The sequence below is a fragment of the Curtobacterium sp. MCPF17_018 genome (assembly GCF_003234135.1).
GTDB lineage: Bacteria > Actinomycetota > Actinomycetes > Actinomycetales > Microbacteriaceae > Curtobacterium > Curtobacterium flaccumfaciens.
In genome coordinates this window covers 1-56,947 of sequence record NZ_QKSJ01000005.1, presented here as the reverse complement: position 1 = coordinate 56,947, position 56,947 = coordinate 1, and the positions used below count along the sequence as shown (strand labels likewise).

The following is a 56,947-nucleotide window of genomic DNA, read 5'->3' as shown; positions in this document are numbered from 1 at the left end:
GCGATTCCGGCGCGAGCGGCGACGGCAGCGGCGACAGCGACAGCGGTTCCGGTTCCGCTCCCGACAGCGGGTCTGGCTCGGACACGGGTTCCGACTCCGACACGGGCTCCGGCTCGACCGGCTCGACGGGTTCCGGCTCGGCCGACAACGACGCCCTGCAGGAGGCCCTGGCCGACGCCAAGGCAGCCCTGCAGGACCGCCAGGAGGCCTACGCCGACAACGACCTGGTCGCTGCGGCGGAAGCCGACCAGCGCCTCCAGGACGCGATCGAGGCCGCCACGGCAGCCGAGAACGGCAACTGACACACCGTGGCGGGGCACTCGATTTGTGTCCCGCCACGGCCCCGTGTAGGCTTCTAAACGTGCCGCGGGGTGGAGCAGTTCGGTAGCTCGCTGGGCTCATAACCCAGAGGTCGTAGGTTCAAATCCTGCCCCCGCAACCAAGCGTCACATGAAGGCCCCGGTCCATCAGGACCGGGGCCTTCTTCGTGCCCCCGGCCGCAGGACGACCGGTCGCAGGACGTCCGGCCGCAGGACGTCCGGCCGCAGGACGACCGGCCGCAGGACGACCGAACGCAGGCCCGCCCGCCGCGGACCCCCGGGTACGCTCACCGCATGGCCACCCTCACGATCGCGGCGGCGCAGTTCGCCCCCGTGGACGACCCCGTCGCCAACCTCGACACCGTGCGCACCGCCGCCGTCGACGCGGCGGCCCGGGGCGCGGACCTCCTCGTCACGCCGGAGTACACCTCGTACTTCACCGCCGACATCGACGATCGGTTCGTCGCCGCGGCGCAGCCCCTGGACGGTCCGTTCGTCTCGGGCCTCCGCGACGTCGCCCGCGAGTCCGGCATCGCCCTGGTCGTCGGGGTCGCCGAGTCGGCGGACACGCCGGAGCGCTTCCGGAACACCCTGGTCGCGGTGCTCCCGTCGGGCGACGTGGCGGCGACGTACCGGAAGGTCCACCTTTACGACGCCTTCGGCTCGCGGGAGTCGGACCGCATCGAGTCCGGCGACCCGGAGCAGCTGCCGGTCTTCGAGCTCGGCGGAGTCCGCATCGGGCTCGAAACCTGCTACGACCTGCGCTTCCCCGAGGTCACCCGGCGCCTCGCCGCTCCTGAGACCGGCGCGGCCGACGTCGTCGTCCTCCCCGCGGAGTGGGTGCGCGGGCCCGGTAAGGAGCACCACTGGCGCACGCTCCTCACCGCCCGCGCGATCGAGAACACCGTCTGGGTCGTCGGGGTCGGCCAGACGCCGCCCATCGGGATCGGCGGCTCGGTCGTCCTCGACCCGTCCGGCGTCGCGGTCGCCTCGGCGGGTGCCTCGCCGGGCACGCTCACAGCCACGATCGACACCACCGTCACGGACGCCGTCCGTCGGGTGAACCCGTCGTTGTCGTTGCGGCGGTACGACGTCGCACTGCGCACCCCGCCTGGAGGCCCGGGGCAGCGCTGACGCGTCCGTCGCGTCCCCGATGCGGTCGCGTCTCAGGCGCGGGGACGCGCTCCGAGGGTCGCCAGGCGCGCGGCGGCGTCCTCCAGGACACTCCGGCGCTTGCAGAACGCGAAGCGCACCAGGGATCGGTAGCCGGCGACACGGTCCGGTCGGACGAACGCCGAGACGGGCACGCCGGCGACTCCGGCCAACGCCGGGAGTTCGAGGCAGAACGCGCGGGCGTCGTCGTACCCGAGCGGCGCGGCGTCAGCGAGCACGAAGTACCCGCCGTCGGGTCGCATCACGTCGAAGCCCGCTGCCGTCAGGCCGTTCGCGAGCAGCTCGTGCTTCGCGCGCAGGTCGGCGGCGATGCCGGTGAACACCGCGTCGGGCAGGCGGAGTCCCACGGCGACGGCCGGTTGGAAGGGCGCGCCGTTCACGAACGTCAGGTACTGCTTGACCGTCGTGATCGCGTCGACGAGCGCCGGGGGAGCGGTGAGCCAGCCGACCTTCCACCCGGTGGTGTTGAAGGTCTTGCCGGCGCTCGACACCGACACCGTCCGCTCCGCGGCACCCGGCAGGGTCGCGATGGGCGTGTGCGGGACGTCGAACGTCAGGTGCTCGTAGACCTCGTCCGTGATGATCACCGCGTCGCGCTCGGTGGCCAGGTCGACGATCGCCTGCAGGACCTCGGTGGGCAGGACCCGGCCCGTCGGGTTGTGCGGGGTGTTCACGAGCACGGCGCGGGTGCGGTCGGTGAAGGCCGCACGGAGCGTTCGCTCGTCGGGCAGGAAGTCGGGCGCGGTGAGCGGGACCGTGACGTGCACGCCGCCGGCCAGCCGGATGAGCGCCCCGTAGGCGTCGTAGAACGGCTCGAAGGTGATCACCTCGTCGCCGGGTTCGACCAGCGCGAGGATCGTCGCGGCCAACCCCTCGGTGGCGCCGGCGGTGACGAGGACCTCGCGGTCGGGGTCGACGTCGAGCCCGTACCACCGTTGCTGGTGCTCGGCGATCGCCGCCCGCAGGTCGGGGGTGCCGCGGCCCGGCGGGTACTGGTTCACGCCGTCGCGGATCGCCTGGACCGCGGCCTCGAGCACCTCGGCCGGCCCGTCCTCGTCGGGGAACCCCTGCCCCAGGTTGACCGCGCCGGTGCTGGCGGCGAGGGCGCTCATCTCGGCGAACACCGTCGGTGCGGGGACCCCGTCGGCTCCGAGCAGCATCGCTCCGTCGGCGGCTCGCAGCCACGGTCCTGCCTGGCGCATGTGGTTCCCTCCCGTGCGGGCGACGAGGTGTCGCGCTGAACGGACCCCAACCTAGCTGTCCGTCCCGCGGCGGACCGGGTCGCCGTGTACAGCGCACGCATAAGATCGCCAGGGGTGGCTCGCAGCCTCGCCAGAAGGACCGCTCAGGTGCTTGCGACAGACTGCACGAGCTTGAAAGGAGCACGTCCAGCATGACCGACACCACGCCCGACGGGCAGGGCGACGACCGCCGTCCGGACGATGCGGCTCCGCCTGCCGCCAGTGAGGACGCCGCAGCAGCGGCCACGAGAGGGAACACGTCGATGCCGAACGACTCCGACCAGCCGGACGAGACCCCTCGCCCGAACCAGAACGACGAGACGACCCCGGACCACACGGATGTGATCCCGTCGTCTACGGACCACCCGACCGACCGCTACACCGCGCCGTACCCCGCCGTCTCCGCCGAGTCCTCGGGCGTGCAGCAGGGCGGCTACGGCCAGCAGACGTCGCCGTACGGCCAGCAGGCGCCGCAGGCGCAGAACCCGTACGGCCAGCAGTCCCAGCAGAGCCAGAACCCGTACGGCCAGCAGTCGCAGTACGGCCAGCAGTCCCAGCCGAGCCAGAACCCGTACGGCCAGCAGTCGCAGTACGGCCAGCAGGCGCCGCAGGCCCAGAACCCGTACGGCCAGCAGCCCCAGAACCAGTACGGTCAGCAGTCCCAGTACGGCCAGCCGGGCGCCGAACGCCCCCGCTACGGCGAGTACGCCCAGCCGACGTCCTCGTCCGCTCCGAGCTCGTCCTCCGAGTACGCGAACGCATCCGCGCAGGCCCCGCAGTCCGCCACGAGCGCCTTCGGTGACGTCGACGGCGCGAACCAGCGCAACGGGCACTACTTCAGCGACGACGCCTCGGGTGCCACGGCGACCAGGGAGCGCTCGGGTCGCAGCAGACTGCTCCTGCCGATCATCGCGGCCGTCATCGCCGGTGGTCTGGTGGGCGGCGGTGCCGGGTGGGCCGTCTCCTCCGGCAACGACGGTGGCAGCGTGGTGTCCTCCGGTTCGTCGCAGGGCGGCAACCTGACCGTCAACGACTACGACTCCGCCACCGTCGTCACCGCCGTCGCTGCACAGGCGACCCCGTCCGTCGTCACCATCAACGTGTCGGCGAGCAACGAGGCCGGCACCGGTTCCGGTGTCGTGATGAGCAAGGACGGCTACATCGTCACGAACACCCACGTGGTCACGCTGGACGGCGACAGCTCGAACGGCCGGATCACGGTGACGACCTCGAACGGCAAGATCTACGCGGGCAAGCTCATCGGCACCGACCCGACGGTCGACCTCGCGGTCATCAAGATCGATGCGACCGACCTCAAGCCGATGGAGTTCGCGGACTCGTCCAAGCTCAACGTCGGGGACACCGCGGTCGCGATCGGTGCACCCCTGGGCCTGTCGAACACCGTCACCGACGGCATCGTCTCGACCCTGAACCGCAGCATCCAGGTCACCTCGAGCGCCCCCAGCGAGGGTGGTGACTCGAACGAGGGCGGCAACGGCGGCTCGGGTCCCTTCGACTTCTGGGGCAACGGGGACAACGGCAGCAGCTCGTCCGCGAACACCACCGTGTCGCTCCCGGTCATCCAGACCGACGCATCGATCAACCCCGGCAACTCCGGCGGTGCGCTGCTCGACTCCGACGGCAAGCTCATCGGCATCAACGTGGCCATCGCGTCCGCCGGCAGCTCCTCGTCGTCCGAGTCGGCCGCCGGCAGCATCGGCGTCGGCTTCTCGATCCCGTCGAACCTGGTGAAGCGGGTCGCGAACGAGATCAAGGAGAAGGGGTCGGCCACGCACGGGCTGCTCGGCGCGACCGTCGGCGATGCCTCCGAGGACGCCAACGCCACCCAGATGGGCGCGCTCATCAAGTCGGTCTCGTCCGGTGGAGCCGCGGCGAAGGCCGGTCTGCAGAAGGGCGACGTCGTCACGAAGATCGGTTCGGCGACGGTCTCCGACGCCACCGACCTCACCGCGCAGGTGCGCTACTTCGCAGGCGGCGCGTCCACGACGATCAGCTACCTGCGCGACGGCCAGACCCGTCAGGCCGACGTGAAGCTCGGAACGTACGACAGCAAGGGCTGACGCCACCACAGGACGGACAGGAGGCCCGGGGCACGACGTGCGCCGGGCCTCCAGTCCGTCCCGGGGGCGCGTCCCGCGCCGTCGCAGGTGGGCGGTTCGGCCTCTTGATAGGCTCATGGTCGCTCTGCGGGGCGGCACCGCCCCGGTGCGTCCCGTGCCGCCAGCCAGCACCCCGAGGTACGCATGCAGTCAGACGGACAGCCCCTGCCGGGCGTCTCGTACGTGATGCCCGTGCTGAACGAGGTCACCGAGGTCCGGGCCGCCGTCGGCAGTCTGCTCGACCAGGACTACACGGGCCCGTTCGAGGTCATCCTCGCGCTCGGGCCGTCGATCGACGGCACGAACGAACTCGTCGCCGAGATGAGCGCTGCCGACCCCCGGATCCGCGCGATCGACAACCCCGTCGGCTCGACGCCCGCCGGGCTGAACGTCGCGATCCGTGCGTCCGTGCACCCCGTCGTCATCCGCGTCGACGCGCACTCGGTCCTGCCCACCGACTACACGCGCATCGCGGTGCGCACGCTCCTGGAATCCGGAGCGGACAACGTCGGCGGCATCATGCGCGCCGAGGGCCGGACCCCCTTCGAGCGTGCCGTCGCCCTGGCCTACGGCAGCCGTGTCGGCCTCGGCGGCACGCCGCACCACGTGGGCGGCACCGCCGGCCCGGCCGAGACCGCCTACCTCGGCGTGTTCCGACGCGAGCGGCTGTTCGACGTCGGACTCTTCGACGAGGGCATCAAGCGCGGCCAGGACTGGGAACTCAACCGGCGGCTTCGCCAGACCGGTGGGACCGTCTGGTTCACGCCGGAACTCGTCGTCACCTACCGCCCGCGACCGAGCCTGAAGCGCCTGGTGCGGCAGTTCGTCGCCACCGGGCTCTGGCGCGGTGAGCTCGCGCGTCGGTTCCCGGCGAACAACGGCCTGCGCTACTTCGTGCCGCCAGCGATGGTCGCGGCGATGGCGCTGGGCATCGTCGCCGGACTCGTCGGCATCGTCGGCGCCGCGCTCGGCACCCCGCTCGCCTGGGCGCTGCTCGGGTTCGTGGTGCCCGTCGTCTACCTGCTCTTCGTCGTCCTGGGGTCGATCGCGGTGGCGCGCCGCTCCGGGCTGCCGACGCTCCTCTGGCTGCTCGTCGTGCTGCCCTGCATCCACGTGGGCTGGGGGCTCGGGTTCATCATCGGGTTCCTGACCCGCACGTCCGAGCTGACCACCCACACGGGACGGTGACCGAATGACCGACCACCCCACGACCGGCCGCGGATCCGCACGGCCGACCTCGATCGCCGAACTCCGGGCCGTCGCCCAGCCGGACGAGGTCCGTGCGCGCGCCAACGCCGAGCACTGGACGGCCTCGCTGTACCTGCGCGACGTCTCGCCGTACCTGACCTGGGTGCTCCTGAAGACCCGCGTCAGCGCGAACCAGGTCACCGGCCTGATGATCCTGGTCGGCTGGAGCGTCGCCGCCGCCCTGCTCATCCCCGGCATCTGGGGCGCCGCGCTGGCGCTGGTCCTCGGCCAGCTGCAGATGCTCGTCGACTGCTCCGACGGCGAGGTCGCCCGGTGGCGCGGCACCAAGTCGCCCGCCGGGGTGTTCCTGGACAAGGTGGGGCACTACACGACCGAGGGGCTGATCCCGGTCGCGCTCGGCATCCGCGCAGCCACCTGGCCGATCCACGGCGCCGACTGGATGTGGACCACGATCGGGTGCGCGCTCGGCCTGGTCATCGTGCTGAACAAGGCCCTGAACGACATGGTGCACGTGGCCCGCGCGAACGCCGGGCTCGACAAGCTGGTCGACCGGCGGGATGCCTCCACCGCCCCGTCCGGTCGGAAGCTCGCTTCGCTCCGCCGCGTGGCACGGTTCCTGCCGTTCCACCGCCTGTACCACTCGGTCGAGCTGAGCATGCTCGCGTTCGTCTTCGCCCTGCTCGCCCTGGTGATCGGCGACCCGCTCGCCAGCCGGATCCTGGTCGGTGCGCTGTTGCCGCTCGCCGTGCTCGCGACGATCGGGCACTTCCTGGCGATCATCGCCTCGAAGCGAGTCAAGGCGTGACCGACGACACGACCGTGCCCGGAACCCTGCGCCGTCACGCGGTGGTGCACCACGGACGACCACGCGTCGCCGTGGTGAGCCTGTCGCAGGGCACCCGGCCGGACGACCTGCGCCGCGGTCTGGACAGCGTGCTCGCCCAGCAGGACGTCGAGCTCGACGTCGCCTGCGTCGGCAACGGCTGGGAACCCACGGGCCTGCCGGACGGCGTGCGAGCCCTGGCCCTGCCCGAGAACATCGGGATCCCGGCCGGTCGGAACGCCGGGGCCGAGGTCGTCGACGGCGACTACGTGTTCTTCCTCGACGATGATGCGTCGGTGCCGTCGCCGACGTTCCTGCGCGACGCGATCGCGATGTTCGAGCACGATCCGTCACTCGGCCTCGTGCAGCCCCGGGTCATCGACCCCACGGGTGCCGCGAACCCCCGCCGATGGGTGCCGCGGATCCGGAAGGGCGAGCCGGACCACTCGTCGCCGGTCTTCTCGGTCTGGGAAGGCGCCGTCGTGCTGCCGATGGACGTCTACCGGGCCGTCGGCGGCTGGGGGGCCGAGTACTTCTACGCCCACGAGGGCATCGAGCTCGCCTGGCGCGTGTGGGACGCCGGCCGTCGGACCTGGTACGCCGGCGACCTCGTCGCGCACCACCCCGCGATCGACCCGGCGCGGCACACCGAGTACTACCGGTTGAACGCCCGGAACCGGGTGTGGCTGGCTCGGCGCAACCTGCCCCCGGTGCTGCGCCCGGTGTACGTGGGGTCGTGGGCCGCGATCCAGATCGCGCGTTGGTGGCGTCACCCCCGCCGACTGGCCACCTGGTTCGGTGGGATCCGTGAAGGATGGACGACCGACTGCGGTCCGGTCCGCCCGATGGGCTGGCTCACAGTCGCACGGATGACCATCGCAGGGCGGCCGCCGGTCGTCTGACCCGCACGCCTCGTCCCACCAGAGCAGACCCGGAGAAGGACCATGTCGATCATCAGCGACCTGCGAACCGCGCTGCGGCTCGTCGACCGACTCCTGACGTCCCGCCGGAGCCGACGGCAGCTCGCACAGCGACTGCCGTCCGCGCCGAAGCCGCCGCCCGGTTCGGTCGAGATCGCCGTGTACTTCGCCGACGGTCCGGTCAACATGTACCAGGTGCGCCAGTGGTACGCGCCGCTGGCCGAACTCGCGAAGACGCACCCGGTGGCGATCATCTCGCGGAGCCCGGGCACCATGCTGACCCTGCTCGACGAGTCGCCCGTGCCCGCGGTCTACGCCCGGCAGGTGGTCGACCTCGAACACTTCGTCGACACACAGGCGCCGAAGGTGGTGCTGTACGTCAACCAGAACGCCCGCAACTTCCAGATGATGCGGTACGGGCGGATGTGGCACGTCTTCGTCAACCACGGCGAGAGCGACAAGATGTACATGACGACGAACCAGTTCAAGGCGTACGACTACGCCCTGATCGCGGGGGACGCCGCACGTGACCGTCTGGCCGAGGCGCTGTGGGACTACGACCTGGACGTCCGGACCATCGCGATCGGACGCCCGCAGGCCGACCACTTCGCCGGAGCGGCCCCGTACCCCGACGACGACCGGACCGTCGTGCTCTACGCCCCGACGTGGGAGGGCGACCGCGGTGCCGCGGCGTACGGGTCGATCGCGTCGCACGGCACGGTCATCGCCGAGCAGGTGCTCGCATCGCCCCGCCACCGTCTGGTGTACCGCCCTCACCCGCGCAGCGGTGTGCTCGACCCCGCCTACCGCGCGGCGCACGAGCGGATCGTCGCGGCGATCAGCACGGCCAACGCCGCCGACCCGGCCGCGCACCACCTGTACGACGACGGCGGTGACCTCGGCTGGCAGCTGGCGGACGCGGACGTGGCGATCACCGACATCAGCGCGATGATCTACGACCGACTGGCGGTGGGCAAGCCGCTCATCGTCACGCGGCCGGTGTCGCCCGAGGCCGACGTCGACGAGCGGGGCTACCTGAGCGCCGCGAACTGGCTGACCGCCGCCGACGCCCCGTCGGTGCTCGCCCGTGTCGACGCGGCCGCGAGCGACGCCGAGGAGCTCGCGCGCCTGCAGCACTGGGTCGCCCGGTACTTCGGCGACACGACGCCGGGCGCCGCCACGGAGCGGTTCCACGCGGCCGTGGAGTGGCTGCTGGAGCGGTGGCGGACCGTCGCCGCCGAACGCGACGGGCGCTGACGGTCGATCGTCACCCCGGGTGCTCCGTGCCGGAGGCCGGTGCGGCGTCACGGCTGCATCCCCGGCCCGACGAGTGACATCCGCCAGAGGTACTCGGACCGGTCGGGTCGACGCCACCGGACGATGACGACCCCCGTGTCCTCGGGGTCGGCGCCGAAGACCGCCAGGGACAACGATCGACCCGGGTCGAGGCGGCGCACCGCGAGCGGAGGGCAGTAGCCGTTGCCCAGGTGGGTGAGGGAGAGCCCGTCGACCGGCTCGGGGCCGGTGTTGACGAGGTCGTACCGACGCGGTGCGTGCGATCGGTCGACGGCGAACGGGACGGCGTACGCGGTTGGTGGGTGGTGCATGGGGGGAACGCTAGGGGGAGGGTCCGACGGCGGGACCCCGGGGGCGCCCACGAGGGCCGGGGCTGTGGAGGGAGCCAGTGACACCCGTGTTGGTGCAGGGGGAGTACCTCGGCCGGTCAGGAGCCGTAGTCGGCCGCGTACCGGGCCAGCGCGGCCTCGATGGTGCCGTCGAGCTGCAGACGACCCTTGTCGAGGTAGAGCCCCCGGTCGCAGAAGCGGCGGAGGTCCTTGTCGCTGTGGGAGACGAAGAACAGCGTCCGGCCGCCGGCCAGGAGCTGCTCGATCCGCTTGTAGCACTTCTCGCGGAAGGCCTTGTCGCCCACCGCCAGCACCTCGTCGACCAGGATGACCGGCTCGTCGAGCCGCGAGATCACGGCGAACGCGATGCGGACCTTCATGCCGCTCGACAGGTGCTTGTAGGGGGTGTCCACGAAGTCGGCGATCTCGGCGAAGTCGATGATCTCGTCGAAGGCATCGCGGATCTCGGCCCGCGACATGCCGTGCAGGCCCGCCGTCAGGTACACGTTGTCGCGCACGGTGAGGTCACCGACGAAACCACCCGTGATCTCGATGAGCGGGGCGACGCCGGCACCCACGTCGACACGGCCCTCGTCGGGCAGCATGACCTGGGCCACGAGCTTCAGCAGGGACGACTTGCCCTGTCCGTTCCGCCCCACGACGCCGATCGCCTCGCCCGGGCGGACGTCGAACGACACGTTGCGGAGCGCCCAGAACTCATCGGCACGCTTGCGACGCCCGCGTCCGGCGAACAGGTCCTTGAAGTTCCGGCTCGCGCGACGGTTGCGCTTGAAGCAGATGCCGGCGTCGCGCACCGAGATGACCGGGGAGACGGTCTCGGTGCGTCGGGTCTGGTCGGTCGCGGTCATCACAGCTCCTTCAGCACACGGTGCTCGCTGCGGCGGAACACCGCGAAGCCGACCACCAGGACGATGCCGGTCACGACCACCGAGGCGCCGACCTCGAGCCAATCGAGCTGGCCGGGGAAGAACGCCGCACGGTACATGCCGAAGATGCCGGTGAGCGGGTTGATCGCGGCGATGTCCCGCAGGGCGGGCGGCAGCGCGTGCGTGCCGTAGATGATCGGGGACGCGTAGAACAGGAACCGAAGCACGAGCTTGGTGGCGCGCTCGAGGTCACGGAAGAAGACCACGAGCGGGGCGACGATGAGCCCCAGGCCGTAGACCAGCGCGCACTGCAGCACGATCGCCAGCGGGAAGAACACGACCTGCCAGTGCAGGTGCGCACCCGTCGCGATGGCGAAGGCGGCCAGGACCGGCAGGCTCAGCAGGAACTCGATGCCCTTCGACGCGTCGATCCGTGCCACCCAGATCGTGCGGGGGATGGTGGTCGAGCGGATGAGCTTCGATTCCTTGATGAACGCCCGGGTGGAGTCCGAGACGCCACCGGTGAACCACATCCACGGCAGCAGCGCGGACAGCAGGAACACGATGTACGGATCTTCACCGACCGAGCCGCGGTGGAAGACCTGCGTGAAGACGAACCAGTAGATCCCCGACATCACGAGCGGGTCGAGGATCGACCACAGGTAGCCGAGCGCCGACGTCGAGTAGCGGACGCGGAGGTCGCGGACGGTCAGCAGCCAGAGGGCCTGACGATAGCGCCGACCGGCGCTCCGGGCCTTCGCGGGTGCGGGGGCCACGGGCGCGGTCGGCGCACTCGCTGTGGTCACGGTTTCCCTTCGGGCGGAACCGCCGAGGGATCCTGACGGTGGTTCAGGCGAACAGGTTGTTCGCGCGCTCGAGGTCCTCGGCGAAGTCGATCTCGACCGCGTACAGGTCGGAGATGTCGATCGGCGTCCAGCGTAGTCCGTCCTCGGCGATGGCAGCCTCGATGCCGCCCTCGAAGTACTCCTGGTCGTCGACGCGACCGAGCTGCCGGATGAGGGCCTGCTTGTCGGCGGCGGAGACGTAGTTGATCCCGACGGCTTCGCCGAGACCCCCGACGACCTGCTTGGAGAGCTTGTGGATGAAGCCCTCGGCGTCGACGGTGTACTTGACCTCTTCGTCGGAGACCTTGTCGGTGTTGACGCTGACGAAGGAACGGCCCTCGTCGATCATGTCGGCAGCACGGACGAGCGCCATCGGGTCGAAGACCACGTCGCCGTTCATCCAGAGCACACCGCTCTTGCCGGTGGCCTTGAGGGCGCGCAGCAGGCTCTTCGAGGTGTTGGTGGAGTCGTACGACTCGTTGTAGACGAAGTTCGCGTCGGGGAACGCCTCGACGATGTGCTCCGACTTGTAGCCGACGACGATCGTCACACGGGCGCTCGAACCGAACGCGGCGCGGATGTTGTCGAACTGCTGCTGCATGATGGTGCGGCCGTCACTGAGCTCCGTGAGCGGCTTCGGCAGGCTGCGGCCGAGACGGCTGCCCATCCCCGCTGCGAGGATCACGATCTGCGTGGTCATGCTGGTCCCTTCTGGTGTCCGCCCGCGCACCCTGGGGTACGGGCGGGCCTCGTCGAGTCTGCGCTTCCAACGTCCGAGTTGCCCGAGAACCGTTCGTGTCGACGGGGTCGTCGCTGCGAAGAGGCCGCCGGGATCGCCTGCTGGAGCAGGTTTCCAAGTGGTGAACACTCCTTCGTGCCCTGGTGAATGATACGGAAACACCCCCTCGCGGGGTACGGGTCTGCGCGCTTCGTACTCAATTCGTGACCCTGGCCGCGACGGTTCCCGATGGTCGGAGAGCGTTGGTACGGTGGGTCGATGCCAGCGCGAGCAGAGAACGAGGACGTGTACGCCACGGCCGACGCTGCCTGGATGACCGAGGCGGGGGACGCCGACGACGCGGACACCGCCGCGGCTGCTGAGGACGACGCAGCCGACGACGACACGGGGGACACCGATGCGGACGACGCCGCCACTGATGACGCCATGACCGACGCCACGACGGAGACCCGCACGGACGCGACGGACACCCGCACGGACGCGACGACCGATGCCCGCTCCGACGCGACGACGGACGAGCGCACCGACGACGCGACGACGGCCGCAGCGCCGCGCCCCGCGAAGGCGCGCAACGGCAAGGGACGCACCAAGCGCCCGACGAAGGCCGCCCCGCGGACCGGCGCCGAGCCTCCCGTCCCGACCGACGCGGACGACGCGACGGACGACGCCGGCCGGGCGACCGCCGCCGCCCCGCCCGCGACCAAGAAGCGCGCGCCCCGCTCCGCCGCACCGAAGCAGCCGCAGACGCTCCAGCCCGTCGTGCTCGCAGCGAGTGGCCTGGTCAAGCGGTACGGGCAGACCCTGGCCGTCGACGAGGTCGACCTCGAGATCCGGCAGGGCTCGATCTTCGGCGTGGTGGGCCCGAACGGCGCCGGCAAGACGACGACCCTGTCGATGGTCACCGGACTGCTGCGACCCGACGCCGGCTCGGTGACCGTGCTCGACCACGACGTCTGGGCCGACCCGACGGCGGCGAAGCGCAGTCTCGGCGTCCTGCCGGACCGGCTCCGTCTGTTCGACCGGCTGACCGGTACGCAGCTCCTCTACTACTCGGCCACGCTCCGCGGCCTCGACGGTGCCACCGCACGGAAGCGCAGCGCCGACCTCGCCGAGGCCTTCGGGCTGGGCGAGGCGCTCGGCCGCCAGGTCGCCGACTACTCCGTCGGCATGGCGAAGAAGATCGCCCTGGCCGCGACCCTGATCCACTCGCCGCGCGTGCTCGTGCTCGACGAGCCGTTCGAGTCGGTCGACCCGGTGAGCGCGGCGACGATCACGGACATCCTGCGCCGGTACACCCGGGGCGGCGGCACGGTCGTGCTGTCGAGCCACTCGATGGAGCTCGTGCAGCGCACCTGCGACTCGGTCGCCATCATCGTCGGCGGCAGGGTCCTGGCGTCCGGCACGATGGCCCAGGTCCGCGGGCGCAAGAGCCTCGAGGACAAGTTCGTCGAACTCGCCGGCGGTCGTGTCGTCGCGGAGAGCATGGAATGGTTGCACAGCTTCTCCGGCTGAGGGCGGACCTGCTCGCGGGCGAGGTCCGCGGCACCGCCCGCCGGTCCGTCGCCGTCGTGCTCGCCAGCCTCGTCGGACTCCTCGCCGCCGTGTTCGTCGCGTCGCAGACCATCGCCCTCGGTGACGCCGACCCGGACGTCGCACGCGCGGTCATCGTGCCCGTCGGCACCCTGATCACCTTCGGGTTCACGGTCGTGCCGCTCGTCGTCGGCCGGAGCGACCAGCTCGACCCGCGGCGCTTCGCGGTGTTCGGCATCGAGCGCCGTCGCCTGGCGATCGGGCTCGTCGTCGCCGGACTCGTCGGCATCCCGGTGATCGGCGTCGTCATCGTCGCCGTCGGCCAGGTCGTCGCCTGGGCGCGCAATCCCGGTCTCGGCCTGCTCGCCGTGCTCGGCGGGGTGCTCGGCGTCGTGACCTGCGCGCTCCTGATCCGCGTCTGCTGCACCGTCGGCTCCCGGCTGATCGGGCCGGACCGCTCCCGCGACGCCGGGTGGCTGGTGGCCCTCGTCATCATCGCGCTCTCGATCCCGACGGTGGCGCTGCTGCTGCGGGTCGACTGGCTCGACCCGCAGGGCGCCGAGATGCAGCGCGTCGCGGACGTCGCCGGCTGGACCCCGTGGGGTGCCGCGTGGGCCGTGCCCGCCGAGGTCGCGAGCGGCCACGTCGGCACCGGTGTCGTGAAGCTCCTCGTCGCGGTCGCCGTCGTCGCGCTCCTCGCCTGGGCGTGGTGGGCACTCGTCAGCCGTGCGCTCGAGACCGTCGACGACCGCGCCCGCACCCGCCGCTACCAGGGCCTGGGCTGGTTCGACCGGTTCGGTTCGGCCCCGGTGTCGGCCGTCGCCGCCCGGGCACTCACCTACTGGGTCCGCGACCCGCGGTACCGCACGTCGTACCTGATCATCCTGCTCGTGCCGATCGTCGTCATCCCGCTCGGTGTCGCCGGGGTGCCGTGGCAGTGGACCGCCCTCGTGCCGCTGCCGCTGATGGCCCTGATCGCCGGGTTCCTGCCGCACAACGACGTCTCGTACGACAACACCGCCGTGTGGCTGCACGTCGCCTCCGGTGCACCCGGGTGGAGCGACCGGCTCGGTCGGGTCGTGCCCGTGCTGGTCGTGGGGGCGCCCGCGATCGTCGCCGGGGCCGCGCTGTCCGCGTGGCTGTTCGGTGACCGGGCTGCCTTCCCGCTGCTCATCGGCGTCAGTGCGAGTGCGTTGCTGTCCGGGCTCGGGTTGTCGAGCGTCGTGTCCGTGCTCATGCCCTACCCGACGGTGCGCCCGGGCGACCACCCCTTCCAGCAGCCGCAGGCTGCCGGCGTCACCGCCACGGTCTCGCAGGCGACCATGGTGATCGGCATCGTGCTCTGCACGGTCCCCGCTGTCTGCCTCGCGGTGCTCGCCGCCGTGCAGGGACCGGAGCCCTGGTCGGTGCTGACGCTCCTGGTGGGCGTCGGGATCGGTGCCGTCGTGCTCGTCATCGGTGTGTCCGCGGGCGGACGCCTGTTCGACCGCCGTGGCCCCGACCTGCTCGCCGCGGCCCAGCGCAACTAGGGGCGCACCGCACCGCAGCGAGCGGCGAAGCGCAACTGACGGCACAGCGCAACGAACGAGCGGCGCACCCGAGGGCGGACCGTCGTACCCTGGACCCATGAGCATGACGGAACCAGGCGGCGGCCTCGACGTGATGGACCGGGAGCTCGAGAAGCTCCTCGAAGACGAAGCGATCGAACCCGGTGACCACGAGCGGTTCTCGCACTACGTGAAGAAGGACAAGATCCTGCAGTCGGCCCTGTCCGGCAAGCCGGTCAAGGCCCTGTGCGGCAAGAAGTGGATCCCGGGTCGCGACCCTGAGAAGTTCCCGGTCTGCCCGGACTGCAAGGCCATCTACGAGAAGATGAAGGCCGAGTAGACGCGACCAGTAGACGGACAGGAGGCCCGTGGCGACGCCGCCACGGGCCTCCTGTCCGTCGTCTGCGTCAGCTGGCCGGACATCGTGAGCAGAAGAGGTCGGGTCACCCTCGGACACTCGACCATCTCTGCTCACGAAGCGGCGACGCGACGCGACGCACGTGCGCGAGTGCCCTAGACCACCAGGGTGGGGATGGCGGGGTCGCCGCGGCCGATGCGCGACGCGTCGGCTGGCAGCTCCGCTTTCGCGCGCTTGTGGTGCGCGCGTGCGGCCTCGACGCCCTGCGTGCCGAGGAACGCCGGGTCGACCTCGCCGCCGGTGACGACGGGGACCAGCAGCGGCCGCTCGTCCGGGCCGACCTGCGCACCCGTGAGCACGATCTCGGCGGTCGCGACGCCGTTGCGGAGTCGTCGGCCCGCCTCCTTCCGGCCGCCGATCGACGCCTTGTCGGCCGACTTCTTGGCGACGGGGACCCATTCGCCGCCGTCCGCGTCCCGGTGCGCGACGAGCTTGAACACCATGCCGGCGGCGGGGTGCCCCGAGCCGGAGACGACCGAGGTGCCGACGCCGTACGAGTCGACCGGGGCAGCTCGGAGCGCGGCGATCGTGTACTCGTCGAGGTCGTTCGTCACCGTGATCTTCGTGCCCGTCGCGCCGAGGCGGTCGAGCTGGGCGCGCACCGCGGCGACGACGGACGGCAGGTCGCCGCTGTCGATCCGGACGCCGCCGAGCTTGCCGTCGGTGAGCCGGACGGCCGTCTCGACCGCGGCCTCGATGTCGTAGGTGTCGACGAGCAGGGTCGTGCCGCTGCCGAGCGCGTCGAGCTGCGACCGGAACGCCTGCTCCTCGGAGTCGTGCAGCAGCGTGAAGGCGTGCGCGGCGGTGCCCATCGTGGGGATGCCCCAGGTGCGGCCGGCCTCGAGGTTGCTCGTCGCACCGAAGCCGGCGATGTACGCGGCACGGGCAGCGGCGACCGCGTTCCACTCACCGGTGCGGCGGGAGCCCATCTCGGCGAGCGGGCGGCCGTCGGCGGCGGACACCATGCGGGCGGCGGCCGAGGCGATCGCGGAGTCCGCGTTGAAGATGCTCAGGGCGAGGGTCTCGAGCACGACGGCCTCGGCGAAGGTGCCCTCGATCTGCAGGATGGGCGAGTTCGGGAAGTAGACCTCGCCCTCCCGGTAGGCGCGGACGTCGCCGCTGAACCGGTAGTCGGCGAGCCACGAGGCGGTGCCGGCGTCGATGACGCCGCGGTCGCGCAGGAACCCGATCTCCTCGTCGCCGAAGCGGAAGTCGCCGAGGGCGGTGAGGAAGCGTCCGAGTCCGGCCGCGACACCGTAGCGGCGGCCGTCCGGCAGCCGCCGAGCGAACACCTCGAAGACGCATCGGCGGTCGGCGGTGCCGTCCTTCAGGGCGGCGTCCACCATGGTGAGCTCGTACTGGTCGGTGAGGAGCGCGCTGGTCACGTCTCCGACACTAGTGACGTGACCCTCGGGAGGCCCGGATCACCTCGGGCGCCCGGCAAGCGTGGCGCGCGTGGTCGCGTCCGGGCTCGTCGGCGAGCGTCGGTACGCTGGTGCCGTGACGGATGCACCGATCGGAGTCTTCGACAGCGGGGTCGGCGGCCTCACCGTGGCCCGCGCCATCATCGACCAGCTCCCGCGCGAGAGCATCCGGTACGTCGGCGACACCGTGCACTCGCCCTACGGCCCGAAGCCCATCGCCGACGTCCGCCGCTACGCGCTCGAGGTCATGGACGACCTGGTCGAGCAGGGCGTGAAGGCCCTGGTGATCGGGTGCAACACCGCCTCGTCCGCCGTGCTCCGCGACGCCCGCGAACGGTACGAGCAGGCGTACGGCATCCCCGTGGTCGAGGTCATCCAGCCCGCGGCCCGCGCCGCCGTCAAGCAGACCCGCACGGGCCGCATCGGGGTCATCGGCACCGTCGGCACCATCGCGTCGCGCGCCTACGAGGACGCCTTCGCGGTCGCCGCCGACGTCACGCTGACCACCGCCGCGTGCCCCCGGTTCGTCGAGTTCGTCGAGGCGGGGGACACCTCGTCGCCGTCGCTGCGCGAGATCGCGGCCGGGTACCTCGACCCGATCCGTGCCGCCGACGTCGACACCCTCGTGCTCGGCTGCACCCACTACCCGCTCATGTCCGCCGCGATCCAGTTCGTCATGGGTCCGGAGGTCACGCTCGTCTCCAGCGCCGAGGAGACCGCGAACGACGTCTACCGCCGGCTCGTGGAGCACGGGCTCGAGCGCACCGCGACCACCGCCCCGACGTACTCGTTCGAGGCGACGGGCGACGACAAGAACGGCTTCATCCGGCTCGCCCGGCGCTTCCTCGGCCCCGAGGTCTCGAGCGTCGGCCACCTCCAGACGGGGGCCATCACGCTGCCCCGCACCGAAAGGACCCCATGACCGACAACCTCCGCGTCGACGGCCGCACCGCCACCGACCACCGTCCCGTCACCATCGAGCGGGGGTGGAGCACGCAGGCCGAGGGCAGCGCGCTCATCTCCTTCGGCAACACCAAGGTGCTCTGCACCGCGTCGTTCACCAACGGCGTGCCCCGCTGGCTCGCCGGCAAGGGCACCGGGTGGGTCACCGCCGAGTACTCGATGCTGCCGCGGTCGACCAACGAGCGCATGCAGCGCGAGTCCATCAAGGGCAAGGTCGGCGGTCGCACGCACGAGATCTCCCGCCTGATCGGGCGTTCGCTCCGCGCGGTCGTCGACACGAAGGCCCTGGGCGAGAACACCCTCGTCATCGACTGCGACGTGCTGCAGGCCGACGGCGGCACCCGCACGGCGTCGATCACGGGTGCGTACGTGGCGATGGCCGACGCGATCGAGTGGGGCCGCGCCAAGGGCTTCATCGCGAAGAAGGCCACGCCGCTCACCGACAGCGTGCAGGCGATCTCGGTCGGCATCGTCAAGGGGGAGCCGATGCTCGACCTGGCCTACACCGAGGACTCCGCCGCGGACACCGACATGAACATCGTCACGACGGGGTCGGGCAAGTTCATCGAGGTGCAGGGCACCGCCGAGCACGCGCCGTTCGACCGTGACGAGCTGAACGTCCTGCTCGACCTCGGCCTGGCCGGCAACCAGTCGCTCGCAGCGATCCAGCGTTCGGTCCTGGGTCTGGCGTGACGTCCCGCGAGGTGGTGCTGGCCACCCACAACCAGGGCAAGGTCGTCGAACTGCGCGAGATCCTCGGGTCGGCGCTGGGCGAGGGTGTCGAACTCGTCGGGTACGACGGCCCCGAGCCTGTCGAGGACGGCGACAGCTACGCGGCGAACGCCCTGATCAAGGCGCGTGCCGCCGTCGCGCACACGGGGCTGCCGGCGCTCGCCGACGACTCCGGGATCGCGGTCGACGCCCTCGGGGGCGCACCGGGCATCCACTCGGCCCGGTACGCCGGCACCCGCTCGGACGCCGACAACATCGCGCTGCTGCTCACGAACCTGCAGGGTGTCGTCGAGCGGACCGCCGCGTTCGTGTGCGCAGCAGCCTTCGTGACGCCCGACGGTCAGGAGCACGTGGTCGAGGCGGTCTGGAACGGCGAGGTGCTGACCGAGCCCGTCGGCGACGGCGGGCACGGCTACGACCCGGTGTTCCGACCGGACGACGCCGACCGCTCGTCGGCGGAACTCACCCGCGACGAGAAGAACGCCCTGTCGCACCGCAGCAAGGCGTTCCGGGGGATCGCGCCGATAGTTCGGGAGCACTTCGGCGTCTGAGCGCCAGCGCTCTTTCCGTTCCGCACAACCGGAGTCGCCCCGGACCACGTGATCACGTGGTTCGGGGCGACTTCGGTCGTGCGCTGGAGCGCGGGAGCGCCGGTACAGCCGGTGCTGCGGCTAGAGCGTCGGGTCGATCGTCGGGGCCGTGGTGGCCTCGGCCTCGTTCGTGTGCTTCGCCTTGCGGGCGTTGCGCAGGTACGTCAGCGCCATCGGCACGACGGTCACGACGACCGCGGCCAGCAGGATGATGTCGATGTACTCGCGGACGATGTGCGCCACGAAGGGGATGTGGCCGATGAAGTACCCGAGGAACGTCACGCCGACGCCCCAGACCACGGCGCCGATCGCGTTGTAGAGCGAGTACTTCTTGTAGTCCATCCGGCCGACGCCCGCGGCGATCGGGGCGAAGGTGCGGACGACCGGCACGAAGCGCGCCAGGATCACGGCGAGGGGGCCGAAGCGGTGGAAGAACGCGTTGGTGCGCTCGACGTTCGCCTTCGAGAAGAGCCCGCTGTCCTTGCGCTCGAAGATCGGTGGCCCGGCCTTCTTGCCGATGTAGTAGCCGAGCTCACCGCCGAGGAACGCGGCGGCGCCGATCATCAGCGCCGCGACCCACACCGGGATGCCGCCGATCTCGCCGCCGCGGTCGAAAGCGAACAGGCCGGTGATGACCAGCAGGCTGTCGCCCGGGAAGATGAAGCCGATGAGCAGACCGGTCTCGGCGAACACGATCGCGCAGACCACGAGCACGGCGATGGCCCCGAAGTGGTCGAGGATGTACTGCGGATCGAGCCACGGGATCAGGGCGAGTGCGACGGAGTGCATGGTTCTTCCGGTCGTGGAGGCGGGGGTCACGGGGAGGACTCCCGCGGGACGAGGGTACCGCCCGGAAGTGACCGGGCCATCCCTCGCAGGGCTGACCCGCTCGAGGCGTGCGGATGACCGCAACGGTGCGGCAGGAGGGACTCGGTGCGGAAGGAGGGACTCGAACCCTCACGCCTGGGGCACAGGAACCTAAATCCTGCGTGTCTACCGATTCCACCACTCCCGCGAGCAGCGGCAGTCTACCGAGCGCGGGGTACGGGGCGGACGTGCGCCGGGCCTCCAGGCCGTGGTGCGGACCGTGCGCGGTACGCAGGCGCCGCCGTGTGTCAGCGCAGCGGGCGCGGCAGGTACCGGGGGACGTACCGGAGCAGGATGCCCGCGCCGACCAGGCCGAGCACGCCCATCACCCCGCTGGCGACCGCGATGGACGCGACGGCGGTCACGCCGGAGATGAGGAGCGGTGCCGCCGCCGACCCGAAGTCGCCGGTGAACCGCCAGGCTCCCAGGAACGGTGCCGGGGCGTCGCGCGGTGCGAGGTCCGCGCCGAGCGTCATGAGGATGCCGGAACCGACCCCGTTGGCCAGGGACATGCCCATCGCGATCGCGACGAACCAGCCGACCCGGGCGTCCAGGTGGCCGCTCCAGGCGAGCAGGAAGTAGCTGATGCTCAGGCCGAGCATGCAGGGCAGCGCGCTCGCGAGCCGTCCCCACCGGTCCATGATCTGCCCGCTCGTGTAGAAGAGCGCGAAGTCGACGGCTCCGGCGATGCCGATCACGAGCGCCGCGGTCGAGTCGTCGAGGCCGACGCTCACCGCCCAGAGCGGCAGGATCACCTGCCGCCCGGCGCGCATGGCGCCGATCAGGCCTGCTCCGCTGCCGAGCCGCAGCAGGACCGCCCCGTTCGCGCGGATGGTGCGGAAGAGGCCCTGCGCCTCCTGCTGGACGAACTGCGCGCCGGTGTCGGCGGGCGGTTCGGTCGCCTGGTGGCTCGCGTCCGTCGCGTGGTCGGCCGACAGCCGGGAGGCCCGTGGTGGCAACCGCAGGCCGCGTGTGCCCGTCGCCGGGTCGCGCAGCACCAGGAGCACGGTCGCCGCCGCCAGGCAGCAGACGACGTGGATCCAGAAGGCGCTGCTGGTGGTCCCGGTCAGGTGGATGACGCCGGCGGCGATGAACGGTCCGACGAAGTAGCCGAAGCGGAAGACGCCGCCCAGGCTCGACAGCGCCCGTGCCCGGATCCGCAGGGGGATCGCGGTGGTCATGTAGGCGTGCCGGGCGAGTGCGAACACCGCGGTGGAGACGCCGACCAGGAACACCCCGAGCGCCAGGACCCAGGCGTTCGCGGCCGTCGTGGCGACGACGAGCCCGACCACCGAGACGAGCGCGGCGCCGATCATCGCGTTCCGCTCACCGATGCGGGCGACGACGATGCCGGACGGCACGTCGCCGATGAGCTCCCCGACCAGGATGAGCGAGGCGACGAAGCCCGCGAACGCCAGGCTGGCGCCGAGGGAGTCGGCCGCGATCGGGATGATCGGGATGATCGCACCCTCGCCGATCGCGAACAGCGCGGCGGGCAGGAACCCGGACAGCAGGACGGACCGGAAGTCGAATGAGTCGTTCCCCGTCGTGGCCATCGCCCGACCAACGGTACGCCAGCGGTACCGCTTCGTCGGCGGGTTACCCTGGAGGCATGCGTGTTCTTGCGGCGATGAGCGGTGGTGTCGACTCGGCGGTGGCCGCAGCCCGGGCGGTCGACGCCGGCCACGACGTGGTGGGCGTGCACCTGGCCCTGAGCCGGATGCCCGGCACCCTGCGCACCGGCAGCCGCGGGTGCTGCACCATCGAGGACTCGATGGACGCCCAGCGCGCCGCGTCGGCCCTCGGGATCCCCTACTACGTGTGGGACTTCTCGGCCCGGTTCAAGGAGGACGTCGTCGACGACTTCGTGGCCGAGTACCAGGCCGGCCGCACCCCGAACCCCTGCATGCGCTGCAACGAGCGGATCAAGTTCGCGGCGCTGCTCGAGAAGGCGCTCGCCCTGGGGTTCGACGCCGTCGCGACCGGGCACTACGCCTCGATCGTCACCGGTCCCGACGGCTCCCGTGAACTGCACCGGTCGGCCGCGTGGGCGAAGGACCAGTCGTACGTGCTCGGGGTCCTGACCGCCGAGCAGCTGCAGCACGCGATGTTCCCGCTCGGAGCCACCCCGTCGAAGGACGAGGTCCGGGCCGAGGCCGCCGAGCGCGGGCTGACGGTCGCCCAGAAGCCGGACTCGTACGACATCTGCTTCATCCCGGACGGCGACACCCGTGGCTGGCTGGCGGACCGCGTCGGCACCGCCCCCGGGGACGTGGTCGAGCGCGACGGCACGGTCGTCGGTTCGCACGAGGGCGCCACCGGCTACACCGTCGGACAGCGCCGCGGCCTGGCGCTCGGCCGCCCGGCACCCGACGGCAAGCCCCGGTTCGTGCTCGAGATCCGTCCGAAGGACAACACCGTCGTCGTCGGCCCGAAAGAAGCCCTCGCCGTCACCTCGATGTCCGGCTCGCGGTTCACCTGGGCGGGCACGGCCCCCGCCGACCCCGCGACGCCGTTCGCCTGCGACGTGCAGATCCGCGCGCACGCCGACCCGGTGCCCGCGACCGCCCGGGTGCAGGACGACGTGCTCGTGATCGACGTCGACGAGCCGCTGCACGGGGTCGCTCCCGGGCAGACCGCCGTGGTCTACGTCGGCACGCGGGTGCTCGGCCAGTGCACGATCGACACCACGGTCAGCGCCGTCCCCGTCGACGCCTGACCCCGCCGCTCCCGGGGCACAAGCTCGCTGCGCGCGGCGTCGGTGGGGCACGGTAGAACTGATGCCATGAGCGAGACCGACGCGACGTTCGAGACCATCGACCCCGACGGGCTCGACGCCGCCCAGGCCGCGCGCGAGGTCGACCGGTTGCGCGCCCGCGTCAACGAGCTGCGCCACGACTACTACGAGGGCAACGCCTCGCCCCTGTCGGACGCCGACTACGACGCCCTGGTGCACCGCCTCGATGCGATCGAACGGCGGTTCCCGGAGCTCCTGACGCCCGACAGCCCGACGCAGACCGTGGGCGGGCAGGCGCAGACGACGCAGTTCGCGCCGGTCGAGCACGCCGAGCGCATGCTCTCCCTCGACAACGTCTTCAGCCCCGACGAGCTCACCGAGTGGGCACTCAAGGTGCAGCGTGACGCCGGTGCCGAGCGGGTGCGGTTCCTGACCGAGCTGAAGATCGACGGCCTGGCGATCAACCTGCGGTACCAGCACGGTCGGCTCGTCTCGGCCGCCACCCGCGGTGACGGCGTGGTCGGCGAGGACGTCACCGGCAACGTCCGCACGATGGGCACGATCCCGGACCGCCTGTCGGGCACCGGCCACCCGCCCCTGGTCGAGGTCCGGGGCGAGATCTTCTTCCCGGTCGCCGAGTTCGACGAGCTCAACGCGAACCAGCGCGAGGCGGGGGAGCGCGTGTTCGCCAACCCGCGCAACGCCGCCGCCGGGTCCCTCCGCCAGAAGGAAGAGGGCAAGTCCGAGGCGAAGCGTGCCCTGATGGTCGACCGGCTGCGACGTCTGCGGATGCTCGTGCACGGCATCGGCGCGTGGCCCGTGCGTGAGCTCGAGCAGGGCACCGACGTCCGCAGCCAGTCCGAGGTGTACGAGCTGCTGCAGACCTGGGGGCTCCCGACGAGCAGCCACTACCGGGTGTTCGACACCATCGACGAGGTCAACGGCTTCGTGCGGACCACGGGGGAGCGCCGCTCGGCCGTCGAGCACCAGATCGACGGCGTCGTCGTGAAGGTCGACGACCTCGCCCTGCACGAGGAACTCGGGTCGACGTCACGGGCGCCGCGGTGGGCGATCGCCTACAAGTACCCGCCGGAAGAAGTGCACACGACGCTCACCGACATCGTGGTCAGCGTCGGCCGCACCGGCCGTGCCACCCCGTTCGCGGTGATGGCCCCGGCCGAGGTCGCCGGGTCCGTCGTCCGCCAGGCCACGCTGCACAACCAGCAGGTCGTCAAGGCGAAGGGTGTGCTGATCGGCGACACCGTCGTGCTGCGGAAGGCCGGCGACGTCATCCCCGAGGTGCTCGGCCCGGTGGTCGAGCTCCGGGACGGCTCCGAGCGCGAGTTCGTGATGCCGACGAACTGCCCCGAGTGCGGCACCGAGCTCGCCCCCGCGAAGGAAGGCGACATCGACCTGCGCTGCCCGAACGCGAAGAGTTGCCCGGCACAGGTGCGCGGTCGGGTCGAGCACATCGCCTCGCGCGGGTCGCTCGACATCGAGGGGCTCGGCGAGGTCGCGGCCGCAGCGCTCACGCAGCCGCTCCGCCCGGAGACCCCGCCGCTCGTCACCGAGGCCGGACTGTTCGACCTGACCATGCAGGACATCGTCCCGATCGAGGTCATCGTCCGCGACGCCGAGACGGGCATGGAGAAGGTCGACGACGACGGCACCCCGAAGCGCGTCACACCGTTCAGCCGGGCGCGCAAGAAGACCGACCCGCCGTTCGACCCCGAGGCGCGGGGCGCCGACTACACCGGTGAGCCGAGCCGCTACCCGTCGAAGAACGCGTTCGAGATGCTCGCGAACATCGACGCCGCGAAGACGAAGCCCCTGTGGCGGATCCTGGTCGGCTTGAGCATCCGCCACGTCGGACCCGTCGCCGCCCGAGCCCTGGCGAACCACTTCGGCTCCCTCGACGCGATCCGTTCGGCCTCGCGCGAGGACCTCGCGGCCGTCGACGGGGTGGGCGGCATCATCGCCGACGCCCTGCTCGCCTGGTTCGACGTCGACTGGCACCGCGAGATCATCGACCGCTGGACCGCGGCCGGCGTGCAGTTCGCCACCCCGGGCCACCCCGGCCCGGGCAGTGCCGACGTCGAGGGCGGCGTGCTGAGCGGCGTCACCGTCGTCGCGACCGGGTCCCTCGAGGGCTACACGCGAGAAGGTGCACAAGAGGCGATCATCACCGCCGGCGGCAAGGCGGCCTCGAGCGTGAGCAAGAAGACCGACTTCGTGGCCGCCGGTCCGGGGGCTGGTTCGAAGCTCACGAAGGCCGAGCAGCTGGGCGTCCGGATCATCGACGCCGAGCAGTTCCACCTGCTCGTGACCGAGGGGCCGGCGGCGCTCAGCGAACCGGAAGCGCCGACGACCGAGGACTGAGCGGGATGCACAGCACGCCCGGTCGCATCCGCTGAGCGCGGCGCGCCGTCGGACGTGCCCAGTTCGGGGGACAAGTTGCATCGCGCATGGATGATCGACGGACATCTCCATAGACTCGACCGAGCATCACCCGTCGTCTGCAGGGGGACGTCGGGACGGCCTTCCCGGGGGAGACCCGATTGCTGCTCATCGCTGCGGCTCTGCTCACCGCCTCGGTGCACTCGCTCGGAGTGATCGAGGCCCCAGGCATGCCCCCGGCGCACCAGGTCACGGTCTCCAGCACCGCCACGACCCGCATCGTCCCGGCCGCGGACCCCGTCGTCGCCACGCTCTCGGCGCCACCAGCGGCGGCACCGGCGGCACCAGCGGCGGCGTCGGCGTCGACGTCGGGGGTGGGGGTCGACGACCTCGCCGCCGCGCACGGACGAGCCTTCGTCGAGGACCTCGGCGCACTCGGCGCCGCCGACCTGCGAAGCGCAGCCACCGACCGTCGTGTCGTGGCGGCGGTGCAGGACGACCCGCCGCCCGCGCACACCGTCGCGCAGTGGTGGTCGCACCTGCCGGCCGACGAGCAGGACCGGCTCCGGGTGCACGCACCCGCCCTGGTGGGGAACCTCGAGGGCGTGCCGTACGCCGTCCGTGACCAGGCCAACCGCGCGACGCTGACGTCCGGCCTCGCCGACGCCGACCTCGGTGCTGCCCGGGCCGCGATGCTCGGGCAGGTCCGGGACTCCCTGGTGCAGGAGCCGGGCGACCCGCGGCGCTTCCTGGTGGCGCTCGACACCCGGGGTTCCGGGCGTGCGGCGATCAGCATCGGCGACCTCGACACCGCGGCCGACGTCACCGTCGTGGTGCCGGGCATGTTCTTCACGGTCACCGGGCAGATGACCGACTTCACGAACACCGCCAACGACCTGTCCCGCGAGCAGGCCACCCTGGCGCCGCTCGCCGCCACCGGCAACGGGTCGGGTGCCGCCGTCGTCGCGTGGATGGGGTACCGGACGCCGGACCTGTCGAACATCCTGTCGCTCGGGCTCGCACGGACCGGGGCGGAGCGGCTCGAACGGACCGTCGCAGGGCTGCGCGTGATCCGCGCGGGCGACCAACCGCGGGTGAACATCGTCGCGCACTCGTACGGGTCGACCACGGCGATGACGGCCCTGGCGTCGGGGCGGATGACCGCCGACACCCTGACCGTGCTCGGGTCGCCGGGCAGCGACGTCCGGACGGCGGCCGACCTCGCCGTCGCCACCGGGCAGGTCTTCGTCGGCGGTGCGCACAGCGACCCCATCGCGGGCTCCGGGTACTTCGGCACCGACCCGGGTGGGGCGTCGTTCGGGTCGACCGTGCTCGACCTGGCCGGGGGCGCCGACGCGCTGTCGGCCGGTGACGTGTTCCGGCGACCCGTGGGGCACAACGACTACCTCAAGCCGGGCACGGCATCGCTGCACGACGTCGCCCTGATCGGCATCGGGCGCGGCGACCTGGTGCGCGAGCAGGTCCGACGCGGGAAGTCGGGTGGTGACGACATCGTCGGCGCCTCGCCGGACATGTACCTCGTGCGCCCGCAGGACCTGCAGCCCCGTGACTGAGCGGCCCTGACCGACCGGGCGGACCCGCCGGTCGTGGCGACGCGGTGGGCGTGACCCGATCGTGACCGGCGGCCGACGTGCCGGAGCCGTCGCGGGCCTCCCGGCCGGATCGGTACGCCCGTGCGCATCGCGACCCGTCCCCGGAACGGGCTGGGGCAACCTGAACGCGACCGCAGCCTGCACTCGTTCCAGGGCAGAACCAGTACAGCCCTGCTGCCTACGGTGCCGTCATGCGTGTGGTGCGATGGCCTGGTGCTCTCCTGATGTTCGTGGTGATGTCCGTGCTCGCCGGCATGCTCGTCGCCGTCGCGGTGACCCCGGCGGTCGCCGTCGCGGGAGAGGGGACCTCCGGGGCGGTCTCGTTCTTCGAGGACCTGCCGACCTACCTGGACGTGCAGACCCCGCAGCAGGTGTCGTCCGTGTACGCGGAGAAGGGCGGGAAGCAGGTCAAGATCGCCTCGTTCTACGCTGAGAACCGCACGAACGTGACGGCCGACCAGATGGCGGACTCGCTCAAGCAGGCGGCGATCGACACCGAGGACCCGCGCTACCACGACGAGGGCGGCATCGACGTGCTCGGCACGCTCCGCGGTGTCGCCGCGACCGTCGTCGGCGGGGACGTGCAGGGCGGCTCGAGCATCACGCAGCAGTACGTCAAGAACGTCCTGGTGCAGCAGTGCGAGGAGCTCACGGGCACGGACCAGGCCGCCACCGAGAAGAAGGTCGAAGCCTGCTACGAGGACGCGGCCGGCGTCACGCCGCAGCGCAAGCTGCAGGAGATGCGGTACGCCATCGCGGTGAACAAGAAGTACTCGAAGGACGAGATCCTGACCGGGTACCTCAACATCGTCGGGCTCGGCGGGCGGGTCTACGGTGCCGAGGCCGGGGCCGAGCACTACTTCGGCGTGCACGCGAAGGACCTGTCGCTCGTGCAGTCGGCCACGCTCGTCGCGATCCTCAACAACCCGTCGAACCTGCGCATCGACGTGCCGAGCGACAAGGACAACGGCACGGCCAACGGGTACGAGCTGACGAAGGAACGCCGCGACTACGTGCTCCGCCGGATGCAGGCGCACGGCTCGATCACGAAGGCACAGATGACGGAGGCGATCGCGACGCCGGTCACGCCGAAGATCACCGAGACCGCGAACGGGTGCTCGACCGCCGCGACGAACTACGACGCCGGCTACTTCTGCGACTACGTCCGCGACCAGGTGCTGCAGGACCCCGCGTTCGGCAAGACCGCGGCGGCACGCATCGCCACGCTCGACACCAAGGGGCTGCAGATCCACACCTCGCTCGACCTCGACCTGCAGGGCCAGGCACAGTCCGCCCTGTCCACCTACGTGCCGGCCACGATGGCCGGCGTCGACGTCGGCGGCTCGAACGTCACCGTGGAGCCCGGCACCGGCCGGATCATGTCGATGGTCCAGAACACCACGTACACGCAGGGGGACAACGCCGCGGCCGGCGCCACGGCGGTGAACTACAGCGCCGACTCCGGGTACGGCAACTCGGGCGGGTTCCAGACCGGCTCGACCTACAAGGTGTTCACCCTGGCCGAGTGGCTCGCCAGTGGGCACACCCTGTCCGACTCGGTCACCACCTCGGAGCACCAGTTCGAGAACGCCGAGTTCACCAACACCTGCCAGAACGTCGCGGGCGGCACCTGGAACGTCGCCAACGCCGAGAGCGTGCCGTCGTCGATGTCGGTCGAGGCGGCGACGGTCGAGTCGATCAACACCGCGTACGCCCAGATGGGGAAGCAGCTCGACCTGTGCAAGATCGCCCAGCTCGCGCAGTCGATGGGCATCCACCGCGCCGACGGCGGTGACCTGACGCAGACGCCGTCCTCGATCCTCGGCGTGAACGAGCTCTCGCCGATCGACCTGGCCGAGGCCTACGCGGGCTTCGCCGACGGCGGCATCGTGTGCACGCCCACCGCGATCGACTCGGTGACCGATGCGGACGGCACGAAGATCACCCCGACGCCGTCGTCCTGCACGCAGGGTGTCTCGGCGGACGTCGCGGGCACGGTCGACTACGCGCTGCAGGGTGTCCTGTCCGGGTCGGGGACGGCCGCGAGCGCGAACCCCGGGGACAGCGTGGCGAAGTTCGCGAAGACCGGCACCACCGACGGTGACGTGCAGAACTGGCTCGTCGCGTCGTCGACGAAGTACACGAACGCCACCTGGGTCGGCAACGTGCAGGGGAGCGTGAGCCTGGCGAACTGGCCGTTCCTGCAGGGCACCACCGGGTACAGCGCGAAGTTCGGGGTCGGGAAGTCGATGATGGCGTACCTGGACCAGACCGTCGGCGGGGGAGCGCTGCCCGCGCCGAGCCAGGCGATGATCGGGCAGGCGAGCAAGTCGTCTTCGTCCTCGTCGTCTTCTTCGTCGTCGAGCTCCTCGTCCGGGCAGCGGACCGCGCAGGACGACCAGACGACGCCGGCGGCTGCGCCTGCCGCTCCAGGTGCGCAGGCTGCGCCCCCTGCTCCGGCGGTGCCGGCTGCGGGAGACCAGAACCGGAAGTGACCCTCTGGAGGCCCGGTGTCGGTCCGGCGGACCGGCACCGGGCCTCCGGGCCGTTGTCCACAGCCGCGCCTGCGCGCCCGACGCAGCCAATAGACTGTGGGGCATTCCACGAACCGATCGACGGAGCACCATGCCTGACATCACGAGCGAGCAGGTCGCGCACCTGGCGAACCTCGCACGTATCGCACTCACGCCCGACGAGATCGAGAAGCTGACCGGGGAGCTGTCGCACATCGTCGAGAGCGTCGCCAAGGTCGCCGAGGTCGCGACCGACGACGTCCCGGCGACGAGCCACCCCGTGCCGCTCGGCAACGTCACCCGACCCGACGTGGTCGGCACGACGCTGACGCAGGAGCAGGCGCTCTCCGGGGCGCCCGACTCCGACGGCGAACGGTTCCGCGTGACCGCCATCCTCGGCGAAGAACAGTAGGGCGAAGAACAGTGACTGACGACATCACGAAGCTGAGCGCCGCGGCGCTCGCCGACGCCCTCGTGGCGCGCGACGTCTCGAGCGTCGAGGCCACCCAGGCCCACCTCGACCGGATCGCCGCCGTCGACGGCGACGTGCACGCGTTCCTGCACGTCAACGAGAACGCCCTGGCCGTGGCGAAGTCGATCGACTCCCGCCGTGCCGCCGGCGACGACCTCGGGCCCCTCGCCGGTGTGCCGATCGCCGTCAAGGACGTCCTGTGCACGCAGGACATGCCCACGACCGCCGGGTCCAAGATCCTCGAGGGCTGGGTGCCGCCGTACGACGCCACCCCCGTCGCGAAGCTCCGCGCCGCCGGCCTCGTGCCGCTCGGCAAGACCAACATGGACGAGTTCGCGATGGGCTCGACCACCGAGTTCTCGGCCTACGGTCCGACCCGCAACCCGTGGGACCTCGACCGGATCCCCGGCGGGTCCGGCGGTGGCTCGGCCGCTGCGGTCGCCGCGCACGAAGCACCCTTCGCCCTCGGTTCGGACACGGGTGGCTCCATCCGCCAGCCCGGTGCCGTGACGGGCACGGTCGGCGTGAAGCCGACCTACGGCGGGGTGAGCCGCTACGGCGCCATCGCCCTGGCGTCCAGCCTCGACCAGATCGGTCCGGTGTCCCGCACCGTCCTCGACGCCGCGCTCCTGCACGACGTCATCGGCGGGCACGACCCGAAGGACTCCACGTCCATCCCGGACGCCTGGCCCTCGATGGCCGCCGCCGCACGCGAAGGGCTGCAGGCGGACACGCTCCGCGGCCTGCGCGTCGGCGTGGTGAAGGAGCTCGCCGGGGGCGACGGGTTCCAGGCCGGTGTCACCCAGCGCTTCCAGGAGACGGTCGCGCTGCTCGAGTCGGCCGGTGCGGTCGTCGTCGAGATCGACGCCCCGTCGTTCGCGTACGCGATCAGCGCGTACTACCTCATCCTCCCGGCCGAGGCGTCGTCGAACCTCGCCAAGTTCGACTCGGTGCGCTTCGGCCTCCGGGTCACGCCCGAGAACGGTGCCACCGTCGAGGACGTCATGGCAGCCACGCGCGAAGCCGGCTTCGGGCCCGAGGTCAAGCGGCGCATCATCCTCGGCACCTACGCCCTGAGCGCCGGCTACTACGACGCGTACTACGGCTCGGCGCAGAAGGTCCGCACGCTCGTGCAGCGGGACTTCCAGGCCGCCTTCGAGCAGGTCGACCTGCTCGTCAGCCCGTCGGCGCCGACGACCGCGTTCCCGATCGGTGAGCGCATCGACGACCCCCTGGCGATGTACCTCAACGACCTCACCACGATCCCGGCGAACCTCGCCGGTGTCCCCGGGATGAGCATCCCGAACGGCCTCGCGCCCGAGGACGGCCTGCCCGTCGGCGTGCAGCTGATGGCGCCCCAGCGTGAGGACGCCCGGCTGTACCGCTACGGTGCCGCCCTCGAGCGTCTGCTCGAACAGCAGTGGGGCGCGCCGCTCATCGCGTCCGTCCCGGACCTCGACCAGAGTCAGCAGTCCGCTGCGCAGGAAGGTGTGATCTGATGGCGCAGAAGGACGCGCTGATGGACTTCGACGAGGCGCTCGAGCGCTACGAGCCGGTGCTCGGCTTCGAGGTCCACGTCGAACTCGCGACGAAGACCAAGATGTTCTCGGACGCCCCGAACTTCTTCGGCGGCGAGCCCAACACGAACGTCACCCCGGTCGACCTCGGGCTGCCCGGGTCGCTGCCGGTCGTGAACGCACAGGCCGTGCGGTACTCGATCCAGCTCGGGCTCGCGCTCGGCTGCTCGATCGCCGAGTCCTCGCGGTTCGCCCGGAAGAACTACTTCTACCCGGACAACCCGAAGAACTACCAGGTCTCGCAGTACGACGAGCCCATCGCCTACGAGGGCGAGGTCGAGGTCGAGCTCGCCGACGGCACGATCTACAACATCCCGATCGAGCGCGCCCACATGGAAGAGGACGCCGGCAAGCTGACGCACGTCGGTGGTGCCACCGGCCGCATCCAGGGCGCCGAGTACTCGCTCGTCGACTACAACCGTGCCGGTGTGCCCCTGGTCGAGATCGTCACGAAGCCGATCTTCGGCGCCGAGCACCGTGCCCCCGAGCTCGGTGCCGCCTACGTGCAGGTCATCCGCGACCTCGTCCGGGCGCTCGGTGTCTCCGAGGCCCGCATGGAGCGCGGCAACCTGCGGTGCGACGCGAACATCTCGCTGCGCCCCCGCGGGCAGGAGAAGCTCGGCACCCGCACCGAGACCAAGAACGTCAACTCGTTCCGCGCCGTCGAGCGTGCGATCCGCTACGAGATCCAGCGCCAGGCCGCGATCCTCGCCGCCGGTGGCACGATCACGCAGGAGACCCGCCACTGGCACGAGGACACCGGCCGCACCTCGGCCGGTCGTCCGAAGTCGGACGCCGACGACTACCGGTACTTCCCGGAACCCGACCTGCTGCCCGTCGTGCCGGACCCGGCCGTCGTCGCGGAGCTCCGTGCTTCGCTGCCCGAGGCCCCGGTCGCACGTCGCCGTCGCCTGAAGGGTGACTGGGGCTTCGCCGACCTGGAGTTCCAGGACGTCGTCAACGGCGGTCTCCTCGACGAGGTCGAGGGCACCGTCGCCGCCGGCGCCGCACCACAGGCCGCCCGCAAGTGGTGGACCGGTGAGATCAGCCGCGTCGCCAACGCGCAGGACGCCGCTCCCGGTGACCTGGTGTCGCCGAAGCACGTCGCCGAGGTCATCGCGCTCGTCGAGTCCGGTGACCTGACCGACCGCCTGGCACGCCAGGTGCTCGAGGGCGTCATCGCGGGCGAGGGTTCGCCTGCCCAGGTCGTCGAGGCCCGCGGGCTCAAGGTCGTCTCGGACGACTCCGCCCTGACGGCTGCGGTCGACGAAGCACTCGCGGCGCAGCCCGACGTGCTGGCGAAGATCCAGGACGGCAAGGTCCAGGCGGCCGGCGCGATCATCGGTGCGGTCATGAAGGCCATGAAGGGCCAGGCCGACGCCGCCCGCGTGCGGGAACTCGTGCTGGAGCGCGCGCAGCAGTCGTAGGCAGTCCCACCACGGAGGGCACGTCACCGGTCGGTGCCGTGCCCTCCGTGCGTCCCGGTCGCCGTGTGCATCCTGGGGACGCGTCAGCGATCGGGTGACAGGATGAGTCGTGTCCGCAACGATCCGCGCCATCGGAACCGCCGTCCCCGAGACGACCCTCGACCAGCCCCGGGTGCGTGACCTCTTCTCCGCCCAACCCGACCTCGGGCGGCTCGGCAAACGGCTCGTCCCCGCCGCGTTCGACGGGTCGGCGGTCGACCAGCGGCACACCGTCCTGGAGGAACTCGACTCCGCACGTGCCGGTGGTGCCTTCCGTGACGACGACGGCACCCTGCGCTCGCCGTCCACCGGCTCCCGTAACGACCGCTACCGCGAACTCGCCCCGCCGCTGTTCGTCGCCGCCGCCCGCGACGCCGTTGAGCGCGCCGGCATCGCACCGGAGTCCGTCACGCACCTGGTCACCGTGTCGTGCACCGGGTTCACGCAGCCCGGGCCCGACATCGACGTCGTCGAGCAGCTCGGGCTCCCCGGTGGCGTCTTCCGGCACCACATCGGCTTCATGGGGTGCTGCGCCGCATTCCCCGCGCTCCGGATCGCCGCGGCGTTCGTCGACCAGGACCCGGACGCTGTCGTGCTCGTGGTCTGCGGGGAACTCTGCACCCTGCACGTCCGCGCCTCGAACGACCCCGACCAGATCGTCGCGAACAGCGTCTTCGGCGACGGTGCGGCCGCCGCGGTGGTCGCCCGCGACGGAGCCGGTCTGCGCTTCGACGACTTCACCACGGCCGTGGTGCCCGAGGGAGCGTCCGAAATGGCGTGGAACATCGGGGACGAGGGCTTCGAGATGGTCCTGTCCACCGCCGTGCCGAAGCTCGTCGGCCTGCACGTCCCGAGCGCCGTGCAACCGCTGCTCGACGGCGGGCCCGCCTCGGACGTGCCGGTGTGGGCGGTCCACCCGGGCGGCCGGGCCATCCTCGACCGCACCCAGGAGTCGCTCGGCCTGCCGGACACTGCGATGGAGTCGAGCCGGCGGGTGCTGCGCGAACACGGCAACATGTCGAGCGCCACCGTGCTCTTCGTGCTGCGCGACGCCGTCGACGCCGGTCTCGAGGACGGCAGCCCGGTCGTCGCGCTGGCCTTCGGCCCCGGCCTCACGGTGGAGAGCGCCCGGCTCACCGCCGTCCGGACCGAGGCGTCGCCGGCCGTCGAACCCGCGCGCGTGCCGGCCGTCGAGCCCGCGCGTGTGCCGGTCGCGACCACGGGCGTGGCGTGAGCCGTCGCACCGGAGACGGCCCGGGCCTCCCGTCCGTCGACCTGCGCACCCGCGCGCTCGACCTGACCGAACTGATGGACGACCCGGACTGCGACCCGCGCGCGCTCGCCCGCACGTTCCGGCGTTTCGCCGTCGTGAACGCGCTCGTGAGCGGCTGGCGTGCAGCCTGGCGCTCGCACGTCGTGCCCGCGTTGCCGGCGAACGGCCGGGGGCGGGTGCTCGACCTGGGGTGCGGCGGCGGCGACCTGGCCCGCTCGCTGGTGCGGTGGGCGGCGAGCGACGGCTTCGACCTCGAGGTCGTCGGGGTCGACCCGGACGAACGCGCCATCGCCGCGGCACGACGGTCGTCCCCGACCGGTGTGACGTTCCGGCAGCAGTCGAGCGGTGACCTGGTCGCGGCGGGTGAGCGGTTCGACGTCGTCGTATCGAACCACGTGCTGCACCACCTGGGCGACGAGGAGCGGCGGGGGTTCCTGGCCGACTCGGAGCAGCTCGCGAGCGGACGCAGCCTGCACTCGGACATCCGGCGGTCGACGGCGGCCTACCGGGCGTACGCGCTCGCGTCGCCGCTCGTGGCGGCGGGGACGTTCATCCGCGTCGACGGCCTGCGGTCGATCCGCCGGAGCTTCACCGTGCCGGAACTCCGCGACGTGCTGCCCGGCGGGTGGCGGGCCGAGGCGGCCGCACCGCACCGGGTGCTCGCGATCCGCGACGCGTGAGCGGGCGGGCCGACCGGACCTTTCGTGCTCAGCGACAGATCACGGGCGTGCGGAGGCGTGAACTGTCGCTGAGCGCGAACGGCCAGCCGGTGGCGACGCGCGCCGCTACGGCCGCAGCAGCACCTTGATGGCCCGGCGCTCGTCCATCGCGCGGTAGGCCTCGGCGGCCTGGTCGAGCGGCAGCTCCAGGTCGAAGACGCGACCGGGGTCGATCGCGCCGGACAGCACGTCGGGCAGCAGCTCGGGGATGTACTTCCGGGCCGGGGCCATGCCGCCCGCGATGGCGATGTTCGTGTCGAACAGGTAGCGCGTGCCGATCGTCGGCACCCCGTGCGGGACCCCGACGAAGCCGACGTTGCCACCGGGGCGCACCGAGTGCAGCGCCTGGTCCATGCTCTCCTCGGTGCCGACGGCCTCGACGGCGCAGTCGGCCAGATCGCCACCCAGCAGCTCCCGGACGGCGTCGACGCCCTCGGCACCACGGGCGGCCACGATGTCGGTCGCTCCGAACTCGCGGGCGAGCGCCTGGCGGTCGGCGTGCCGGCTCATCGCGATGATGCGGTCCGCGCCGAGCCGCTTCGAGGCGAGCACGGCGGACAGGCCGACCGCGCCGTCGCCGACCACGACGACGGTCTTGCCGGGGCCGACCGCTGCGGACACGGCGGCGTGGTGCCCCGTCGAGAAGACGTCGGACAGGGTGAGCAGCGACGGCACCAGGGCCGGGTCGACCGGGCCGGGGACGACGACGAGCGTGGCGTCCGCGTCCGGGATCCGCACGTACTCGGCCTGTGCGCCACCGACGGGGTCACCGTAGGCGTCCGTGCCGCCGAAGCCGGACAGGTGCTCGCAGCCGGTGGTCATGCCGTGGCGGCAGGCCTGGCAGGTGCCGTCGTTCATGGTGAAGGGGGAGATGACGAAGTCGCCCTCGTGCAGGCCGGTGACGTCGTCACCGACGGCGACGACCTCGCCGACGAGCTCGTGGCCGATCGGCCGCGGCCGCTTCGTCTCGGTGACGCCGCGGTACGGCCAGAGGTCCGATCCGCAGACGCAGGCCGCGAGGACCTTGACGACGACGTCCTTGCCGGACAGGAGCCCGGGTCGGTCGCGCTCCTCGACGCGGATGTCGTTCGGGGCGTGGATGATCGCTGCGCGCACGGGCGGGCCTTCCGTCGAGATGATGGGGAACCGGCGCGGTCGACGTCGTCCGGGCCGTCGTCGACAGTACCCTCGTGCGGGTGGACGACGACCGGTACGGCGGCGATGTGCTCTCGGGGGACTGGCGCTCGCGCGGGGTGAAGAAGGTGCGGCAGGTGCCGCTCGAACGGGACATGGTGCTCGAGGACCCGGACTCCGGGTGGGCCGGTGCCGTGGTGGGGCTCGAGGCGGGCAACATCGCGCTCGAGGACTGGAAGGGCCGCACGCGCTCCTTCCCCTTCACCGGGCAGTTCCTGCTCGAGGGTGAGCTGGTGACGCTGGGGCGGCCGTCGGCGCCGGTCGGGCGGTCGGCTGCGGGTGCTGCTGGGGCTGGCGCTGCTGGTTCCGCTGGCCGTGCTGGCGCTGCTCGTTCCGTCGGTGCCGTGCATGCGGACTGGAGGCCCGGGGGCGCGCCCGCCGTGCGGCAGGCGTCCGACGGCGGTCGCCTCCGCACCGCGTCCGGATCGTTCGCCGTGGAGTCGCAGCGTGCTCGGGTGGCGCTCCCCAGCCGCATCATGGTCGAGGGCAAGCACGACGCGGAACTCGTCGAGAAGGTCTGGGGCGCCGACCTGCGCGTCGAGGGCGTCGTGGTCGAGGAGCTCTCCGGCGTCGACAACCTGGCCGCCGTGCTCGAGGAGTTCCAGCCGACGCGGGAGCGCCGGGTCGGGGTTCTGGTCGACCACCTGGTGCCCGGGTCGAAGGAGTCCCGCTTCGCCGACGCCGTGATGCGTGGCAGGTGGGGAGCGCACGTGCTCGTCGTCGGGCACCCGTTCGTCGATGTCTGGCAGTCGGTCAAGCCGGCGCGGGTCGGGCTGCGGGCGTGGCCGACGATCCCGCGCTCGATCGAGTGGAAGGCGGGCATCTGCCAGGCGCTCGGCTGGCCACACGCCGAGCAGGCCGACATCGCCCGGGCGTGGCAGCGGATCCTCGGGCAGGTGCGCACCTTCGCGGACCTCGAGCCGGAGCTGCTCGGCCGTGTCGAGGAGCTGATCGACTTCGTGACGGAACCACAGGCCTGAGAACCGGCGGATTGCCCGACCGGCGCGGTGTGCCGGGGGTGATCCGCGCCTCCAGGCCTACTGTTGAGGGATGGACGGCATCGACGGTCGCGTGCGGGGCGCGGTCGACCTGTGGCTGCGCTGGCTGCCGCGCTGGCAGATCGGTACCGCCCGCCCGCGCACACGCATCTGCCGGAAGTGCACCGGGTCCCCGATCGCCGCGGCCGCCGGGTTCGGACCCGACGTGCCGCACGCCGTCCAGCACGCGCTGATCGGGCGGATCTCGACGATCGTCGAGGACGCCATCGACGACTACACGGCGAAGAACCTGCCGCTGCTGCAGCGTGAACTCGAGCGGGCGGCGGCCCGGAAGCGGCACGCGGGGTACCAGCCGGCCGAGGGGTTGTCGCCGGAGTTCCAGGGCCTGGACGTGGACCCCGAGCCGTCGCCGGGGTCGCCGTTCCTGTTCACGCTGGGCGAGCTGGCCGGCACCGGTGCGGGAGAGCAGACGCCGCGCGAGCCGTTGTCCGACGAGGCGAAGGCTGCGCTCCGGCACGAGATCGCGCTGTCCGACGAGTGTGCGCGGTCGACCGGTACCGCGGTGTGCCTGGCGCTCATCGACCACCGGCCGCGGATCGCCGAAGCCGTCGAACGGCTCGTGGAGCCGCAGATCGAGGCGCTGGTGTCGGACATGTTCCGCGGGTTCGACGGGCCGGACGAAGGGGCGCGTTCGGGCCTGTTCTGAGCGGTGTTCAGCGCCCGGCGACGGTCGCGTTTCGGTCCGACCGACGTGCGGCAGCGCGCAGGACCAGACGAGCGATCCCGCGCCACCCGAGCAGGAACACCCCGAGCACGATCGTCGCGACGATCACGAACGAGATCGGCAGCGGATTGCCGTCGACGTCTCCCTGACCGGTCGCGACCCGGATCGCCAGTCCGACGAACACCGTGAGCACCCACACCACGACGCCGGTCGGCCAGAAGCGCAGCGGTCGTGACCAGGCGCCGCTCGTGACGTAGGCGATCGCCCACCCGGCCAGGAACGGGTAGACCGTCGTCCACAACGAGAGCACCGAGTTCGATTCACCGTGCGAGGAACGGCCGATGAGTGCGAACAGGACGATCAGCACGATGTCGATCACGGCTGCGAGCCAGCCCCAGGTGCGAAGTGTCACGGCTCCATTCTCGCAGCCGACGAGCCTCGGCCATCGCGCCCGTCGGACCTGTGGAGAGATCGGTTCCGTGCACGGACTGGTCGCACCGACTCGCACGGTGCCCCGCTGCCGCGACGGTCGATGGATGCGTGCACTTCCACCGTTCCCCACTGCTCCGGACTGTCCCTGGTCCCCTTGGCCCGAACGGGACCACGTCATCGAGTTCGACGGCGAGGTGAAGTACCGCGACCCGTCGATGCTACGCGGGGGCACGGCTGCCCATGCCGTGATCGCCGAGAAGCACCGCGAGAACCGGTAGCGGTCGTTCGACGTGGTGCGAGGCGTCGTCCGGCTCGGCTGGAGCGACCTGTGGAACGAGGTCGCGTTCCGGCAGGAGTTGCGCAGGGCCAACGTTCCGATGCGGCGCTGAAGCTCGCACCGCACGAGGTGCTCGGGCGGAGTGTGCGAGGTTCCCACCACCGTGCAGGGCCGCGAGGCCACCACGCTGCGCGGAACCTCGCACCCCGCGGGCACAGCCCGCGCTGCGGCTCTCACCGTTCACGGGGGCGTCACCTGCGGTTCGCCCTGGTCCGGGAACATGCGCGGATGACGACGAGTCCGCCGGTCCCCGTCACGCAGGTGGTCCCGGCCAGCCCGGACGGGAGGCCCGGCGTGCGTCCGCCACGCCTCGTCGCCCATCGCGGTGCACCGCGTGTCCGGCGTGAGAACACCCTGCCCGCCATCGCGGTCGCCGAGGCGCTCGGCGCCGAGGTGATCGAGGTCGACGTCCGCCGCACCGCCGACGGCGTCGCCGTCTTGCTGCACGACGAGACCCTCGGCCGGATGTGGGGCGACGCCCGCCGGGTGTCCGACGTCGACTGGTGCGACGTCGCCCGGCTCGGCAATGGCCTCGACCGGATCCCGCGGCTCGACGGTGCGCTCGAACGGCTCGACGGGTGTCGGTCGACCCTGCTCGTCGACCTGACCGACGCCGAGGACGCCCTGGTCGCCGCCCGCACCGTCGCGGGATTCACCGGCTCCACCGCGGTGGCCTGGTGCGGGGCGCCGGCGGCGATGGCGACGGTCCGCTCCGTGCTGCCCGACGCCGACGTCTGGCTGGCGTGGGAGTCGCTCGACCCGCCCGTGTCGGCGGACCTCGAGGCGCTCGACCCGTCGACGCTCAACCTCGACGTCGCGTTCCTCACCCCGCAGACCGTCGAGGTCGCGCACGCCCTGGGCCTGCGCGTCGCCGTCTGGACCATCGACGACGTCGAGCCCGCCGTCTGGGCAGCCCGGCTCGGTGTCGACTCGATCACCACGAACGACGTCGGGTCCATCGGAGCGGCCCTGTCGGCGGCCGAGCGCGACGGCTGGCCCGAGCGCGACCGCGAGCCCACCGAGACCGAGGTCGCCTCGCGCGCCCAGGCCCTGGCCCACCGCATCGCCCACGAGGTCATCGCCTACACGCGCGAACACCCGGTCAGCGAGGTCCACACCAAGGCGAACCCCGCCGACCTGGTCACCGACGTCGACCGCCTGGTGGAGCAGCACGTCCGCTCCCGCGTGCGGATGGTGTTCCCGACGCACGGGTTCACCGGCGAGGAGTACGGCGAGGCCCCCGGCGACCGGCACCGCTGGTTCCTCGACCCGGTCGACGGCACCACCAACCTGGCGAACGGCGTGCCCTCAACCTCGATGTCGCTCTGTCTGACCCGTGGCGGCCGTCCGCTCGTCGGCGTCGTCGCGGACCCCTGGCGCGGCGAGGTGCTCGAGGCCCGACGTGGCCGGGGCGCCACCCTGCGCGACCGCCAGCTCCGACTCGACGACACACCCCGGCCGCTCGCCGGCGCCGTCGTCGGCACCGAGCTCGACGGACACCGCCCGTGGCCGGGGTTCGGGGCGTTCCTCGACGCCCTGGCCGACCGGTCGTGCACGCTCCGGGTCCAGGGATCGGGCACGTTGACGATCGCCCAGGTCGCGGCCGGGCGGGGGATCGGCGGCTGCGTCTCGGCGTTCGACCCGGTCGACCACGGCGCCGCGGTGCTGCTCGTGCACGAGGCCGGGGGCGTCGTGCTGACGCCGTCCGGCCCCGTGGAGGGTTTCCCGCCCGTGGGGGAGCCGTTCCTCGTGGCGCACCCGGGGGCCGCGGACGAGCTGCACGCGGTGTGGACGGCGGCGCTCGCTGCTGGGTGAGCCGCGGCGCTCCCGGCCGACTCTGAGCGGGCGCTCAGTCATCCGACGCCGGGGGTTCGTAGTGTTGCAGTCCACGACGGGTCCGACCGGACCCACCGTGCACCCGAAGGAGCATCGACCATGGGATTCCTCGACCGCCTGCTCGGACGTCCGGAGCGTGACCGATCCGCTGACGGACAGCAGAACCAGTGGGGGCAGCCGCAGCAGCAGCAGGGCTACCGGTACGGCCAGCAGTCCTACCAGCAGCCGGCACCGTCCGCACAGCAGGGCGGCCAGTACGGCGTCCCGCAGTGGGGCGGTGCACCGACGCAGCAGCAGGGCGCGACGACCGACGACGAGCGTGCTGTCGAGCGCTACCGCTACCTGCTCCGCACGGCACCGCCGGAGCGCATCGAAGAGGTCCACGCCGAGGCCTTCGCCAAGCTGACCGACGAGCAGCGCCGCATGGTCTACGACGAGTTCACCCGGACCGCGCCTCCCGGTGAGGCGCCCCGTGGCGACGACCCCCGCTCGCTCGCCCAGTCGGCGACCCGCTCCGAGATCCGCCAGCCGGGGTTCATGGAGCGCTCGCTCGGCGGCGTCGGCGGTGGCGGCGGACGCTTCGGCGGCCAGCGCGGCGGCCCGTCCTTCGGCAGCATGATCGGTGCCTCGATCCTCGGGACGGTGGCCGGCTACGTCATCGGTTCGGCGATCATGAGCGCGTTCCTGCCCGACCCCGGATCGTTCGATGGCGGTACCGACGCTGCGGGTGACGGTGGTTCGGAGGACACTGGTGCTGAATCCGGCGATGCCGGGGCGTCCGACGGCGGCGCATCCGACGGCGGCGGCTTCGACAATGCGGGCTGGGGCGACAGCGGATCCGACTTCGGCGGTGGCTTCAGCGACTTCGGTGGTGGTGACTTCGACGTCTGAGTGACGTCCGTCGCTCCGCCGGACCCCCGGGTACCCACCGTGTCTGACGAAGGAGCGACATGGCCATCATCGAAGCCTCCGGGCTGACCAAGACCTACAAGTCGAAGTCCGGGCCGGTGCACGCGCTGGCCGGACTCGACCTGTCGGTGCCGCAGGGCACCGTGAAGGCACTGCTCGGGCCGAACGGCGCGGGCAAGACCACGGTGGTGAAGGTGCTCACCACCCTCATCACGCCGGACTCGGGCACCGCGACGATCGACGGCATCGACGTGATCGCCGACCCGCAGGCCACTCGGCGGTCCATCGGGGTGTCCGGGCAGTACGCGGCGGTCGACGAGAACCTGACCGGGTTCGAGAACCTCGAGATGATCGGGCGGCTCTACCACCTGGGCCGCAGGACGGCGCGCGATCGTGCCCGCGAGCTCATCGACGTCTTCGACCTGTCCGAGGCGGGGGACCGTCCGGTGAAGGGCTTCTCCGGCGGCATGCGGCGACGCATCGACCTCGCCGGGGCGCTGGTGATGAACCCGCGCGTGCTGTTCCTCGACGAGCCGACGACGGGCCTCGACCCCCGCAGCCGGCTGGCGCTCTGGGGCATCATCGAGGACCTCGTGGCCGAGGGCGCGACGGTGCTCCTCACCACCCAGTACCTGGAAGAAGCCGACCGGCTCGCCGACGACATCGCGGTCATCGACGACGGGGCGGTCATCGCCGAGGGCACCGCGGACCAGCTCAAGGCGCAGGTCGGCGGGCACCGGGTGGTCGTGACCCTGGTCGACGAGGCCGACGGCGACGCGGCGACCACGGTGCTGCTCCGCTACGGGGTCGGCGAGGTCGAGGCCTCGGGCGACGGCCGCACCCGTGCCATCGCGGTGGAGGCCGGTCCGGCAGCCCTGCAGCGCGTGCTCGCCGACCTGGGCGAGGCCGGCATCGAGCTCCACGACGCCGGCATGCGACGCCCGACCCTCGACGACGTCTTCCTCCGCCTGACCGGACACGCGGCGACGGACGACGCCGCCGACGAACCCGCGGCCACCAAGCAGAAGGAGACGGCACGATGACCACCACGTCCCTCGCGCCGGGCCGCCAGCTGCCCGTCGTCGTCACCTCGCCGCTCGCCGTCTGGGTCGAGGACGGCTGGACCGTCACCAAGCGGAACCTCATCAAGCTCAAGCGGTCGCCGGACATGCTCGTGTTCGCCGTGCTGCAGCCGATCATGTTCGTGCTGCTGTTCAGCCAGGTGTACGGCGGCGCCATCCAGGTGCAGGGCACCGACTACACGCAGTTCCTGATGGCGGGGATCTTCGCGCAGACCGTGGTGTTCGGTGCGACGTTCTCCGGGTCGGCGATGGCGCAGGACCTGAAGGAAGGGCTGATCGACCGGTTCCGCACGCTGCCGATGTCGGCGTCCGCGGTACTGGTCGGGCGCACCAACTCCGACCTCGTCCTCAACTCGATCTCGATGGCGATCATGATGCTCACCGGCCTGGCGGTCGGGTGGCGGGTGAACTCGTCGCCGCTCGAGTTCTTGGCCGGCATCGCCCTGCTGCTGCTGTTCAGCTACGCGTTCAGCTGGGTCATGGCGCTGCTCGGCATGAGCGTCAAGACGCCCGAGGTCATCAACAACGCCTCGTTCATGATCCTGTTCCCGCTGACGTTCATCTCGAACGCGTTCGTGCCGAGCGACACCCTGCCGCTGGTGCTGCGCGTGTTCGCGGAGTGGAACCCGGTGTCGTCGCTCGTGCAGGCCGCGCGGGAGCTGTTCGGCAACGTCGGGTCCGCGCCGGTGCCGGACATCTGGACGATGCAGCACCCCGTGCTGACGGTGCTGATCGGCATCGCCGTGATGCTCGTGGTGTTCGTCCCGTGGGCGGTCAACAAGTACACCCGCATCAGCGCGAAGTGAGGCCGGCGTGGGCGGTCAACAAGGCTGCGCCATCCCCCCGCATCAGCGCGAAGTGAGGCCGGCGTGGGCGCTCAGAGCAGCTTGCGCTGCAGCGCCCACGCGGTCAGCTCGTGCCGGTTCGACAGCTGGAGCTTCCGCAGGACCTTCGACACGTGTGTCTCGACGGTCTTCACCGAGATGAACAGCTCCGTCGCGACCTCCTTGTAGGCGTACCCACGCGCGATGAGCCGCATGACCTCCTGCTCGCGGGCAGACAGGCGGTCCAGCTCGGCGTCGTGCTGCGCCGTCTCGCCGCTGACCGCTCCGAAGGCGTCGAGCACGAAGCCGGCCAGGCGCGGCGAGAACACCGCGTCCCCGTCCGCCACACGGGCCACGGCCTCGGCGACCTCGGCACTCGACGAGCTCTTCGTGATGTACCCGCGGGCGCCGGCGCGGATGACCCGCACCACGTCGTCGGCGGCGTCCGACACGCTCAACGCGAGGAACCGGGTGTCCGGGTTCTCCGGTGCCGACCGCGTGATCACCTCGGCGCCGCCGCCGCCGGCGCCGCCCGGCAGGTGCACGTCGAGCAGGACGACGCGCGGGCGCGTGGCCGCGACGAGCGTCACGGCTTCGTCGACGGTCGCCGCCTCACCCACGACCTGGAGGCCCGGTGGCAGCCCGGCGCGCACGCCGGCTCGGAAGATGGAGTGGTCGTCGACGATCGCGAGCGTCAACGGGGCGGGCTCGGTCATGCGTGCTCCTCGTCGTGGGCCGCGGGTGCGAGCGGCAGGGTCAGCCGGACCTCGGTGCCGGTGCGGCCCGGCCCCGGCGCGATGGTCGCGTGGCCGCCGAGGCGCTGCATCCGGCCGATGATCGACTCGCGGACGCCGTACCGGCCCGCCGGCACCGAGTCGACGTCGAAGCCCGGGCCGCGGTCACGGATGCTGAGCTCGACCCGGTCGCCGGCGGTCTCGGCGTACACGCTCACGGTCCCGCCGGCGTGCCGGGCGGCGTTGAGCATCGCCTCGCGGGCGGCGGCGACGAGCCCGTCCGGCAGGTCGCTGCGGGCGGGTCCGACCGCGATGACCTCGATGCGGGCGGGGTACTCGGCCTCGATGTCCACGGCCGCGTCCCGCAGCTGCGTGCCGAGGTCGCGCGCCGGTTCCGCCTGCTCGGTGAAGAGCCAGGACCGTAGCTCGCGCTCCTGCGCCCGCGCCAACCGCGCCGCGTCCGAACCCGGCTCGGCCTTCTGCTGGATGAGGGCGAGGGTCTGCAGCACCGAGTCGTGCAGGTGCGCCGCGAACTCGGCCCGCTCGAGGTCGCGGACGCGGGCGGCGCGTTCCTCGGCGAGGTCGCGGACGAGTCGGACCACCCACGGGGCGACGACGACCGCGACCCCGACCAGGACGGCCACCGCGGCGGTGAGGACCGTCCAGACGTTCGGGCGGCTGCTCGTCGTGAAGAACAACAGGATGCCGAGGACGACGAGCACCAGGGCTCCGAGCGCCCGGACGACCAGGGCGGACGACCCGGCGGTGCGGACGTTGCGGAGCGCGTCGAACTGCCGCCAGGCGAGTGCGGCGCCGGTGACGACCACGACGGCGGGCACGACGACCTCGAGGGGGACCGCCGCGCCCATCCGTGCCGCGACGACGGCGCCGGCGGCCACGAGCAGGGCCACGCCGAGCAGGATCTCGACGACCGGGGCGCGCCGGGCGGACGCGGTGGCCTCGTCCTGGTCGACGTCGGCGGCAGGAGTCAGCACGGACTTGAGCGGTGCGCTCCCGGCGGTTGCCCCGGCGGCAGCGCTCGGCACGGTCGCCCAGAGCCAGGCGTAGAGCAGCAGCCCGGCGCCGCCGCAGACCACCAGGACCACGGTGGCGAGTCGGACGGCCCCGACCGGCAGCCCGGTGTGCGCTGCGAACCCGCTGCAGACCCCGCCGACGACCCTGGGGGTCGGGCGCGTCATCGTCGCGGTGGCCATGGGGCAATCCTGGCACCCGGACGGCGGTCGCAGCAGGGTCCGGGGCCGGGATCAGGGACCGGTCAGGGGGAACCCCGATGGTGTCGGCGCAGCACTGCCGGGATGCTGGTGGCCATGACCGATCACCAGCACGACTCCGCTCCCGGCGCCGCCGCCGGCAGCGCCGACTCGACGACCCGGTTCTTCGACTGGGTCCGCGGCCTCGGCATCGCGCGCACCGACGACCGCTGGCTCGCCGGCGTGTGCGGTGCCGTCGCCCGCCGCACCGGGCTCGACCCCCTCGTGGTCCGCGGCGTGACGATCGTCGTCGCGCTGCTGGGCGGGCCGGTCTTCCTCGCATACGCCGTCGGCTGGGCGCTGCTGCCCGACACCGCCGGACGCATCCACGTCGAACGGATGATCCGCGGGGTCCTCGACCCGGCGCTCATCGCGATCGGCGCGCTCGCGGCACTGACCTTCGTGCCCGCGGCCCGGGGTCTCTGGTGGCAGGGGGTCCCGGACGCCTGGGGGATGCCCGGGTGGCTCGAGGCGACCCTGGCCACGGCTTGGAGCATCGTGCTCGTCGGCGGGATCGTGTGGCTCATCGTGGTCCTGGCCCGACGCGGGGTGGACGGCGACCGGACCACGAGCACCGGCACCGACCCGACCGCTGCACCGCGGGGCGACTTCTGGACCAGCCCCGACCGGCCGCGCCCGGCACGAGCCGCGTGGACCGCGGAGGCGACCGGTGCGACGGACGCGGGACGGGCCTCCTGGCAGTGGGACGTGCCGGCGAGCCCCGAGGACCGGCGACGGCGGAACGAGGAGCGGCTGCGCGCGGAACGGGAGCGGACGGCCGAGTGGCGTGCCGTGCGGTCGGAGCGACGCCCCGGGGCGGCGTACGTGGCGGTGTCCCTCGGACTCGCGCTCGTCGCCGGAGCCGGTGTGGCGGTCTGGGCGCAGCAGGTCGGGTGGTCCGTCCCGGTCCTCGGGATCGCGGCCGCGCTCGCGGTGCTGGCGGTCGCGACGATCGTCGCCGGGATCCGCGGCCGTGACGACGGCGTGCTCGGACTGTTCTCGACGGTCGCCGCGGTGGCCCTGGTGGTCACCGGGGTCCTGCCCGCCGGCACCCAGGTCTCGCTCATCGGCGGCACCACGTGGCAGGTCGAACGCGCCGCGTCGGGGACCGAACGGGACTTCGCGATGCTGGCCGGCGGTCCCACGCTGGACCTCCGCGGACTCGAGCCGTCGGCGGTCGGGGGCGACGTGCACCTGTGGTTGGGTGCCGGCGGAGCCGAGGTGCTGCTGCCGACCGACCTGCCGGTGCGGGTCGAGGTGAGCGGTGTCGGCTACGGGATCGACACCGGCGGAGGCGACGACGACGGCGCCGGCGGGGTGCTCCGGACCACCACGCTCGAGAACCGGGCGGCACGCACGGCCGATGCGGACGAGACGACGACGGTGCACCTGTGGGTACTCGGCGGTGGCGTCGAGGTGCCGCGGGCGTTCACGGTCGGCGAGTGAGGAGCGGGACGATGACGACGGACAGCACGACCAACGACAACCCGACGAACGACGGCACGACGAACGACGAGGCGACGGCACCGGTGGCCTCCCCGGTGGCCCCGGACGGGCCTGCCTGCCGGCCCCGACGCGGTGGCGCACGCTTCGGCACGATCCTCTGGGGCGTGCTGCTCCTGGTGTTCGCCGGAGCGATGGCCGTGAGTGCGCTGCCGATGTTCTCAGTGGACACCACGACCCTGCTGTTGGCCGCCTGCATCGCCGCCGGTGTGCTGCTGGTCGTGGCGGGGATCGTGGCGGCCCTGTCCCGCACACAGCGCTAGTCGGACCGCTCGGTGCACAGGGCTGTCCGGGTGTGCACGGGGGTCACCCGGACGGCTTAGCATCATCCACGTGACCGCGACAGACGCCGAGCGGGCCGCCCAGCGCGACGCCACCGAGCAGCCCCTCGACCGCAGCACCCGCCTGCGCCGGTGGATGCTGCACGGGGCCGACCAGGGTGCCTCCCACCAGGGCCCGCACCAGGTCGAGGTCGAGAAGACCCACCCGTGGTGGCGGGTCATGTGCCTGACCGGCGTCGACTACTTCTCCACCCTCGGGTACCAACCCGCCATCGCCGCGCTCGCCGCGGGTCTGCTGTCGCCGATCGCGACGATCGTCCTCGTGCTCGTCACGCTGTTCGGGGCGCTGCCGGTCTACCGCCGGATCGCCCACGACAGCTTCCGGGGCGCCGGGTCGATCATGATGCTCGAGAAGCTCCTGCCGTGGTGGGCGGGCAAGCTCCTCGTGCTGGTGTTGCTCGGGTTCGCCGTGACGGACTTCATGATCACGATGACCCTTTCGGCGGCCGACGCCACGGCGCACATCGCCGAGAACCCGTACACGCCGCACTGGTTCACCGAGATCCCGGTGCCGCTCACCCTGGCGCTGCTGCTCCTGCTCGGCATCGTGTTCCTGCGCGGGTTCAAGGAGGCCATCGGCATCGCGGTCGGCCTCGTCGCGGTGTTCCTCGCCCTGAACGCGGTCGTCATCATGGTCTCGCTCTGGCACGTGTTCGAGAACCCGATGGTGGCGAGCGACTGGTGGTCCGGGCTGACGGCACAGCACAGCAACCCGCTCGTGATGGTCGGCATCGCCCTGATCGTGTTCCCGAAGCTCGCGCTCGGGCTCTCCGGCTTCGAGACCGGCGTCGCGGTGATGCCGCAGGTCCGCGGCGACGCCAGCGACGACACCAGCGACCGACCCGAGGGTCGGATCCGCGGCACCAAGCGACTGCTGACCGTCGCGGCGCTCATCATGAGCTCGTTCCTCATCACGTCGTCGATCGTGACGACGTTCCTCATCCCGCAGCACGAGTTCCAGCCGGGCGGTGGTGCGAACGGGCGTGCCCTGGCGTACCTGGCGCACGAGTACATGGGCGGGGTCTTCGGGTCGATCTACGACTTCTCCACCGTCGCCATCCTGTGGTTCGCGGGCGCGAGCGCGATGGCGGGGCTCCTCAACCTGGTGCCGCGGTTCCTGCCCCGCTACGGCATGGCGCCGCAGTGGGCGCGTGCGGTGCGTCCCCTCGTGATCATCTTCACGCTCATCGCGTTCGTCATCACGATCATCTTCCAGGCCGACGTCGACGCCCAGGGCGGCGCCTACGCCACCGGCGTGCTGGTGCTCATCACGAGTGCCGCGGTCGCGGTGACGCTGTCCGCGCGCCGCAAGCAGCAGCGCAAGCGCACCATCGCGTTCGGTGTGATCTCGGTCGTGTTTGTCTACACCACGGTCGCCAACGTCATCGAGCGGCCCGACGGCGTCCGGATCGCCGCGATCTTCATCATCGCGATCGTCGTGGTGTCGCTCGTCTCGCGCGTGCGGCGTTCGTTCGAGCTCCGAGCGTCGTCGATCGAGCTCGACGCGACCGCCCGGCAGTTCGTCGAGGCCGATGCCGACCAGTTCAGTTCGGTCTGCATCATCGCGAACGAACCCGGTGCCGGCACGGCCGAGGCGTACCGGGCGAAGGGGCGCGAGGAACGCCGCGACTCCGGCATCCCGGCCCGCGTGCCGACGATGTTCCTCGAGGTCCTGCCCGCCGACTCCTCCGACTTCGAAGAGGACCTGGTGGTCGAAGGCCACGTCATCCACGGGTTCCGCGTGCTCAAGGTCCGTTCCGGCAACGTCCCGAACACCATCGCGTCGACGCTCCTCGCCATCCGCGACATCGCCGGGGTGGTGCCGAGCATCTACTTCGAGTGGAACGAGGGCAGCCCGATCCGGAACGCCCTGCGCTTCGTGTTCACCGGCGCCGGCGACGTCGCCCCGGTGACGCGCGAAGTCCTGCGCGAAGCGGAACCCGAGGTCAACCGACGGCCGAGCGTCCACGTCTCGTGAGCCGCACACCGGGCGCGGGGCGTGCCTCCAGGCCCGTCGGCGGCCTGGCCGCGATCGCGGTCGCCGCGGCGGTGTGGGGCACCACCGGGACCGCGACGCACTTCGCGCCCGGTGTGCCGGCGTTCGTGTTCGGTGCGGTCACCTTCGGGCTCGGCGGCCTCGTGCTCGCCGCGACCGCGGGCCGGGGCACGCTGCGTGCCGTCGCGCAGCGCCGGACCCGCGGCTGGGCACTGCTCGGTGCCGCTTCGCTCGTGGTCTACGCGGTCGCGTTCTACGCGGCCCTCGCCGACGCCGGGGTCGCGCTCGGCACGACCCTGGCCATCGGCTCGTCGCCCGTCTTCGCCGGGCTGGTCGAGTGGGTCGCCGACCGCAGACGCGTCACCCGCCGGTGGGTCCTCGCCACCCTGGTGAGCGTGGTCGGCATGGTCGTCGTCACCCTCGCGCGCTCCGAGCACGACGGCGGCGGGCGGTCGCTCGCGGTCGGCGTCGGCAGCGCCCTGGTCGCCGGTCTGACGTACGCGCTGTACTCGTGGGCGGTGGCGCGGGGGATGCACGCCGCGACGAGCCGGATGCCGATCGCCGTCGGTCGCGCGGAGTCCGACAGCATGCGCGTCGGCGGGGACGTCGGGGTCGCCGCCGCACGGGCTGCCCGCGGGCCGAACGAACGCGGGCTCGTCGGCGCGGTGTTCGGGGTGGCCGCGGTGCCGCTCGTCGTGCTCGCCGTGGCGGCGGGCGGGCCGTTCCTGACCGACGCCGATAACTGGCCGGTGTTCCTGTACCTGGCGCTGGTGCCGACGGTGATCGGCCACTCGCTGTACGCGCTCGGGCTCCGGACGGTGACGGCGTCGGTCGCGACACTGCTGTCCCTGCTCGAGCCCGTCGTGGCCGCGGTCCTGGCGGTGCTCGTGGTGGGAGAGCGCCTGGGGCTCGGCGGATGGGCCGGCATCGTGCTGGTGGTGGCCGGGCTGTCCGTGCTGGCGCTGCCCGGGCGGCGGGCCCGCTGACGAGCAGCGGCGCCCCCGCGTCAGTCGGACCGGCGCCGACCCGGGAACGCCCGTCAGCCGTCCAGGATCTGGTCCCGCACCTTCCGCCGCAGCACCTTGCCGATCATCGAACGCGGCAGGTCCTCGACCACGACGACCCGGCGCGGCACCTTGTACGCCGCCAGGTGCTCGCGTGACCAGGCGCGGAGCGCGGCCCCGTCGAACGTCGCGGGGTCCTTCGGCACGACCGCGGCGACGACCTGCTCGTTGCCGCCCTGCGTGATGCCGACGACCGCGACCTCCTTGACGCTGGGGTGCTTCAGCAGGGTGTCCTCGACCTCGGACGGTGACACGTTGAAGCCGCCGGTGATGATGAGTTCCTTGAGGCGGTCGACGATCCGGACGTACCCGTCGGCGTCGATGGCCACGATGTCGCCGGTGCGGAACCAGCCGTCGGGCGTGAAGACCTCGTCGGTGGCCTCGGCCTTGCCCCAGTAGCCGCGGAACACCTGCGGGCCACGGACCTGCAGTTCGCCGGGCTCGTCGATGCCGAGCACCTTCGTGTCGTCGTCGGGGTCGACCACGCGCGCCTCGGTGGAGGACAGCGGCAGGCCGATCGATCCGAGTCGACGCTCGGGGGAGACCGGGTTGGCCATCAGGACCGGGGAGCACTCGGACAGGCCGTAGCCCTCGACCAGGTAGCCCTCGGTCCGGGCCTCCCACGGCTCGACGATGTCCTGCGACAGCGGCATGGCGCCGGAGATGCCGATCTCGATGCCCTTGAGCGACACCTTCGCCGAGTCGGCCGCGTGCTGCAGCCGGGCGTAGATCGGCGGCACGGCCGGCAGGAACGTCGGCGGGTGTCGCTTGATCGCCGTCAGGACCAGGGCGGGGTCGAACGCGGGGAAGAGCACGAGCCGCGAGGCCATGCTCATCGCGAAGGTCAGGCAGAGCGTCAGGCCGTAGGCGTGGAACATCGGCAGCACCGCGTACACGACGTTGTCGCCGCGGCGGATCTGCGGCACCCACGCACGGGCCTGCGCGGCGTTCGCCAGCAGGTTCCGGTGGCTCAGCACCGCACCCTTCGGGGTCCCGGTCGTGCCGGACGTGTACTGGATCAGCGCGACGTCGTCGGTGGCCGGCCGCGGGTGCCGCTTCGACAGCTTGCGGGTGTCGGCGAGGTCGTCCCACTTGACCGTGCCGCGCACCTTCGCCGTCAGCTTCGCGCGGGACTCGCGGGCCTTCGCGACCGGCAGGGCCAGGGCGAGCCGGGTGCTCCGGGGCATGGCACGGGTGATGTCCACCGAGACGATCGCGTCGAGGTGCACGTCGGCCGGGAAGTCCTGCAGCGTCGCGACGGACTTGTCCCACGCGATGGCGACCTTGGCCCCGTGGTCCTCGAACTGGTGACGGAGCTCGCGTGGCGTGTACAGCGGGTTGTGTTCGACCACGATGGCACCGAGCCGCAGCACCGCGTAGAACGCCACGATGTGCTGCGGGCAGTTCGGCAGGACGATGGCGACGCGGTCACCCGCTCCCACGCCGAGCTTCCGCAGGCCGTTCGCCGCGCGGAGGATCTGCTCCTCGAGGTCGGCGTAGCTCGTCGTGCGCTTGAAGAACTCGAGGGCGACCTGCCCGGGGAACTTCCGGGCCGACTGCTCGACCAGGTCGTACAGGGAACCACTCTGTTCCTCGATGTCGTGCGGGACCCCCGGGGCGTACGAGGCAAGCCAGGGACGAGGCGTGTCGATGCTCACCCGACCCAACCTAGTGGGCGACCCCCGTGCACGCTGGGAGGGCCACTTTGCGCGATGTCACCCCCACGCCCAGGTGACGGACGGAACATGACGACATGTCCGCTGTCTCCGACGTGTTCCGGTCCCGCCTCAACCAGACGTTCACGGGCGGTTCGACCGGTACGGAAGCCTGGATGGACGACCTGGAACACGGAACCGACGCGGGCTTCTTCGGTCCGGGCTCCGCCACGTGGGCGGTGCACGGCGGCAGCCACGGCATCGTCGCCGGCGTGCGGGCACTGCTCGTCCAGGCGCTGCACCCCGGCGCGCTCGCCGGTGTCGCCGACCACTCCCGGTACCGCGAGGACCCGTTCGGTCGCCTCGCGGGCACCAGCCGGTGGATCGCCACCGTCACGTACGGCGACCGGCAGACCGCCCGCAGCGGCAGCGACTGGGTGCTCCGCCTGCACGAGCGGGTCCGTGGGCAGTACGTCGACGCGCACGGCACGACCCGCCCCTACGCGGCCAACGACCCGGACCTGGCGCGCTGGGTACACCTCGCCTTCACCGACGCGTTCCTCCGCGCCGCCCAGCGCTGGGGAGGCCCGATCCCCGGGGGCGCCGACGCCTACGTCCGCGAGTGGGCGGAGGCCGGGCGCCTCATGCGCATCGTCGACCCGCCCGAGTCCGAGGCGGAGCTCCGTGCCCAGATGAACGGGTACCTGGACCGCGGCGAACTCCTGGTGGACTCGCGCACCCGGGACGTCGTCCGGTTCATCAAGGACCCGCCGCTGTCCCGCCTGCTGCGCCCCGGCTACCGGGCGGTGTTCCAGGGTGCCGTGTCCACGCTCGACCCGCGGCACCGGTCGCTGCTCGGACTCCGAGCGCCGGTCGTCGGCCCGGTGGAGCTGCCGGTCGTGCGGACCACGAAGCTCGTGCTCGACGGGATCGGCGCGGTGCTCGACGACCAGACCGGTTCCGAACGGGCCGCGCGGCGGCGCATCGCGCGGCTGCAGCGCGCTGACGGCAGCGCGGTCGCCTGACCACGGCGGTCACCGCGACAACCTGACGGACGGGAGGCACGGTGCCAGCTGGCACCGTGCCTCCCGTCCGCTCGTGGGGGCGTCAGAAACCCGACGGCACCCGGGGCGTGTAGGCGGACTCGAGTCGCGTGACCTCGTCGTCGGTGAGCGTCAGCGACGCTGCGGCCACCGCGTCGTCGATGTGGTGCTCCTTCGTCGCGCCGACGATGGGCGCGGAGACCGCGGACTTGCCAGCGACCCAGGCCAGGGCGACCTGCGCCATCGGGACGCCGCGCTCGGTGGCGACGGCCTCGACCGCGTCGACGATCGCACGGTTGGCGTCCTCGTCCTGCTTGTAGAGGGTCTTGCCGAACTCGTCGGTCTGCGCACGCGAACCCGACCCGGAGGCGTCCCAGGGGCGGGTGACGCGGCCGCGGGCGAGGGGGCTCCACGGGATCACGCCGACGCCGGTGTGCTCGCAGAAGGGGAGCATCTCGCGCTCCTCCTCGCGTTCGAGCAGGTTGTACTGGTCCTGCATGCTGACGAACTTCGTCCAGCCGTGGCGTTCCGCGGTGTGCTGCATCTCGGCGAACTGCCACGTCCACATGCTGCTCGCGCCGATGTAGCGCGCCTTGCCGGCCTTCACGACGTCGTGCAGGGCCTCCATGGTCTCCTCGACCGGCGTCACCGGGTCGAAGCGGTGGATCTGGTACAGGTCGACGTAGTCCGTGCCCAGCCGGGTCAGGGAGGCGTCGATCTCGTGCATGATCGCCGCGCGGGACAGCCCGGCTCCGTTCCGGCCGGGACGCATCCGGTTGAAGACCTTCGTGAAGACCTGGACGTCCTCGCGCGGAGCCAGCTCGGCCAGGAGCGTGCCGGTGATCTCCTCGCTGCTGCCGTCCGAGTAGACGTTCGCGGTGTCGAAGGTCGTGATGCCGGCCTCGAACGCGCGGCGGACGAACGGGCGGGCCTCGTCGATGCCGACGCTCCAGGCGTGTGAGCCCCGGTCCGGGTCGCCGTACGACATCATGCCGAGGACGACGCTGCTGATCTCGAGCCCCGAGTTGCCGAGGCGCTTCGTGTCGGTGGTCATGCAGTCACTCTGGCATCGCGGCCTGTGACGGCCAGCAGGCGGACCTGGAGCGGGGAGTCCTCGGTGACGTCGACCGGGGGTGCGTAGAGGCCGGTGGCGGCGAGGTCCTCGATCTGCGGCTCGAAGTACTCCCACACGGCGCGGACGAGCTCGTCGGGCAGGGACTCCTCGGTGCCGGTCGCCCGGGCGAGGTCCCACGTGTGGATCGTGATGTCGCTCGTCTGCTCGGTGAGGTACTGCGCGGCGGGCACGACGTCGGTGCTGAGGTGCACGGGGGTGTCCTGCGGCGCGTTCCGCCAGGCGTCGGTCGCGGCGGTGGCGAAACGGTGCCACTCGGCCACCAGGTCGTCGCCGATCGGCTCGAGGTCGGCCTGGGCCTGGGCGTAGTCGCACCCGGTCAGGAGCTTCGGGATCCAGCGCTGCTCGTCGACGACGTGGGCGACGAGGTCGCGGGTGGTCCACTCGGAGTCGGGGGTGGGGGCGTCCCAGTCGGTGACGGCGGCGACGCGGCGGCCGAACTCGGCTGCCGCGAGGGCCTGCATCGCGATCCAGTCGGTGGCCATGGTGGTGCTCCTGTTCGTCGTGCGGGCGTGTGCTCTCGGTGCAACTCGGGGTCCGGAGTGCGGATTCCCCTCGCTGCTGTCGTACAGGCCAACGTTACGCGGGGGCGGCGCGTGGCCGTCGCTCTTCCGCTCGTTCCCGCTGTCTCCCTTGCCCTTGCCCTTGCCCTTGCCCTTGCCCCTGCCCTTGCCCCTGCGCCTGCCCCTGCCCCTGCGCCTGCCTGCGCTGCCCCTGCCCTACCCTGCCCTGCGCTGCGCTGCGCTTCCTCGTGCCTTCTTGCGCGAGCGGGCGAAATGCCGCACTTGTCGCCGCCGTGTCCCGGGCATTCCGCCCGCTCGGCCGCGCTTCCGATCTCGGCCGGTGTCGCTCGCACCCTCCGCTCAAGTCCTTGCGCGAGCGGGCGAAATGTCCGGCGCGCCACGGGGACCGGCCTGGTGTTTCGCCCGCTCGTGGCGTGGGGGTGGGCGTGGGCGCGGGTGTGATTGCGGCGATCGGTGTCGACTTCGGTGCCGGCATCGGCGAGCGGGCGGAATGCCTGACGAACCAGGACGAAGCTCCGGGTATTTCGCCCGCTCGTGGTCGGGGGACCGGCGCGGGCAACGGAGAACGCCCCGACTCCGTGTGGAGTCGGGGCGTTCTTCTCGGGTTCGGGGAGTGCCGCTCGGTGCCCTCAGTCAGGCGTCGAGTCAGAGGTGGCTCAGGCCGCCTGGAGGACGAACTGGACGTCGAGGTTGATCGTGACGTCGTTGCCGAGCGTGAAGCCGCCGGCCTCGAGCGCCGCGTTCCAGTTCACACCGAACTCGGTGCGGTCGATCTTCGTGGTTGCCTCGGCGCCGAACTTGACCTGGCCGTAGCCGTCCGTGGTGAACCCGCCGAGCTCGGCCTTGAGGACGACCGGCTTGGTGACGCCGCGCAGGGTCAGGTCGCCCGCGATGTGCAGGTCGTCGCCCTTCGCCTCGATGCTCGTGGAACGGAAGGTCAGCTGCGGGTGCTCCTCGGTCAGGAAGAAGTCGCTCGTCTTGAGGTGCTGGTCGCGCTGCTCCTGGCCGGTGTTGATCGACGCGACGTCGATGTTGGCCTCGACGGTCGACTCGAGCGGGTTCTCGGCGGTGACGACGGTGGCGTCGAAGGTCTCGAACTTGCCCTTGACCTTGCTGATGGCGAGGTGGCGGACCGAGAAGGTGACCTCGGAGTGGGTCGGGTCGATCTTCCAGGTGCCGGTCTTGTAGCCGGGAACGGTGTCAGCGGTGAGCGTCATGGTGGTCCTTCTTCCGAACGAGAGTCTGCGGTGCGACGCACTCCATGCGCCTGCATCGAGTTGATACTACGACAGTGTGCACGGTTTTGGTTGAAGCGTCAACCATTGTTCACCCAAGTGTCGCAAACCGCGTGTCGTGGGCTCCTCTGGCGCCGGCTTCGAGCAGCCGACGGATGCGGTGCACGAAACGCTCGACCCCGTGATCGAGGTCGTCTGCTGTTGCTCTGACGAGCCACCAGTCGACGTCCTTGAGGTGCTCGCCGCGCGTGAGGTCCTTTCGGAAGCTGGCTGGATCGGTGCGGTGCAGATCGCTCTCGTACTCGATCGCGACCCTGGCATCGGGGTAGGCGAGGTCCACACATGCGATCCACCGCCCGTCGACGACGACATCGTGGTTGAGCGCCGGTTCCGGGAGTCCGCGGCGGACGAGTGCCAGCCGTGTCCGGGTTTCTCCGGGAGACCGAGATCCCCTCCGGATCTCATCGAGCGCGAGGCGGAGCTTCACGATGCCGCGGATGCCGCGTCGTCGTCGGACGGCCTGGGCGAGTTCGTCGAGTGTCGTCCAGCCGAGCCACCCCACGAGCGCATCGCCCGCGACGATGAGTTCGTCGAGTGTCAGCATCGAGCCCAGTGCGACGAACGTATCGGCCGGAGTGGTCAGTGGCACTCCTCGTGCGATCGTCGCGCGGACTGACCCGTACCGGGCCCGGTGGCCGACCGCGCCGCGAACTCGGAGCGCTTGGTCGGTCCCGATCGTCGTGACGTGCAACCGCTGGTCGCGTTCGAGGCGACGGGGCAGCGGGACGCCGATGATCGCTGCTGCAGTGACATGGCTGAACACCTGATCGGGGCGGAGCCGAGGAGCGAGTGCTCTCGCACGGTCATCCACGGACTCCGGTGGGAACGCTGATCGGATGCCGTGGAACGGGCGGATGAGATCGCGAGCGTCGAGTCGGCCACGCGAAACGCCGCGGTGCAGCGCATCGCGTACTCGGAACGAAGCGTCGCGGAGTGCCATCGGGAGTCGCCGTCTCGCGGTCATCTCCACAGCGTGACGGCGAGCCGGTCTTGCGGACGGGAGTCGGGCCTCCTTTGTGGACGGCTGGCCCGCTCTCGCCGCTGTGGAGGGACGGTTGCTTCCGCGAGCGGGCGAAACGCCGTGCTTGCCGCCTGACCGAACGGCGGTGTTTCGCCCGTTCGCGCGGCCCGCTCGCCGACAGCTCGGGACCCGCTGCTCGGGACCCGCTGCTCGGGACCCGCTGCGCGGAAGCCGCCGCCGGGGTCGCGCCCGAGGCGAGCAGGCGAGCGGGCGAGCGGGCGACATGTCCGGGTGTGCCGTCGGGAGCACTCTGGCATTTCGCCCGCTCACGCGCCCCTGCCCCTGCCCCGCC

The 56,947-nt window shown here is 71.7% G+C and carries 50 protein-coding genes and 2 tRNA genes (1 of these 52 cut by a window edge); 34 read left to right on the top strand and 18 right to left on the bottom strand.

The genetic code is table 11. The features are described 5' to 3' along the window. The 3 genes from DEJ27_RS07550 to DEJ27_RS07540 form a co-directional block, all read left to right on the top strand. Positions 1–302, top strand: the 3' portion of a protein-coding gene (locus DEJ27_RS07550; protein ID WP_181430111.1) for a UPF0182 family protein. 2,686 nt of this gene lie to the left of the window's left edge; only the last 302 of its 2,988 coding nucleotides appear in the window; the start codon falls outside the window, past its left edge; its stop codon occupies positions 300–302. Between the two features lie 63 nt (positions 303–365). After that, a tRNA-Met gene (locus DEJ27_RS07545) sits at positions 366–442 on the top strand. Between the two features lie 172 nt (positions 443–614). Continuing rightward, positions 615–1,454: a carbon-nitrogen hydrolase family protein gene (locus DEJ27_RS07540; RefSeq protein WP_111090640.1), complete on the top strand. Its 840-nt coding sequence runs from the start codon at positions 615–617 to the stop codon at positions 1,452–1,454. Between the two features lie 32 nt (positions 1,455–1,486). Here the strand turns inward: DEJ27_RS07540 and DEJ27_RS07535 are convergent, their stop codons facing one another. After that, positions 1,487–2,695, bottom strand: coding sequence for an aminotransferase class I/II-fold pyridoxal phosphate-dependent enzyme (locus DEJ27_RS07535; protein WP_110860509.1), 1,209 nt, complete (start codon positions 2,693–2,695; stop codon positions 1,487–1,489). 191 nt (positions 2,696–2,886) lie between these two features. Between DEJ27_RS07535 and DEJ27_RS07530 the strand changes: the two genes are divergently transcribed. From DEJ27_RS07530 to DEJ27_RS07510, 5 genes are all read left to right on the top strand, one after another. After that, entirely contained in the window at positions 2,887–4,815 is a 1,929-nt protein-coding gene (locus DEJ27_RS07530) for a S1C family serine protease (protein WP_258370311.1), read from the top strand. A 183-nt stretch (positions 4,816–4,998) separates the two neighbouring features. Further along, positions 4,999–6,042, top strand: a complete 1,044-nt coding sequence (locus tag DEJ27_RS07525) for a glycosyltransferase family 2 protein (protein ID WP_110860507.1) — start codon at positions 4,999–5,001, stop codon at positions 6,040–6,042. Positions 6,043–6,046: 4 nt separating this feature from the next. Further along, positions 6,047–6,868 (top strand): CDP-alcohol phosphatidyltransferase family protein, encoded by an 822-nt coding sequence (locus DEJ27_RS07520; RefSeq protein ID WP_111090639.1) that lies wholly within the window; start codon positions 6,047–6,049, stop codon positions 6,866–6,868. Positions 6,869–6,912: 44 nt separating this feature from the next. Then, positions 6,913–7,788: a glycosyltransferase family 2 protein gene (locus tag DEJ27_RS07515; RefSeq protein ID WP_111090693.1), complete on the top strand. Its 876-nt coding sequence runs from the start codon at positions 6,913–6,915 to the stop codon at positions 7,786–7,788. Between the two features lie 42 nt (positions 7,789–7,830). After that, positions 7,831–9,063 carry a CDP-glycerol glycerophosphotransferase family protein gene (locus tag DEJ27_RS07510; RefSeq protein WP_111090638.1) on the top strand — a complete coding sequence of 411 codons (1,233 nt, stop codon included), beginning with the start codon at positions 7,831–7,833 and terminating at the stop codon, positions 9,061–9,063. 47 nt (positions 9,064–9,110) lie between these two features. Here DEJ27_RS07510 and DEJ27_RS07505 read toward each other — a convergent pair whose 3' ends face one another. The 4 genes from DEJ27_RS07505 to DEJ27_RS07490 form a co-directional block, all read right to left on the bottom strand. Beyond that, the gene (locus DEJ27_RS07505; RefSeq protein ID WP_110860501.1) at positions 9,111–9,413 is read right to left on the bottom strand and encodes a hypothetical protein; all 303 of its coding nucleotides are present in this window, start codon (positions 9,411–9,413) and stop codon (positions 9,111–9,113) included. 116 nt (positions 9,414–9,529) lie between these two features. Beyond that, the gene (locus tag DEJ27_RS07500; RefSeq protein ID WP_111090637.1) at positions 9,530–10,300 is read right to left on the bottom strand and encodes an ABC transporter ATP-binding protein; all 771 of its coding nucleotides are present in this window, start codon (positions 10,298–10,300) and stop codon (positions 9,530–9,532) included. Beyond that, positions 10,300–11,124: an ABC transporter permease gene (locus DEJ27_RS07495; RefSeq protein WP_258370020.1), complete on the bottom strand. Its 825-nt coding sequence runs from the start codon at positions 11,122–11,124 to the stop codon at positions 10,300–10,302. The genes DEJ27_RS07500 and DEJ27_RS07495 overlap by 1 nt, the downstream gene beginning before the upstream one ends. 43 nt (positions 11,125–11,167) lie before the next feature. Further along, positions 11,168–11,863, bottom strand: a complete 696-nt coding sequence (locus DEJ27_RS07490; RefSeq protein ID WP_110862735.1) for an NTP transferase domain-containing protein — start codon at positions 11,861–11,863, stop codon at positions 11,168–11,170. 297 nt (positions 11,864–12,160) lie between these two features. Between DEJ27_RS07490 and DEJ27_RS07485 the strand changes: the two genes are divergently transcribed. The 3 genes from DEJ27_RS07485 to DEJ27_RS07475 all read left to right on the top strand — a co-directional run bounded on the left by DEJ27_RS07485 (position 12,161) and on the right by DEJ27_RS07475 (position 15,319). Then, on the top strand, positions 12,161–13,414 hold the full coding sequence (locus DEJ27_RS07485; RefSeq protein ID WP_258370310.1) for an ABC transporter ATP-binding protein: 1,254 nt from the start codon (positions 12,161–12,163) through the stop codon (positions 13,412–13,414). Further along, the gene (locus DEJ27_RS07480; RefSeq protein ID WP_111090636.1) at positions 13,390–14,961 is read left to right on the top strand and encodes an ABC transporter permease; all 1,572 of its coding nucleotides are present in this window, start codon (positions 13,390–13,392) and stop codon (positions 14,959–14,961) included. The genes DEJ27_RS07485 and DEJ27_RS07480 overlap by 25 nt, the downstream gene beginning before the upstream one ends. Before the next feature lie 97 nt (positions 14,962–15,058). Beyond that, the gene (locus DEJ27_RS07475; RefSeq protein WP_099051947.1) at positions 15,059–15,319 is read left to right on the top strand and encodes a DUF3039 domain-containing protein; all 261 of its coding nucleotides are present in this window, start codon (positions 15,059–15,061) and stop codon (positions 15,317–15,319) included. 173 nt (positions 15,320–15,492) lie between these two features. Here DEJ27_RS07475 and DEJ27_RS07470 read toward each other — a convergent pair whose 3' ends face one another. Beyond that, on the bottom strand, positions 15,493–16,782 hold the full coding sequence (locus tag DEJ27_RS07470) for a nicotinate phosphoribosyltransferase (protein ID WP_111090635.1): 1,290 nt from the start codon (positions 16,780–16,782) through the stop codon (positions 15,493–15,495). Between the two features lie 115 nt (positions 16,783–16,897). Between DEJ27_RS07470 and murI the strand changes: the two genes are divergently transcribed. Genes murI through rdgB form a run of 3 tightly spaced genes read left to right on the top strand, consistent with a single transcriptional unit; the run spans position 16,898 to position 19,067 of the window. Then, complete coding sequence (gene murI, locus DEJ27_RS07465; RefSeq protein ID WP_111090692.1) at positions 16,898–17,743, top strand: glutamate racemase; 846 nt, start codon at positions 16,898–16,900, stop codon at positions 17,741–17,743. Beyond that, positions 17,740–18,477 (top strand): ribonuclease PH, encoded by a 738-nt coding sequence (gene rph / locus DEJ27_RS07460; protein WP_027464601.1) that lies wholly within the window; start codon positions 17,740–17,742, stop codon positions 18,475–18,477. Before murI ends, rph begins: the two co-directional genes overlap by 4 nt. Next, complete coding sequence (gene rdgB, locus DEJ27_RS07455; protein WP_027464602.1) at positions 18,474–19,067, top strand: RdgB/HAM1 family non-canonical purine NTP pyrophosphatase; 594 nt, start codon at positions 18,474–18,476, stop codon at positions 19,065–19,067. The genes rph and rdgB overlap by 4 nt, the downstream gene beginning before the upstream one ends. A 120-nt stretch (positions 19,068–19,187) precedes the next feature. Here the strand turns inward: rdgB and DEJ27_RS07450 are convergent, their stop codons facing one another. From DEJ27_RS07450 to DEJ27_RS07440, 3 genes are all read right to left on the bottom strand, one after another. Then, positions 19,188–19,895 (bottom strand): DedA family protein, encoded by a 708-nt coding sequence (locus DEJ27_RS07450; RefSeq protein WP_110862732.1) that lies wholly within the window; start codon positions 19,893–19,895, stop codon positions 19,188–19,190. Between the two features lie 145 nt (positions 19,896–20,040). Beyond that, positions 20,041–20,121, bottom strand: a tRNA-Leu gene (locus DEJ27_RS07445). Positions 20,122–20,221: 100 nt separating this feature from the next. After that, positions 20,222–21,529 carry an MFS transporter gene (locus DEJ27_RS07440; protein WP_111090634.1) on the bottom strand — a complete coding sequence of 436 codons (1,308 nt, stop codon included), beginning with the start codon at positions 21,527–21,529 and terminating at the stop codon, positions 20,222–20,224. A gap of 56 nt (positions 21,530–21,585) precedes the next feature. Between DEJ27_RS07440 and mnmA the strand changes: the two genes are divergently transcribed. The 9 genes from mnmA to DEJ27_RS07395 all read left to right on the top strand — a co-directional run bounded on the left by mnmA (position 21,586) and on the right by DEJ27_RS07395 (position 34,701). Beyond that, entirely contained in the window at positions 21,586–22,692 is a 1,107-nt protein-coding gene (gene mnmA, locus DEJ27_RS07435; RefSeq protein ID WP_027464605.1) for a tRNA 2-thiouridine(34) synthase MnmA, read from the top strand. Positions 22,693–22,758: 66 nt separating this feature from the next. Next, positions 22,759–25,089: an NAD-dependent DNA ligase LigA gene (ligA, locus tag DEJ27_RS07430; protein WP_111090633.1), complete on the top strand. Its 2,331-nt coding sequence runs from the start codon at positions 22,759–22,761 to the stop codon at positions 25,087–25,089. A 179-nt stretch (positions 25,090–25,268) separates the two neighbouring features. After that, positions 25,269–26,681, top strand: a complete 1,413-nt coding sequence (locus DEJ27_RS07425) for an alpha/beta hydrolase (RefSeq protein WP_111090632.1) — start codon at positions 25,269–25,271, stop codon at positions 26,679–26,681. Between the two features lie 230 nt (positions 26,682–26,911). Then, positions 26,912–29,215 (top strand): transglycosylase domain-containing protein, encoded by a 2,304-nt coding sequence (locus DEJ27_RS07420; protein WP_146244668.1) that lies wholly within the window; start codon positions 26,912–26,914, stop codon positions 29,213–29,215. Positions 29,216–29,345: 130 nt separating this feature from the next. Then, complete coding sequence (gene gatC, locus DEJ27_RS07415; protein WP_017887005.1) at positions 29,346–29,645, top strand: Asp-tRNA(Asn)/Glu-tRNA(Gln) amidotransferase subunit GatC; 300 nt, start codon at positions 29,346–29,348, stop codon at positions 29,643–29,645. Positions 29,646–29,656: 11 nt separating this feature from the next. Next, positions 29,657–31,204 (top strand): Asp-tRNA(Asn)/Glu-tRNA(Gln) amidotransferase subunit GatA, encoded by a 1,548-nt coding sequence (gene gatA / locus DEJ27_RS07410; protein WP_111090630.1) that lies wholly within the window; start codon positions 29,657–29,659, stop codon positions 31,202–31,204. Then, positions 31,204–32,709 carry an Asp-tRNA(Asn)/Glu-tRNA(Gln) amidotransferase subunit GatB gene (gene gatB, locus DEJ27_RS07405; RefSeq protein ID WP_110862725.1) on the top strand — a complete coding sequence of 502 codons (1,506 nt, stop codon included), beginning with the start codon at positions 31,204–31,206 and terminating at the stop codon, positions 32,707–32,709. Before gatA ends, gatB begins: the two co-directional genes overlap by 1 nt. A gap of 109 nt (positions 32,710–32,818) precedes the next feature. Then, positions 32,819–33,982 (top strand): type III polyketide synthase, encoded by a 1,164-nt coding sequence (locus tag DEJ27_RS07400; RefSeq protein ID WP_111090629.1) that lies wholly within the window; start codon positions 32,819–32,821, stop codon positions 33,980–33,982. Beyond that, complete coding sequence (locus DEJ27_RS07395; protein WP_111090628.1) at positions 33,979–34,701, top strand: methyltransferase domain-containing protein; 723 nt, start codon at positions 33,979–33,981, stop codon at positions 34,699–34,701. The genes DEJ27_RS07400 and DEJ27_RS07395 overlap by 4 nt, the downstream gene beginning before the upstream one ends. 105 nt (positions 34,702–34,806) lie before the next feature. Here the strand turns inward: DEJ27_RS07395 and DEJ27_RS07390 are convergent, their stop codons facing one another. Further along, on the bottom strand, positions 34,807–35,856 hold the full coding sequence (locus tag DEJ27_RS07390; protein WP_111090627.1) for a zinc-dependent alcohol dehydrogenase family protein: 1,050 nt from the start codon (positions 35,854–35,856) through the stop codon (positions 34,807–34,809). An 80-nt stretch (positions 35,857–35,936) separates the two neighbouring features. On the opposite strand from DEJ27_RS07390, the gene DEJ27_RS07385 reads away from it, so the two are divergent. Both DEJ27_RS07385 and DEJ27_RS07380 read left to right on the top strand, forming a co-directional pair. Then, positions 35,937–36,914: a DUF3097 domain-containing protein gene (locus tag DEJ27_RS07385; RefSeq protein ID WP_111090626.1), complete on the top strand. Its 978-nt coding sequence runs from the start codon at positions 35,937–35,939 to the stop codon at positions 36,912–36,914. A 70-nt stretch (positions 36,915–36,984) separates the two neighbouring features. Continuing rightward, on the top strand, positions 36,985–37,638 hold the full coding sequence (locus DEJ27_RS07380; protein WP_111090625.1) for a spermidine/putrescine ABC transporter substrate-binding protein: 654 nt from the start codon (positions 36,985–36,987) through the stop codon (positions 37,636–37,638). A gap of 7 nt (positions 37,639–37,645) precedes the next feature. Here the strand turns inward: DEJ27_RS07380 and DEJ27_RS07375 are convergent, their stop codons facing one another. Beyond that, positions 37,646–38,068 (bottom strand): DUF3054 domain-containing protein, encoded by a 423-nt coding sequence (locus tag DEJ27_RS07375; RefSeq protein ID WP_111192599.1) that lies wholly within the window; start codon positions 38,066–38,068, stop codon positions 37,646–37,648. Between the two features lie 585 nt (positions 38,069–38,653). On the opposite strand from DEJ27_RS07375, the gene DEJ27_RS07370 reads away from it, so the two are divergent. The 4 genes from DEJ27_RS07370 (at position 38,654) to DEJ27_RS07355 (ending at position 43,058) form a co-directional block, all read left to right on the top strand. After that, the gene (locus tag DEJ27_RS07370) at positions 38,654–40,240 is read left to right on the top strand and encodes an inositol monophosphatase family protein (protein WP_181430110.1); all 1,587 of its coding nucleotides are present in this window, start codon (positions 38,654–38,656) and stop codon (positions 40,238–40,240) included. Positions 40,241–40,360: 120 nt separating this feature from the next. Continuing rightward, complete coding sequence (locus DEJ27_RS07365; RefSeq protein ID WP_258370309.1) at positions 40,361–41,152, top strand: hypothetical protein; 792 nt, start codon at positions 40,361–40,363, stop codon at positions 41,150–41,152. A gap of 59 nt (positions 41,153–41,211) precedes the next feature. Continuing rightward, positions 41,212–42,213: an ATP-binding cassette domain-containing protein gene (locus tag DEJ27_RS07360; protein WP_111090623.1), complete on the top strand. Its 1,002-nt coding sequence runs from the start codon at positions 41,212–41,214 to the stop codon at positions 42,211–42,213. Continuing rightward, positions 42,210–43,058 carry an ABC transporter permease gene (locus DEJ27_RS07355; protein WP_051596514.1) on the top strand — a complete coding sequence of 283 codons (849 nt, stop codon included), beginning with the start codon at positions 42,210–42,212 and terminating at the stop codon, positions 43,056–43,058. Before DEJ27_RS07360 ends, DEJ27_RS07355 begins: the two co-directional genes overlap by 4 nt. A gap of 71 nt (positions 43,059–43,129) precedes the next feature. Here the strand turns inward: DEJ27_RS07355 and DEJ27_RS07350 are convergent, their stop codons facing one another. Continuing rightward, positions 43,130–43,792 carry a response regulator transcription factor gene (locus DEJ27_RS07350; protein ID WP_111090622.1) on the bottom strand — a complete coding sequence of 221 codons (663 nt, stop codon included), beginning with the start codon at positions 43,790–43,792 and terminating at the stop codon, positions 43,130–43,132. Then, positions 43,789–45,024, bottom strand: coding sequence for an ATP-binding protein (locus DEJ27_RS07345; protein ID WP_111090621.1), 1,236 nt, complete (start codon positions 45,022–45,024; stop codon positions 43,789–43,791). The genes DEJ27_RS07350 and DEJ27_RS07345 overlap by 4 nt, the downstream gene beginning before the upstream one ends. A gap of 114 nt (positions 45,025–45,138) precedes the next feature. Between DEJ27_RS07345 and DEJ27_RS07340 the strand changes: the two genes are divergently transcribed. The 4 genes from DEJ27_RS07340 (at position 45,139) to DEJ27_RS07325 (ending at position 49,907) form a co-directional block, all read left to right on the top strand. After that, entirely contained in the window at positions 45,139–46,527 is a 1,389-nt protein-coding gene (locus DEJ27_RS07340) for a PspC domain-containing protein (protein WP_181430109.1), read from the top strand. A gap of 11 nt (positions 46,528–46,538) precedes the next feature. Continuing rightward, a complete protein-coding gene (locus DEJ27_RS07335) occupies positions 46,539–46,847 on the top strand; it encodes a hypothetical protein (RefSeq protein WP_111090619.1) in 309 nt (102 codons plus the stop codon). Positions 46,848–47,001: 154 nt separating this feature from the next. Beyond that, positions 47,002–48,903: an amino acid transporter gene (locus DEJ27_RS07330; RefSeq protein WP_258370021.1), complete on the top strand. Its 1,902-nt coding sequence runs from the start codon at positions 47,002–47,004 to the stop codon at positions 48,901–48,903. Beyond that, entirely contained in the window at positions 48,900–49,907 is a 1,008-nt protein-coding gene (locus tag DEJ27_RS07325; RefSeq protein ID WP_220035379.1) for a DMT family transporter, read from the top strand. The genes DEJ27_RS07330 and DEJ27_RS07325 overlap by 4 nt, the downstream gene beginning before the upstream one ends. A gap of 53 nt (positions 49,908–49,960) precedes the next feature. On the opposite strand, the gene DEJ27_RS07320 is transcribed toward DEJ27_RS07325, so the two are convergent. Then, positions 49,961–51,643, bottom strand: a complete 1,683-nt coding sequence (locus DEJ27_RS07320; RefSeq protein ID WP_111090618.1) for a long-chain-fatty-acid--CoA ligase — start codon at positions 51,641–51,643, stop codon at positions 49,961–49,963. A gap of 95 nt (positions 51,644–51,738) precedes the next feature. Between DEJ27_RS07320 and DEJ27_RS07315 the strand changes: the two genes are divergently transcribed. Beyond that, positions 51,739–52,665, top strand: coding sequence for an oxygenase MpaB family protein (locus DEJ27_RS07315; RefSeq protein WP_111090617.1), 927 nt, complete (start codon positions 51,739–51,741; stop codon positions 52,663–52,665). 82 nt (positions 52,666–52,747) lie between these two features. Here the strand turns inward: DEJ27_RS07315 and DEJ27_RS07310 are convergent, their stop codons facing one another. The 4 genes from DEJ27_RS07310 to DEJ27_RS17450 all read right to left on the bottom strand — a co-directional run bounded on the left by DEJ27_RS07310 (position 52,748) and on the right by DEJ27_RS17450 (position 56,574). After that, a complete protein-coding gene (locus DEJ27_RS07310) occupies positions 52,748–53,737 on the bottom strand; it encodes an aldo/keto reductase (RefSeq protein WP_110862709.1) in 990 nt (329 codons plus the stop codon). After that, a complete protein-coding gene (locus tag DEJ27_RS07305) occupies positions 53,734–54,300 on the bottom strand; it encodes a TIGR03086 family metal-binding protein (RefSeq protein ID WP_027464629.1) in 567 nt (188 codons plus the stop codon). The genes DEJ27_RS07310 and DEJ27_RS07305 overlap by 4 nt, the downstream gene beginning before the upstream one ends. Positions 54,301–54,995: 695 nt before the next feature. Next, the gene (locus DEJ27_RS07295; RefSeq protein WP_027464630.1) at positions 54,996–55,556 is read right to left on the bottom strand and encodes a YceI family protein; all 561 of its coding nucleotides are present in this window, start codon (positions 55,554–55,556) and stop codon (positions 54,996–54,998) included. Positions 55,557–55,665: 109 nt separating this feature from the next. Further along, entirely contained in the window at positions 55,666–56,574 is a 909-nt protein-coding gene (locus tag DEJ27_RS17450; protein WP_146238630.1) for a hypothetical protein, read from the bottom strand. Between the last annotated feature and the right edge of the window lie 373 nt (positions 56,575–56,947).

Bases quoted from the DNA above. Each gene is read 5' to 3' on its own strand.
- DEJ27_RS07505 (WP_110860501.1), bottom strand. From the start codon at position 9,413: ATGCACCACCCACCAACCGCGTACGCCGTCCCGTTCGCCGTCGACCGA.
- DEJ27_RS07420 (WP_146244668.1), top strand. From the start codon at position 26,912: ATGCGTGTGGTGCGATGGCCTGGTGCTCTCCTGATGTTCGTGGTGATG.
- DEJ27_RS07530 (WP_258370311.1), top strand. From the start codon at position 2,887: ATGACCGACACCACGCCCGACGGGCAGGGCGACGACCGCCGTCCGGAC.
- DEJ27_RS07440 (WP_111090634.1), bottom strand. From the start codon at position 21,529: ATGGCCACGACGGGGAACGACTCATTCGACTTCCGGTCCGTCCTGCTG.
- DEJ27_RS07345 (WP_111090621.1), bottom strand. From the start codon at position 45,024: ATGGCCACCGCGACGATGACGCGCCCGACCCCCAGGGTCGTCGGCGGG.
- DEJ27_RS07520 (WP_111090639.1), top strand. From the start codon at position 6,047: ATGACCGACCACCCCACGACCGGCCGCGGATCCGCACGGCCGACCTCG.
- DEJ27_RS07485 (WP_258370310.1), top strand. From the start codon at position 12,161: ATGCCAGCGCGAGCAGAGAACGAGGACGTGTACGCCACGGCCGACGCT.
- DEJ27_RS07360 (WP_111090623.1), top strand. From the start codon at position 41,212: ATGGCCATCATCGAAGCCTCCGGGCTGACCAAGACCTACAAGTCGAAG.
- mnmA (WP_027464605.1), top strand. From the start codon at position 21,586: ATGCGTGTTCTTGCGGCGATGAGCGGTGGTGTCGACTCGGCGGTGGCC.
- DEJ27_RS07305 (WP_027464629.1), bottom strand. From the start codon at position 54,300: ATGGCCACCGACTGGATCGCGATGCAGGCCCTCGCGGCAGCCGAGTTC.
- gatC (WP_017887005.1), top strand. From the start codon at position 29,346: ATGCCTGACATCACGAGCGAGCAGGTCGCGCACCTGGCGAACCTCGCA.
- DEJ27_RS07355 (WP_051596514.1), top strand. From the start codon at position 42,210: ATGACCACCACGTCCCTCGCGCCGGGCCGCCAGCTGCCCGTCGTCGTC.
- DEJ27_RS07510 (WP_111090638.1), top strand. From the start codon at position 7,831: ATGTCGATCATCAGCGACCTGCGAACCGCGCTGCGGCTCGTCGACCGA.
- DEJ27_RS07310 (WP_110862709.1), bottom strand. From the start codon at position 53,737: ATGACCACCGACACGAAGCGCCTCGGCAACTCGGGGCTCGAGATCAGC.
- DEJ27_RS07340 (WP_181430109.1), top strand. From the start codon at position 45,139: ATGACCGATCACCAGCACGACTCCGCTCCCGGCGCCGCCGCCGGCAGC.
- gatB (WP_110862725.1), top strand. From the start codon at position 31,204: ATGGCGCAGAAGGACGCGCTGATGGACTTCGACGAGGCGCTCGAGCGC.
- DEJ27_RS07450 (WP_110862732.1), bottom strand. From the start codon at position 19,895: ATGCACTCCGTCGCACTCGCCCTGATCCCGTGGCTCGATCCGCAGTAC.
- DEJ27_RS07380 (WP_111090625.1), top strand. From the start codon at position 36,985: ATGGACGGCATCGACGGTCGCGTGCGGGGCGCGGTCGACCTGTGGCTG.
- DEJ27_RS07315 (WP_111090617.1), top strand. From the start codon at position 51,739: ATGTCCGCTGTCTCCGACGTGTTCCGGTCCCGCCTCAACCAGACGTTC.
- DEJ27_RS07475 (WP_099051947.1), top strand. From the start codon at position 15,059: ATGAGCATGACGGAACCAGGCGGCGGCCTCGACGTGATGGACCGGGAG.
- DEJ27_RS07540 (WP_111090640.1), top strand. From the start codon at position 615: ATGGCCACCCTCACGATCGCGGCGGCGCAGTTCGCCCCCGTGGACGAC.
- DEJ27_RS07500 (WP_111090637.1), bottom strand. From the start codon at position 10,300: ATGACCGCGACCGACCAGACCCGACGCACCGAGACCGTCTCCCCGGTC.
- DEJ27_RS07535 (WP_110860509.1), bottom strand. From the start codon at position 2,695: ATGCGCCAGGCAGGACCGTGGCTGCGAGCCGCCGACGGAGCGATGCTG.
- ligA (WP_111090633.1), top strand. From the start codon at position 22,759: ATGAGCGAGACCGACGCGACGTTCGAGACCATCGACCCCGACGGGCTC.
- DEJ27_RS07335 (WP_111090619.1), top strand. From the start codon at position 46,539: ATGACGACGGACAGCACGACCAACGACAACCCGACGAACGACGGCACG.
- DEJ27_RS07295 (WP_027464630.1), bottom strand. From the start codon at position 55,556: ATGACGCTCACCGCTGACACCGTTCCCGGCTACAAGACCGGCACCTGG.
- DEJ27_RS07365 (WP_258370309.1), top strand. From the start codon at position 40,361: ATGGGATTCCTCGACCGCCTGCTCGGACGTCCGGAGCGTGACCGATCC.
- DEJ27_RS07525 (WP_110860507.1), top strand. From the start codon at position 4,999: ATGCAGTCAGACGGACAGCCCCTGCCGGGCGTCTCGTACGTGATGCCC.
- DEJ27_RS07330 (WP_258370021.1), top strand. From the start codon at position 47,002: ATGCTGCACGGGGCCGACCAGGGTGCCTCCCACCAGGGCCCGCACCAG.
- DEJ27_RS07490 (WP_110862735.1), bottom strand. From the start codon at position 11,863: ATGACCACGCAGATCGTGATCCTCGCAGCGGGGATGGGCAGCCGTCTC.
- rph (WP_027464601.1), top strand. From the start codon at position 17,740: ATGACCGACAACCTCCGCGTCGACGGCCGCACCGCCACCGACCACCGT.
- DEJ27_RS07370 (WP_181430110.1), top strand. From the start codon at position 38,654: ATGACGACGAGTCCGCCGGTCCCCGTCACGCAGGTGGTCCCGGCCAGC.
- DEJ27_RS07480 (WP_111090636.1), top strand. From the start codon at position 13,390: ATGGTTGCACAGCTTCTCCGGCTGAGGGCGGACCTGCTCGCGGGCGAG.
- DEJ27_RS17450 (WP_146238630.1), bottom strand. From the start codon at position 56,574: ATGGCACTCCGCGACGCTTCGTTCCGAGTACGCGATGCGCTGCACCGC.
- DEJ27_RS07350 (WP_111090622.1), bottom strand. From the start codon at position 43,792: ATGACCGAGCCCGCCCCGTTGACGCTCGCGATCGTCGACGACCACTCC.